Annotated in this window: 54 protein-coding genes and 1 pseudogene (2 of these 55 only partly in view); 35 read left to right on the top strand and 20 right to left on the bottom strand. The window is 55.3% G+C overall.

Annotation, left to right across the window (positions count from 1 at the left end):
• On the bottom strand, window positions 1-1,278 hold the 5' portion of the coding sequence (gene fadL / locus AC3Y5R_RS15565; protein WP_489922097.1) for a long-chain fatty acid transporter FadL. 6 nt of this gene lie to the left of the window's left edge; the window shows 1,278 of its 1,284 coding nt (coding positions 1-1,278); its start codon is at window positions 1,276-1,278; its stop codon lies beyond the left edge, outside the window.
• Window positions 1,279-1,655: 377 nt separating this feature from the next.
• On the opposite strand from fadL, the gene AC3Y5R_RS15560 reads away from it, so the two are divergent.
• The 4 genes from AC3Y5R_RS15560 (at window position 1,656) to sixA (ending at window position 6,249) form a co-directional block, all read left to right on the top strand.
• A complete protein-coding gene (locus AC3Y5R_RS15560) occupies window positions 1,656-1,952 on the top strand; it encodes a YfcZ/YiiS family protein (RefSeq protein ID WP_158782531.1) in 297 nt (98 codons plus the stop codon).
• Between the two features lie 174 nt (window positions 1,953-2,126).
• A complete protein-coding gene (gene fadI, locus AC3Y5R_RS15555; protein WP_489922096.1) occupies window positions 2,127-3,437 on the top strand; it encodes an acetyl-CoA C-acyltransferase FadI in 1,311 nt (436 codons plus the stop codon).
• On the top strand, window positions 3,437-5,596 hold the full coding sequence (fadJ, locus tag AC3Y5R_RS15550) for a fatty acid oxidation complex subunit alpha FadJ (RefSeq protein WP_489922095.1): 2,160 nt from the start codon (window positions 3,437-3,439) through the stop codon (window positions 5,594-5,596). Before fadI ends, fadJ begins: the two co-directional genes overlap by 1 nt.
• Window positions 5,597-5,766: 170 nt before the next feature.
• A complete protein-coding gene (gene sixA / locus AC3Y5R_RS15545; RefSeq protein ID WP_489922094.1) occupies window positions 5,767-6,249 on the top strand; it encodes a phosphohistidine phosphatase SixA in 483 nt (160 codons plus the stop codon).
• 34 nt (window positions 6,250-6,283) lie between these two features.
• On the opposite strand, the gene smrB is transcribed toward sixA, so the two are convergent.
• Entirely contained in the window at window positions 6,284-6,835 is a 552-nt protein-coding gene (gene smrB, locus AC3Y5R_RS15540) for an endonuclease SmrB (RefSeq protein WP_489922093.1), read from the bottom strand.
• A gap of 163 nt (window positions 6,836-6,998) precedes the next feature.
• On the opposite strand from smrB, the gene prmB reads away from it, so the two are divergent.
• Genes prmB through AC3Y5R_RS15510 form a run of 6 tightly spaced genes read left to right on the top strand, consistent with a single transcriptional unit; the run spans window position 6,999 to window position 11,589 of the window.
• Window positions 6,999-7,931: a 50S ribosomal protein L3 N(5)-glutamine methyltransferase gene (gene prmB, locus AC3Y5R_RS15535; RefSeq protein WP_489922092.1), complete on the top strand. Its 933-nt coding sequence runs from the start codon at window positions 6,999-7,001 to the stop codon at window positions 7,929-7,931.
• Window positions 7,932-7,948: 17 nt separating this feature from the next.
• Window positions 7,949-9,034 carry a chorismate synthase gene (gene aroC, locus AC3Y5R_RS15530; RefSeq protein WP_489922091.1) on the top strand — a complete coding sequence of 362 codons (1,086 nt, stop codon included), beginning with the start codon at window positions 7,949-7,951 and terminating at the stop codon, window positions 9,032-9,034.
• Between the two features lie 4 nt (window positions 9,035-9,038).
• A complete protein-coding gene (gene mepA, locus AC3Y5R_RS15525) occupies window positions 9,039-9,863 on the top strand; it encodes a penicillin-insensitive murein endopeptidase (protein ID WP_489922090.1) in 825 nt (274 codons plus the stop codon).
• Window positions 9,864-9,873: 10 nt separating this feature from the next.
• Entirely contained in the window at window positions 9,874-10,677 is an 804-nt protein-coding gene (locus AC3Y5R_RS15520) for a sulfite exporter TauE/SafE family protein (RefSeq protein ID WP_158782538.1), read from the top strand.
• A gap of 54 nt (window positions 10,678-10,731) precedes the next feature.
• Complete coding sequence (locus AC3Y5R_RS15515; RefSeq protein WP_489922089.1) at window positions 10,732-11,277, top strand: elongation factor P hydroxylase; 546 nt, start codon at window positions 10,732-10,734, stop codon at window positions 11,275-11,277.
• Between the two features lie 30 nt (window positions 11,278-11,307).
• Window positions 11,308-11,589, top strand: a complete 282-nt coding sequence (locus AC3Y5R_RS15510; protein WP_158782540.1) for a YfcL family protein — start codon at window positions 11,308-11,310, stop codon at window positions 11,587-11,589.
• A gap of 346 nt (window positions 11,590-11,935) precedes the next feature.
• Here the strand turns inward: AC3Y5R_RS15510 and mnmC are convergent, their stop codons facing one another.
• The gene (mnmC, locus tag AC3Y5R_RS15505; RefSeq protein ID WP_489922088.1) at window positions 11,936-14,044 is read right to left on the bottom strand and encodes a bifunctional tRNA (5-methylaminomethyl-2-thiouridine)(34)-methyltransferase MnmC2/FAD-dependent 5-carboxymethylaminomethyl-2-thiouridine(34) oxidoreductase MnmC1; all 2,109 of its coding nucleotides are present in this window, start codon (window positions 14,042-14,044) and stop codon (window positions 11,936-11,938) included.
• 157 nt (window positions 14,045-14,201) lie between these two features.
• Between mnmC and fabB the strand changes: the two genes are divergently transcribed.
• Window positions 14,202-15,428 (top strand): beta-ketoacyl-ACP synthase I, encoded by a 1,227-nt coding sequence (fabB, locus tag AC3Y5R_RS15500; RefSeq protein ID WP_489922087.1) that lies wholly within the window; start codon window positions 14,202-14,204, stop codon window positions 15,426-15,428.
• 98 nt (window positions 15,429-15,526) lie between these two features.
• On the opposite strand, the gene AC3Y5R_RS15495 is transcribed toward fabB, so the two are convergent.
• The 6 genes from AC3Y5R_RS15495 to AC3Y5R_RS15470 all read right to left on the bottom strand — a co-directional run bounded on the left by AC3Y5R_RS15495 (window position 15,527) and on the right by AC3Y5R_RS15470 (window position 22,052).
• Entirely contained in the window at window positions 15,527-15,883 is a 357-nt protein-coding gene (locus tag AC3Y5R_RS15495) for an MmcQ/YjbR family DNA-binding protein (RefSeq protein WP_489922086.1), read from the bottom strand.
• A 44-nt stretch (window positions 15,884-15,927) separates the two neighbouring features.
• Window positions 15,928-17,562, bottom strand: a complete 1,635-nt coding sequence (locus AC3Y5R_RS15490; RefSeq protein ID WP_489922085.1) for an FGGY-family carbohydrate kinase — start codon at window positions 17,560-17,562, stop codon at window positions 15,928-15,930.
• A gap of 15 nt (window positions 17,563-17,577) precedes the next feature.
• On the bottom strand, window positions 17,578-18,528 hold the full coding sequence (locus AC3Y5R_RS15485) for an ABC transporter permease (protein WP_158782545.1): 951 nt from the start codon (window positions 18,526-18,528) through the stop codon (window positions 17,578-17,580).
• 1 nt (window position 18,529) lies between these two features.
• Complete coding sequence (locus tag AC3Y5R_RS15480; RefSeq protein ID WP_489922084.1) at window positions 18,530-19,516, bottom strand: ABC transporter permease; 987 nt, start codon at window positions 19,514-19,516, stop codon at window positions 18,530-18,532.
• The gene (locus tag AC3Y5R_RS15475; protein ID WP_489922083.1) at window positions 19,509-21,002 is read right to left on the bottom strand and encodes a sugar ABC transporter ATP-binding protein; all 1,494 of its coding nucleotides are present in this window, start codon (window positions 21,000-21,002) and stop codon (window positions 19,509-19,511) included. The genes AC3Y5R_RS15480 and AC3Y5R_RS15475 overlap by 8 nt, the downstream gene beginning before the upstream one ends.
• Before the next feature lie 63 nt (window positions 21,003-21,065).
• The gene (locus AC3Y5R_RS15470) at window positions 21,066-22,052 is read right to left on the bottom strand and encodes an autoinducer 2 ABC transporter substrate-binding protein (protein ID WP_489922082.1); all 987 of its coding nucleotides are present in this window, start codon (window positions 22,050-22,052) and stop codon (window positions 21,066-21,068) included.
• A 707-nt stretch (window positions 22,053-22,759) separates the two neighbouring features.
• Between AC3Y5R_RS15470 and AC3Y5R_RS15465 the strand changes: the two genes are divergently transcribed.
• Window positions 22,760-23,935, top strand: a complete 1,176-nt coding sequence (locus AC3Y5R_RS15465; RefSeq protein ID WP_489922081.1) for an MFS transporter — start codon at window positions 22,760-22,762, stop codon at window positions 23,933-23,935.
• Here AC3Y5R_RS15465 and pdxR read toward each other — a convergent pair.
• Window positions 23,929-25,359 carry a MocR-like pyridoxine biosynthesis transcription factor PdxR gene (gene pdxR / locus AC3Y5R_RS15460; protein WP_489922080.1) on the bottom strand — a complete coding sequence of 477 codons (1,431 nt, stop codon included), beginning with the start codon at window positions 25,357-25,359 and terminating at the stop codon, window positions 23,929-23,931. The two genes, AC3Y5R_RS15465 and pdxR, sit on opposite strands and share 7 nt — an antisense overlap.
• 90 nt (window positions 25,360-25,449) lie before the next feature.
• Here pdxR and AC3Y5R_RS15455 point away from each other — a divergent pair, with 90 nt between their 5' ends.
• Window positions 25,450-25,896: a rhodanese-like domain-containing protein gene (locus AC3Y5R_RS15455; protein WP_489922079.1), complete on the top strand. Its 447-nt coding sequence runs from the start codon at window positions 25,450-25,452 to the stop codon at window positions 25,894-25,896.
• Window positions 25,897-25,899: 3 nt separating this feature from the next.
• On the opposite strand, the gene flk is transcribed toward AC3Y5R_RS15455, so the two are convergent.
• Complete coding sequence (flk, locus tag AC3Y5R_RS15450) at window positions 25,900-26,937, bottom strand: flagella biosynthesis regulator Flk (RefSeq protein ID WP_489922078.1); 1,038 nt, start codon at window positions 26,935-26,937, stop codon at window positions 25,900-25,902.
• 123 nt (window positions 26,938-27,060) lie between these two features.
• Window positions 27,061-27,972: a DMT family transporter gene (locus AC3Y5R_RS15445; RefSeq protein WP_489922077.1), complete on the bottom strand. Its 912-nt coding sequence runs from the start codon at window positions 27,970-27,972 to the stop codon at window positions 27,061-27,063.
• Window positions 27,973-28,072: 100 nt separating this feature from the next.
• Here AC3Y5R_RS15445 and AC3Y5R_RS15440 point away from each other — a divergent pair, with 100 nt between their 5' ends.
• From AC3Y5R_RS15440 to AC3Y5R_RS15420, 5 genes are all read left to right on the top strand, one after another.
• On the top strand, window positions 28,073-28,861 hold the full coding sequence (locus AC3Y5R_RS15440) for an AraC family transcriptional regulator (RefSeq protein ID WP_489922076.1): 789 nt from the start codon (window positions 28,073-28,075) through the stop codon (window positions 28,859-28,861).
• Window positions 28,862-28,942: 81 nt separating this feature from the next.
• Entirely contained in the window at window positions 28,943-30,079 is a 1,137-nt protein-coding gene (gene pdxB, locus AC3Y5R_RS15435; RefSeq protein ID WP_489922075.1) for a 4-phosphoerythronate dehydrogenase PdxB, read from the top strand.
• Window positions 30,080-30,273: 194 nt separating this feature from the next.
• Entirely contained in the window at window positions 30,274-31,284 is a 1,011-nt protein-coding gene (locus tag AC3Y5R_RS15430) for an aspartate-semialdehyde dehydrogenase (RefSeq protein WP_489922074.1), read from the top strand.
• The gene (gene truA, locus AC3Y5R_RS15425) at window positions 31,284-32,099 is read left to right on the top strand and encodes a tRNA pseudouridine(38-40) synthase TruA (protein WP_158783693.1); all 816 of its coding nucleotides are present in this window, start codon (window positions 31,284-31,286) and stop codon (window positions 32,097-32,099) included. The genes AC3Y5R_RS15430 and truA overlap by 1 nt, the downstream gene beginning before the upstream one ends.
• Window positions 32,100-32,128: 29 nt before the next feature.
• Window positions 32,129-32,791: a DedA family protein gene (locus tag AC3Y5R_RS15420; RefSeq protein ID WP_489922073.1), complete on the top strand. Its 663-nt coding sequence runs from the start codon at window positions 32,129-32,131 to the stop codon at window positions 32,789-32,791.
• A gap of 105 nt (window positions 32,792-32,896) precedes the next feature.
• On the opposite strand, the gene AC3Y5R_RS15415 is transcribed toward AC3Y5R_RS15420, so the two are convergent.
• Window positions 32,897-33,175, bottom strand: a complete 279-nt coding sequence (locus AC3Y5R_RS15415) for a hypothetical protein (protein WP_489922072.1) — start codon at window positions 33,173-33,175, stop codon at window positions 32,897-32,899.
• Between the two features lie 76 nt (window positions 33,176-33,251).
• A pseudogene (locus AC3Y5R_RS15410) lies at window positions 33,252-33,890 on the bottom strand (DUF8812 domain-containing protein).
• Between the two features lie 280 nt (window positions 33,891-34,170).
• On the opposite strand from AC3Y5R_RS15410, the gene accD reads away from it, so the two are divergent.
• The 10 genes from accD (at window position 34,171) to hisP (ending at window position 43,528) form a co-directional block, all read left to right on the top strand.
• On the top strand, window positions 34,171-35,085 hold the full coding sequence (gene accD / locus AC3Y5R_RS15405) for an acetyl-CoA carboxylase, carboxyltransferase subunit beta (protein ID WP_489922071.1): 915 nt from the start codon (window positions 34,171-34,173) through the stop codon (window positions 35,083-35,085).
• Window positions 35,086-35,148: 63 nt separating this feature from the next.
• On the top strand, window positions 35,149-36,411 hold the full coding sequence (gene folC / locus AC3Y5R_RS15400) for a bifunctional tetrahydrofolate synthase/dihydrofolate synthase (protein ID WP_489922070.1): 1,263 nt from the start codon (window positions 35,149-35,151) through the stop codon (window positions 36,409-36,411).
• Window positions 36,401-37,135 carry a cell division protein DedD gene (gene dedD / locus AC3Y5R_RS15395; RefSeq protein ID WP_489922069.1) on the top strand — a complete coding sequence of 245 codons (735 nt, stop codon included), beginning with the start codon at window positions 36,401-36,403 and terminating at the stop codon, window positions 37,133-37,135. Before folC ends, dedD begins: the two co-directional genes overlap by 11 nt.
• A gap of 336 nt (window positions 37,136-37,471) precedes the next feature.
• The gene (cvpA, locus tag AC3Y5R_RS15390) at window positions 37,472-37,957 is read left to right on the top strand and encodes a colicin V production protein (RefSeq protein WP_489922141.1); all 486 of its coding nucleotides are present in this window, start codon (window positions 37,472-37,474) and stop codon (window positions 37,955-37,957) included.
• A gap of 36 nt (window positions 37,958-37,993) precedes the next feature.
• Window positions 37,994-39,511, top strand: coding sequence for an amidophosphoribosyltransferase (gene purF / locus AC3Y5R_RS15385; RefSeq protein ID WP_158783686.1), 1,518 nt, complete (start codon window positions 37,994-37,996; stop codon window positions 39,509-39,511).
• Between the two features lie 95 nt (window positions 39,512-39,606).
• Window positions 39,607-40,176, top strand: a complete 570-nt coding sequence (locus AC3Y5R_RS15380) for a UbiX family flavin prenyltransferase (protein WP_489922068.1) — start codon at window positions 39,607-39,609, stop codon at window positions 40,174-40,176.
• Between the two features lie 285 nt (window positions 40,177-40,461).
• Window positions 40,462-41,244, top strand: a complete 783-nt coding sequence (gene argT, locus AC3Y5R_RS15375; protein WP_158783684.1) for a lysine/arginine/ornithine ABC transporter substrate-binding protein ArgT — start codon at window positions 40,462-40,464, stop codon at window positions 41,242-41,244.
• A gap of 102 nt (window positions 41,245-41,346) precedes the next feature.
• Window positions 41,347-42,033 (top strand): histidine ABC transporter permease HisQ, encoded by a 687-nt coding sequence (locus AC3Y5R_RS15370; RefSeq protein WP_158783683.1) that lies wholly within the window; start codon window positions 41,347-41,349, stop codon window positions 42,031-42,033.
• Window positions 42,030-42,746: an ABC transporter permease gene (locus tag AC3Y5R_RS15365; RefSeq protein WP_489922067.1), complete on the top strand. Its 717-nt coding sequence runs from the start codon at window positions 42,030-42,032 to the stop codon at window positions 42,744-42,746. The genes AC3Y5R_RS15370 and AC3Y5R_RS15365 overlap by 4 nt, the downstream gene beginning before the upstream one ends.
• An 8-nt stretch (window positions 42,747-42,754) precedes the next feature.
• Complete coding sequence (gene hisP, locus AC3Y5R_RS15360; RefSeq protein ID WP_489922066.1) at window positions 42,755-43,528, top strand: histidine ABC transporter ATP-binding protein HisP; 774 nt, start codon at window positions 42,755-42,757, stop codon at window positions 43,526-43,528.
• A gap of 49 nt (window positions 43,529-43,577) precedes the next feature.
• Here hisP and AC3Y5R_RS15355 read toward each other — a convergent pair whose 3' ends face one another.
• Together AC3Y5R_RS15355 and AC3Y5R_RS15350 are read right to left on the bottom strand one after the other, a co-directional pair.
• On the bottom strand, window positions 43,578-43,940 hold the full coding sequence (locus AC3Y5R_RS15355) for a hypothetical protein (RefSeq protein ID WP_489922065.1): 363 nt from the start codon (window positions 43,938-43,940) through the stop codon (window positions 43,578-43,580).
• 48 nt (window positions 43,941-43,988) lie between these two features.
• The gene (locus AC3Y5R_RS15350) at window positions 43,989-44,882 is read right to left on the bottom strand and encodes a TIGR01777 family oxidoreductase (RefSeq protein ID WP_489922064.1); all 894 of its coding nucleotides are present in this window, start codon (window positions 44,880-44,882) and stop codon (window positions 43,989-43,991) included.
• Between the two features lie 239 nt (window positions 44,883-45,121).
• Between AC3Y5R_RS15350 and yfcF the strand changes: the two genes are divergently transcribed.
• Window positions 45,122-45,769 (top strand): glutathione transferase, encoded by a 648-nt coding sequence (yfcF, locus tag AC3Y5R_RS15345; protein WP_489922063.1) that lies wholly within the window; start codon window positions 45,122-45,124, stop codon window positions 45,767-45,769.
• A gap of 93 nt (window positions 45,770-45,862) precedes the next feature.
• Entirely contained in the window at window positions 45,863-46,402 is a 540-nt protein-coding gene (gene yfcD / locus AC3Y5R_RS15340; RefSeq protein ID WP_158783677.1) for an NUDIX hydrolase YfcD, read from the top strand.
• A gap of 182 nt (window positions 46,403-46,584) precedes the next feature.
• Here yfcD and pta read toward each other — a convergent pair whose 3' ends face one another.
• Both pta and ackA read right to left on the bottom strand, forming a co-directional pair.
• Window positions 46,585-48,732, bottom strand: coding sequence for a phosphate acetyltransferase (gene pta / locus AC3Y5R_RS15335; protein WP_158783676.1), 2,148 nt, complete (start codon window positions 48,730-48,732; stop codon window positions 46,585-46,587).
• Window positions 48,733-48,821: 89 nt separating this feature from the next.
• Window positions 48,822-50,024 carry an acetate kinase gene (gene ackA / locus AC3Y5R_RS15330; protein ID WP_489922062.1) on the bottom strand — a complete coding sequence of 401 codons (1,203 nt, stop codon included), beginning with the start codon at window positions 50,022-50,024 and terminating at the stop codon, window positions 48,822-48,824.
• Window positions 50,025-50,358: 334 nt separating this feature from the next.
• Between ackA and yfbV the strand changes: the two genes are divergently transcribed.
• The 4 genes from yfbV to AC3Y5R_RS15310 all read left to right on the top strand — a co-directional run bounded on the left by yfbV (window position 50,359) and on the right by AC3Y5R_RS15310 (window position 54,036).
• Complete coding sequence (gene yfbV / locus AC3Y5R_RS15325; protein WP_158783674.1) at window positions 50,359-50,811, top strand: terminus macrodomain insulation protein YfbV; 453 nt, start codon at window positions 50,359-50,361, stop codon at window positions 50,809-50,811.
• Window positions 50,812-50,956: 145 nt separating this feature from the next.
• Window positions 50,957-51,451, top strand: coding sequence for a YfbU family protein (locus AC3Y5R_RS15320; protein WP_489922140.1), 495 nt, complete (start codon window positions 50,957-50,959; stop codon window positions 51,449-51,451).
• Window positions 51,452-51,464: 13 nt separating this feature from the next.
• The gene (locus tag AC3Y5R_RS15315) at window positions 51,465-52,124 is read left to right on the top strand and encodes a sugar phosphatase (RefSeq protein ID WP_489922061.1); all 660 of its coding nucleotides are present in this window, start codon (window positions 51,465-51,467) and stop codon (window positions 52,122-52,124) included.
• Between the two features lie 79 nt (window positions 52,125-52,203).
• A complete protein-coding gene (locus tag AC3Y5R_RS15310; protein WP_489922060.1) occupies window positions 52,204-54,036 on the top strand; it encodes an SLC13 family permease in 1,833 nt (610 codons plus the stop codon).
• 3 nt (window positions 54,037-54,039) lie between these two features.
• On the opposite strand, the gene yfbR is transcribed toward AC3Y5R_RS15310, so the two are convergent.
• A complete protein-coding gene (gene yfbR, locus AC3Y5R_RS15305; protein ID WP_158783671.1) occupies window positions 54,040-54,636 on the bottom strand; it encodes a 5'-deoxynucleotidase in 597 nt (198 codons plus the stop codon).
• A 124-nt stretch (window positions 54,637-54,760) separates the two neighbouring features.
• Complete coding sequence (locus tag AC3Y5R_RS15300) at window positions 54,761-55,975, bottom strand: pyridoxal phosphate-dependent aminotransferase (protein WP_489922059.1); 1,215 nt, start codon at window positions 55,973-55,975, stop codon at window positions 54,761-54,763.
• A gap of 865 nt (window positions 55,976-56,840) precedes the next feature.
• Here AC3Y5R_RS15300 and lrhA point away from each other — a divergent pair.
• Window positions 56,841-57,163 carry the 5' portion of a transcriptional regulator LrhA gene (gene lrhA / locus AC3Y5R_RS15295; RefSeq protein ID WP_489922058.1) on the top strand. It continues 604 nt past the right edge of the window, so 323 of the gene's 927 nt are visible here — the first part of the coding sequence; its start codon is at window positions 56,841-56,843; its stop codon lies off the right edge, out of view.

Raw genomic sequence — 57,163 nt, 5'->3', positions numbered from 1 at the left:
CTTGTAGTTAAAGTTCGCGCCGTACAGCCAGGCTTTACCGGTAGAGTTAAAGGTGTAAGGGCCTTCCTGAATAGTCACGTGCTGGCCATGCATATAAGAGATCCCCACGTCGACCGAAGCATCCTGGTTAAATGCGTAGGAGGCACCGGTGCTCAGCCACAGGCGATCCTGATCCGGGATGGCGATGGAACGCTGGTCAGCCGGAACCGGGCTGTCATCGAAGGCGATACCGGCACGGAAGGTCCAGTTATCGTCGTAGAAGTACGAGGTACCCAGCGCGATGCGGTAGGCATCCTTGTAGCTCTCATTCTTGTAGAACAGCGTCTGTCCGCTGCTGCCGGTGGCTTTCAGCTCCTGGAACTGACTCCAGCTGGTGTAGGCCAGGCTGTAGTGAACCGCCCATTGCGGTGCCACTTTATGATAGCCGGACACTTCCCACATCTCAGGCAGGTTCAGCGTCAGTGAACCCGGGATGGTGGAGCCGCCGGTGCCGTAAGGCAGGCCAAGGTTCATCGCCTGGTTAATCGGGTTGATGTAACCCGGGATGCTGCTCTTGTAGTCACCGTCAAAGTCGACTTTCACTTCGGAACGGTAGGTGAAACCGAAGCGGTTATCTTTATCCACTTCATACAGGATCCCGGCGTTCCAGCCGTAGCCCCACTCATTGCCTTTCAGGTGAGCAATCTGCGTATCCGCAGGCATGCCCAGCTGCTGGCCAGATTCACCGGCATAGCGTTCAATCTTGGCACGGGCATAAACGGCATCAAAACCTACGCCGAAGCTGAAGTGCTGATTAAGGCGGTAAGCGGTACTCAAATTAAAGTTCACGGTTTGCAGGTCAGTTTTGCCTGCATAAGGACCGGCGGCGTAATCATTATTAAATTCAGTCGCCAGGCCATAATTCGAGGTTGCGGACGCGCCGAGCCACCACTGATCGTTCAGGGGCTGAACATAATGGATATTCGGCACCCACTGTGTTGGCGCAATATTATCGGCATTCAGACTCTGACCAGAAGAGCTGGTGCCATCAATACTGACGTCCGGATCGATAAAGACGGCACCAACCGAGAACATCGGGCGGTCCATCAGGGCCATGGTCGCCGGGTTACGGCTGGCAGACGCTGCCGTATCACCCATTGCACCTTCACCGGAATAAGCACGGCCTAAGCCAATGGCAGAAAATTCATTAAGTTGAAAACCAGCCGCGAAAACGTTCGAAGAAACAAGTGCCACTGCCACTGCGAGTGCAGACTTTGCAAACAGGTTTTTATGGTTCATGACCACAACCTCATAATCTGATTTTTATTAACTCTGTTACATCAAGTAACAAGCGATCGAAGAGCTCAGGGGCTGAAATACGGCTAACAAATCAGACCAGTGGCCCCAGTATAGGTCTGACCTGTGAGGATGTTGCAATATTGTTTTATAAATATTTCTAAAATCATCCGTAAAAAGAGATCTTCTTAACAAAAACCTGCGCATACTAAGACACCGTGCTGAGTCTAACTTGTTTCAGATCAATTTTAACTGTGATATTCGTCACTTAGTGCAGCTTACTCAGCCGATTACCGGACAAGCAATTCGCTCCGGCGTAAACTGTGGAGAATGATTAATTGAGTGTCGGCGCGTCCTGCGCAGACAAACTGGAGGATCCCATGACTCATGCCATTAAAAAATGCAGCGCTAATGAAACCGCTGCCTGCTGCTGTGTGGATGTCGGTACTATCATGGATAACACCGACTGTACCGCTTCCTGGAGCCAACTTTACGCAGACCGCCAGCAGGCGGAAGCATCGCTGACCAGACTGACGGAGAAAGCCCGCCAGGTTGAATCCGAACCCTGCGAAATTAACGCGCGCTTCAGCGAACAGCCGGATGGCGTGTTGCTGACAGCAGATTTCACCTTCAGCTGCCAGGCTGAAACTATGATTTTCCAGCTCGGCCTGCGTTAATCCCCAATCAGTCACAGTGAGTGGGTTCCTCCCACTCACTGTTCCGCAAAGCGTGTTTGCTCTCGCATTTTTCTGTTCCTTCCCGTGCAAAATGTAAAAATCTGGTTAACACTGAACAGGTCAGACCTCTTTCAGGCAATGATGCCGTTTACCGATTTATGACAGGTGACAAGAATGCGCAAAGCGTTACCTTTGCAGACCGGACAGGGCGATCGCATCGCCATTACCCATGGCTTACGTACCCCTTTTGCCCGCCAGGCGACCGCGCTGCACGGCATTCCCGCCCTGGAGCTGGGCAGGATGGTGGTCAGTGAGCTGCTGGCACGCAGTGAAATCCCGCCGGAAGTTATTGAACAGCTGGTATTCGGCCAGGTAGTCCAGATGCCGGAAGCGCCGAACATTGCGCGGGAAATCGTGCTCAGCAGCGGTTTAAGCGTGCACACTGACGCTTACAGCGTATCCCGCGCCTGCGCGACCAGCTTTCAGGCCGTGGCGAACGTGGCGGAAAGCCTGCTGGCGGGCACCATTCAGGCCGGAATGGCTGGTGGTGCAGACTCCTCCTCGGTTTTACCCATTGGCGTCAGCAAAACGCTGGGCCGCGTGCTGGTCGATCTCAGCAAGGCCAGAACCTTCTCGCAGAAAATGAAACTGTTCAGCCAGCTGCGCCCGCGCGACTTACTGCCGGTGCCCCCAGCCGTGGCTGAATACTCCACCGGCCTGCGCATGGGCGACACGGCTGAGCAAATGGCGAAAAGCCACGGCATCACCCGAGAGCAACAGGATGCGCTGGCACACCGCTCTCATCAGCGGGCGGCCAGAGCCTGGGAAGAGGGCAAGCTGGCCGGGGAAGTGATGACCGCATTTGTGCCGCCGTGGCGTAACGCACTGGAAAAAGACAACAATGTTCGCGAGCAGTCCAGCCTGCAGGATTACGCTAAACTGCGTCCAGCCTTCGACCGCAAGCACGGTACGGTTACTGCCGCCAATAGCACGCCATTAACGGATGGTGCGGCTGCCGTAGTACTGATGACTGAATCCCGGGCGAAAGAGCTGGGGATTGTGCCGCTGGGCTATCTGCGTAGCTACGCCTTTACCGCGATTGATGTCTGGCAGGATATGTTGCTGGGGCCGTCGTATGCTTCCCCGCTGGCGCTGGATCGCGCCGGGATCACCCTGAACGACCTGACGCTGATCGACATGCACGAAGCCTTTGCCGCCCAGACGCTGGCGAACATGAAGATGTTTGCCGATGAGCGTTTTGCCCGCGAAGTGCTGAACCGTTCCCACGCGCTGGGGGAAATCAATGAAGAGAAATTTAACGTGCTGGGCGGCTCAATCGCTTATGGCCATCCTTTTGCTGCCACGGGCGCAAGGATGATCACCCAGACGCTGAACGAGCTGCGCCGCCGTGGCGGCGGGCTGGGATTGGTCACCGCCTGCGCGGCGGGAGGATTGGGTGCGGCAATGGTTCTGGAGGCCGAATAATGGAGAAGCAATCTGCATTTACGCTCAGCCAGCGGCTGGATAACGTTGGGGTGATCACCCTTGATGTCCCTGATGAAAAAATAAATACGCTGAAGGCTGAGTTTGCCGGGCAGATTAGGGCTGTGATTGCTGAAGCGCGGCGTAACCCGAACCTCGCCGGGCTGGTGATTATTTCCGGCAAGCCAGACTCCTTTATTGCCGGAGCGGATATTGCCATGATCGACTCCTGCACCTCGGCTCTTGAAGCAGAAGAGCTGGCGCGGCAGGGACAGGAAGTGATGTCGGAGATCGCCTCGCTTTCCGTGCCGGTGGTTGCCGCCATCCACGGTGCCTGTCTGGGTGGCGGCCTTGAACTGGCGCTGGCCTGTAATCAGCGGGTCTGCACGCTGGATGACAAAACCCGTCTGGGCCTGCCGGAAGTCCAGTTGGGCCTGCTGCCAGGATCGGGCGGCACCCAGCGCCTGCCGCGGCTGATTGGTGCTTCTGCTGCGCTCGATATGATCCTCACCGGTAAAACGCTGCGGGCTAAGCAGGCATTGAAAATCGGGCTGGTGGAAGACGCCGTTCCGCACGCTATCCTGCTGGAAACCGCGGTGAAAATGGTGCTGAAGGGGCGTAAACCCCGTAAGACATTACCGCTGAAAGAACGTCTGCTAAACGCGCCTGCCGGTCATGCGTTGCTCTTCACCGTTGCGGCAAAACAGACGCAGGCCAAAACCCGTGGCAACTATCCGGCCACGCAAAAGATTCTGTCTGTGGTGAAAACCGGTCTGCAGCAGGGCCGCAGCGCAGGCTATGCCGCAGAAGCCAAAGCCTTTGGGCAGCTGGCGATGACGCCGCAGTCTGCCGCGCTGCGCAGCATTTTCTTTGCTACCACTGAAATGAAGAAAGATCGTGGGGCTGATGCCGATCCACGAGAGATCAAATCCGTTGGAGTGCTGGGAGGAGGACTGATGGGCGGCGGGATCGCCTTTGTCACCGCCACGCGCGGCAAGCTGCCGGTACGTATCAAAGATATCAAGGCGGAAGGGATCAACCATGCGCTGAAATACAGCTGGGATCTGCTGAGCAAGAACGTCCGGCGCCGCAGGATGACGCCAGCACAGAGACAGCAGCAGATGGCGCTGATTGGCGGCGGAACGGATTATCAGGGTTTTCATCATCGCGATATGATGATTGAAGCGGTATTTGAAGATCTGTTTCTCAAGCAAATAATGGTCGCAGAAGTGGAGGCCAATACTCCGGAACAGACTATTTTCGCCTCCAACACTTCCTCGCTGCCGATAGGTGATATTGCCGCCAACGCGCAGCGTCCTGAAAACATTATCGGCCTGCACTTCTTCAGTCCGGTGGACAAAATGCCGCTGGTCGAGGTGATTCCTCACCACCGCACCAGCGCAGAGACCATTGCCACTACGGTGGCACTGGCGAAGAAACAGGGGAAAACCCCGATCGTGGTGGCAGATAAGGCCGGGTTTTATGTCAACCGCATTCTCGCGCCTTACATAAATGAAGCGATGCGCTGCCTGCTGGAAGGTGAACCGATTGAGACCATCGATCAGGCTCTGGTGGACTTTGGTTTCCCGGTCGGGCCGATTCAGCTGCTGGATGAGGTGGGTATCGACGTTGGCACGCACATTATGCCGGTGCTGGAGCAAGCCTGGGGCGACCGTTTCCGCGCACCGGAGGCCTTTGATGCGGTGCTGAATGACAACCGCAAAGGCCGAAAAAACGGTCGGGGCTTCTACTTATACGGCAGTAAAAAACCCGGCAGAAAAAAACAGGTGGATGCAAGCCTCTACAAGCTGCTTAACCTCACACCAAAAAGTCATTTGAGTGGAGATAATATTGCTCAGCGCTGCGTGATGATGATGCTGAATGAGGCGGCAAGAACGCTGGACGAGGGGGTAATCCGTTCCGCTCGCGATGGCGATATTGGCGCGGTGTTTGGCATCGGTTTTCCGCCGTTCCTTGGCGGGCCGTTCCGCTATATGGACAAACTGGGAGCGGAGCAGGTAGTGAATACATTAGAGCGGCTGATGCAGTCACAGGGCGATCGTTTTGCCCCCTGCGAGCGGCTGAGACAAATGGCCTCCGGCCAGGAAACCTTTTACAAATCGGTGGGTTTGCATAATAGCCACGACGATTCAGGGGGTTAGATTTCTTCCTCAAAAAAGGGAGCAATTGCACAGTTCCGGAAAGCGGTTATTTAGTAAACAATCGGTTGACTTGACTTCCGGCATTAGGGTACAACACAGCGTTCATTCACTGAATGAAGAGTCGGAAAGCGGTTTTTTCCGGCGTTTTTGTTTAACAACAGCGGTGCATTATGCAAGTTTTCATTATGCGTCACGGCGATGCGGCTTTAGATGCAGCCAGTGATTCTGTAAGACCTCTGACTCATTGCGGCTGTGATGAATCACGCCAGATGGCGAGCTGGCTTAACGGTCAGGCAGTGGATATTGAGCGGGTGCTGGTCAGTCCTTATCTGCGGGCTGAGCAAACCCTCGCAACGGTGCGCGAAGCACTGACGCTGCCGGAAGGGCAGGACGTTCTGCCTGAACTGACGCCGGGCGGCGATCCCTCGCTGGTGGCCTGCTATCTGCAGGTGCTGGCGAAAGAGGGGGTTAAATCGGTGCTGGTGATTTCCCACCTGCCTCTGGTGGGCTATCTGGTATCTGAACTCTGCCCGCAGGAAGCGCCGCCGATGTTCGCCACCTCTGCCATTGCCAGTATCGACTATGATGCTGATAACGCCAGCGGTAAACTTGACTGGCAGTTCAGCCCTTCCAGGCTGGCAAAAGCAATGTAGTTCTTCAGCGGGCCGGAGATACCGGCCCATCCTCCTAAGGCAGTTCCGGCGGTAGCCACTCTTCCACTTCAATCAGCACCAGCAGCGCGGCATCGCCGCCGAACAGCTTGGGTGCCTGATGAAAAGCCATCACCATAGGGTGCTGTGCCAGCCACAGCGGCGTTTGCTGTTTCAGCACATGTTTGCCATGGCCGTGCATCACGCTGGCACAAAAAATGTGCTCTCGACGGCAGGCAGCTATCAGCGCGCCCAGCTCATCCTTCGCCTGCTTCTGCGTTAAGCCATGCAAATCCAGGAAAATTTCTGGCGTATAGTCGCCGCGACGTAACTTCTTCAGCTCATAGTGACTGACATCACTGCGTACGTAACGCACCGGCCCGTCTTCGGCCAGCAGCGGCTGGAATTCATCGGAAAAGTAGTGGCTGGCATCCATTTGCTCGGAAAGTAGACGCTTTTGTGGCACTTCCGTGATTTTTTTGCGCACCGGTTTATGGACGATAGTGTCCTGAGTCAGCTTGCGGGTGCCGGTCATCAGTCCACGAAACAGGGCTTCATCCTCGGCGCTTAAAGGCTGTTTTTTACTCATCAGATTCTCCTTGCGGCACCGATTTAAGCAATAATTCCTTCAGTTTACCCCGACTTCTGCCACCAGTTAAACAAATGTCACCTTTTTAACGCAGCTGCGCTGAATTATCGTCAGCTTCATGGCAAACTAGCAGCCGAGTTAAGTTTGGCCTGTGGAGGGCACTTTGGACAAAATTTTCGTCGATGAGGCAGTCAGTGAGCTGCACACCATCCAGGATATGCTGCGCTGGTCGGTCAGCCGTTTTGCCGCCGCCGATCTCTGGTATGGTCACGGCACCGATAACCCATGGGATGAAGCTGTTCAGTTGGTGTTGCCCACCCTGTACCTGCCGCTGGATATTCCGGAAGATATGCGCACCGCGCGCCTGACTTCCAGCGAGCGCCACCGCATTGTTGAACGTGTTATTCGTCGTATTAACGAGCGAATTCCCGTCGCCTATATGACCAATAAAGCCTGGTTCTGCGGCCATGAATTTTACGTTGACGAGCGCGTGCTGGTGCCACGTTCACCGATTGGCGAGCTGATCAACGAGCGCTTCGCGGGGATCCTGCCACACGAGCCAAACCTTATTCTGGATATGTGCACCGGCAGCGGCTGTATCGGCATTGCCTGTGCCTACGCCTTCCCGGATGCGGAAGTTGACGTGGTGGATATCTCCACCGACGCGCTGGCGGTCACCGAGCAAAATATCGAAGCGCACGGCATGCAGCACAACGTCACGCCAATCCGTGCCGACCTGTTCCGCGAGCTGCCGAAAACCCCTTATGACCTGATCGTCACTAATCCACCTTATGTGGATGAGGACGATATGGGCGATCTGCCTGGCGAATACCGCCACGAGCCGGAACTGGGTCTGGCGGCAGGCAGAGATGGCCTCAAGCTGGCGCGCCGTATTCTGGCCTGCGCGCCGGACTATCTCAGTGTAGAGGGCGTACTGATTTGTGAAGTGGGCAACAGCATGGTGCATATGATCGACCAGTACCCTGACGTGCCGTTTACCTGGCTGGAATTTGCCAATGGGGGCGACGGCGTGTTTATGCTGACCCGTCAGCAGATCGTCGACGCACAGCACCACTTCAGCATTTATAAAGATTAAAGAATTCAGGAGTCATAATGGCAGGTAATACTATTGGTCAGGTCTTTCGCGTCACCACCTTTGGTGAATCCCACGGCGTGGCGCTGGGCTGTATCGTTGACGGCGTTCCTCCGGGCATTCCTCTGACGGAGGCGGATCTGCAGCACGATCTCGACCGCCGGCGTCCGGGCACCTCGCGCTATACCACCCAGCGCCGCGAACCGGATCAGGTGAAAATTCTCTCCGGCGTGTTTGAAGGCGTCACTACCGGTACCAGTATCGGGCTGCTGATTGAAAACACTGACCAGCGTTCGCAGGATTACGGTGCCATTAAAGATCTCTTCCGTCCTGGCCACGCTGACTACACCTATGAGCAGAAATACGGCCTGCGCGACTACCGTGGCGGTGGTCGTTCTTCCGCACGTGAAACAGCAATGCGCGTGGCGGCAGGCGCTATCGCCAAGAAATATCTTAAGATGAAGCACGGCATCAAAGTGCGCGGCTATCTGGCACAGATTGGTGATGTTGCCTGTGAGCTGAAAGACTGGGACCAGGTGGAACAGAACCCGTTCTTCTGCCCTGATCCGGACAAAATCGAGGCGCTGGATGAACTGATGCGTGCGCTGAAGAAAGAGGGCGACTCGATCGGTGCGAAAGTTTCGGTGATGGCAGAGCACGTGCCGGTGGGGTTGGGTGAACCGGTTTTTGACCGTCTGGATGCTGACCTGGCACATGCGCTGATGAGCATCAACGCGGTGAAAGGCGTGGAGATTGGTGACGGCTTCGAAGTGGTCAACAAGCGCGGCAGCGAGCACCGTGATGAAATCCGGGCGGATGGCTTCCAGAGCAACCACGCGGGCGGCATCCTCGGCGGTATCAGCACCGGCCAGGCTATTCTGGCAACCATCGCCATGAAGCCGACTTCCAGTATTACCGTGCCGGGCAAAACCATTAACCGCTTCGGTGAAGAAGTGGAAATGATCACCAAAGGCCGCCACGATCCCTGCGTCGGGATCCGCGCCGTGCCGATCGCCGAAGCGATGATGGCGATCGTGCTGATGGACCATTTACTGCGCCAGCGTGCTCAGAACGCTGACGTCCACACGGATATTCCCCGCTGGTAACGTGATGAAAAAGACCCTGATGGCGCTGGGTGCGCTGTTAATAAGCGCTTCCACGCTGGCCGCCACGCCGTGGCAGTCCATTAGTCAGCCGATAAGCGGCAAACCGCAGGCGATTGGCGCTTTTGCCAACGGCTGTATCATTGGGGCGCAGCCTTTGCCTCTGGACGCCACGGATTATCAGGTAATGCGCCAGGATCAGCGGCGCTACTTTGGCCACCCTGATTTGATCATGTTTATTCAGCGCCTCAGCACTCAGGTGCATAACCTGCAGCTGGGTGAAGTGCTGATCGGCGATATGGGGATGGCAGCAGGCGGACGGTTCAGCAGCGGCCATGCCAGCCATCAGTCCGGTCTGGATGTGGATATCTGGCTGCAACTGCCGAAAACGCGCTGGACTTCAGCAATGCTGCTCAAACCGCAGCCGCTGGATCTGGTCGCTGCAGACGGAAAAAATGTGGTGGCGCGGCACTGGCAGCCAGAGATTGACAGCCTGATTAAACTGGCGGCGAAAGATGACGATGTGACACGTATCTTCGTCAATCCGGCGATTAAAAAGCAGCTTTGTGCTGATGCCGGAGCCGATCGTGACTGGTTGCGCAAAGTGCGTCCGTGGTTTGGACACCGTGCACATATGCACGTTCGCCTGCGCTGTCCGGCTGGCAGCCTGGAGTGTGAGGATCAACCCGCACCGCCGCCGGGAGATGGCTGTGGTGCCGAGCTGCAAAGCTGGTTTGCGCCGCCAAAACCTGGCACCGGTGCGCCAGTGAAGCGGACACCGCCGCCGTTGCCGCCTTCCTGCCAGGCTTTGCTGGATAAACATCTGCTTTAGGGACTGAAGAATGGACTGGTTTGTTGTCAGCCCGCTGCTGGTCGGGCTGCTGTTTTTTGTGGCAATGCTGGCTGCATTCATTGACTCCATCGCCGGTGGCGGGGGATTACTGACGGTACCGGCGCTGTTGACGATGGGCCTCTCTCCGGCCCAGGCGCTGGCGACCAATAAATTACAATCCATTGGCGGCTCCTTCTCGGCCAGCCTCTATTTTGTCCGGCGTAAAGCGGTCAATCTGCGCGAGCAAAGACTGAATATCGCCATGGCCTTTATCGGCTCGGTGAGCGGCGCGGTGCTGATCCAGCACGTTCAGCCGGGCGTGCTGCGTCAGGTGCTGCCGCTGCTGCTGATCTCCATCGGTCTCTATTTTCTGCTGATGCCAAAAATTGGCGAAGAAGATCGTCACCGTCGCCTGCACGGTCTGCCTTTTGCGCTGGTCGCGGGGGGCTGCGTGGGGTTTTATGACGGTTTCTTCGGTCCCGGCGCTGGCTCCTTTTATGCCCTGGCTTTTGTCACGCTGTGCGGCTATAACCTGGCTAAATCTACCGCTCATGCCAAAGTTCTGAACTTTACCTCCAATCTTGGCGGCCTGTTATTCTTTATGTTTGGCGGCAAAGTCATCTGGGGGACCGGGCTGGTGATGCTGGTTGGCGCGATCTGTGGTGCAAGGCTGGGGGCGCGTCTGGTGCTCAGCCGTGGACAGACGCTGATCCGCCCGATGGTGGTGATAGTCTCTGCGGTGATGAGCGCCAAACTGCTGTATGACAGCCACGGCGCAGCAATAGCCGAATGGTGCCACCACCTTTTGGGCTGAGATAACCCTGGTGCGCCACGGATTTGGCGCGGTATTTTTTACAGAAGAAAATGAATGAGTCCTTCACACCATTATGAGCAGCTGATTGAGATTTTTGACCGCTGCTTTTTTGTAGATTTTCAGACGTGCCTGATTAAAGGCGACGACGAACCGATCTATCTTCCTGCCGATGAGGAAGTGGATTACCACCGCGTGGTGTTTGCTCACGGCTATTATGCCAGCGCGATGCATGAGATTTCCCACTGGTGTATTGCCGGTAGCGAGAGGCGTAAACAGGTCGATTTTGGCTACTGGTATTGCCCGGACGGGCGTGATGCTATGACTCAGAGCCAGTTTGAAGTGGTGGAAGTGAAGCCACAGGCGCTGGAGTGGATGTTTTGTGTTGCGGCGGGGTTTCCCTTCAACGTAAGTTGTGACAATCTCAATGGAGATTGTGAGCCGGATCGCATCGCGTTCCAGCGTAAAGTCCATGCTCAGGTAATGGTGCAGCTGGAGCAGGGCATTCCCGCCCGGCCAGCCCGTTTTATCGCTGAACTTTGCAAGTATTACTCAACACCCCCGCTGACTGCGGCACAGTTTCCCTGGCCGGAAGATCTGTGACCAGGGGGAATGGAACGGATAAGGAATTTTATGATCGATGAATTTGAAGCGCGTATCCTGGCCCTGATCGACGACATGGTGGAAAGCGCCAGTGACGACGAGCTGTTCGCCAGCGGCTATCTGCGTGGACATCTGACGCTTGCAGTGGCCGAGATTGAACAGTCCGGCGAGCACACTCCGGAAGCGCTGCAGATTCAGGTACAGAACAGCTTGCAGAATGCCATTCAGGCGGGCGAGCTTTCACCCCGTGACCAGGCGCTGGTGATTGGTATGTGGGATAATCTGTTCCTGCAGGCGCGTAAGTCAGCCTGAGGGAAGAGGGGAGAACCATGTTGTCAGTAAATCTGGTGCTGGCGTGGGGAACCTGGTCGTCTGTAAATCCGGGCCTGGTACAGGCAACTCTCGCCGCTCATAAAGACGCAAAATTCGCCATCCGTGGCAGCTCGACTCGCGCCGTATATGGCGCGAGACGCTTTATTCCCGGCCAGGGTTCCCTGTGCTCTAATCTTCGGTGTAGTCTGAAAACTTCAAAACTTCAAAACTTCAAAACTTCAAAACTTCAAGGCTCAGACTTTCGAACACCGGACCACTTAACTACTCAGTAATCAGATGGATAGCGAATCCTTTTTTCTGAACGTAAGTTTCCCAGAGCCGGACTCTAAGCTGTTTTCACTTCCTTTCCCTTCAGCAGTTTCCGCACCCAGTAGCGATTTGGATGGGTGGCTGCCAACGTATCCTTATCCAGTGGGATCGGCTCTCCGCACAATTCCGCAGCCAGCACTTCCGCCGCCAGCGGGCCGCTGCACAACCCTCGTGAACCGAGCGCGCCCAACACGAACAAACCTTTATGCACGGGTGCCGGTTTCGCTTCCTCTTTATGGTTTACCAGGTCGGCGTACTGTTCCAGCGTTTGCTGATAGTCCGGCAGCGGGCCAAACAGCGGCAGGTGATCGCGGGAGGCACAGCGCACGCCGACACGGGCGCTACCTTCACTGACGTCCACCTCGTGCGGCCATCCGGCTTCAGGCAGGCAGCGGATCAGTCGCTCGCGGTTTTCCTGCTGATCGTCTGTGCGATAAGTGGTGGCGCTGTCGGCGCGATGGTAGCTGGCCCCGATGCAGTGATGCTGGTTAGCCGGGTTAACCGGGGTGAGATAGCCGTCATAACAGAGCACCTGCTTCAGCGCGCCGAGGGCTGGTGTGGTAGGGATGTGGCTGACCTGACCGCTTACCGCATAGGCTGGCAGCTTCTCGCTTTGCACAAATGAGGTCAGCGCATGGCCGGTCGCCAGCACCACGTTGCGGTGAGTTTTAGCGGGAAGATCGGCAAAATGCAGCCGCCAGCCTGATGCATCCGGCATTGCTGCCTCTGCGTTATCCGGCATTGTGGCGGCAGGGGCAGAATGAGCCCCACCCGCGCTCAATGGCATCAGGGCATTCTCATCGCCGTCGATAAGTGCTTTCATCTCAGTCAGCGTATGCAACCAGTTAATTTTCAGTCCCTGCTGCTCTGCCAGCCGGAACAGAGCCGGGGTCAGCTGACCTGGCGAGAGCCAGCCGCCCTGTGGATAGGTGATCCCGCCACAGCCGGTTTCCACGCCACACAGCGCTTCTGCTTCCTCAGTATTTATCGCACAGGTAATCTCTTCCGGCAGCTGCATGGTCAGCATCCGGGCAATTTTGTCGCTGCTTTTCTCATTCCAGCCCAGTTGGGTAACGCCGCACCAGTCATGATCGAAGTCGACCGTCAACTGGTCATAAACCCGGCGGGCAAAGGTAAACGCGCTGGGGAAGAAGCGGCCCAGAGCCGGATCGTGATGATTGAGCAGGGGATAGAGCGCGCCCTGGCGGTTGCCGGAGGCACCCTGAGCAGGTTCATTATCGGCACAGTAAAGCGTGACATTTTTACCACGACGCAGCAGGGCAAGCGACAGCAGGGCGCTGGCAATGCCGCCGCCGATGATGGCGATATCATCTCCTTCTGCGGATGACCGTGCATACCAGGGTGCCTGAGCAGGCGTGCTGACAGCCTGTTCCATCACACCGGCAATCATGTCGCGTTTCGGGCCGAAACCTTTACGTTTCCCGGTGGTAAAACCAGCTTCCTGCAGACCTCTGCGCACAAAGCCCGCCGAAGTGAAAGTGGCCAGCGTACAGCCTTTGCGGGCCATTTTCGCCATGCAGGCAAACAGTTCCGGTGTCCACATATCCGGGTTTTTTGCCGGAGAAAAGCCATCAAGAAACCAGGCATCGACCTGCTGGTGCAGACTGTCATCAAAAGTGTGAATGAGCTGGTTAATATCGCCAAACCACAAGTCAAGCGTCACGCGGCCACCATCCAGCAGCAGGCGATGGCAGCCGGGCAGGGCAACCGGCCACTGTTTGCGCAGGGCCGCGGCATAGTCTGCCAGCTCTGGCCAGCTGGCATGCGCGCTGGCAAGGTCACTGACGTTTAACGGATATTTCTCACAGCTGATGAAGTGTAAACGCTGTAGCCTGGAGTCTGGTTGCGTGGCCCGAAAATCATTGAACGCCTGCCAGAGTGTCAAAAAGTTCAGCCCGGTACCAAAACCGGTCTCGGCAGTGACCAATAACTCTCGCGGATGTGTGGCAAACCGATCGGGCAAATTGTTGCCGCCCAGAAACACGTGTCGCGTCTCCTCCAGGCCGTTCTCATTGGAGAAATAGACGTCGCCAAACGCTCGGGATACAGGTGTACCCTGTTCATTCCAGCTCAGTTCAGCATGCTCGATCGGGGTTGTTTTCACGGCAGAAGCTCAGTTATCAGGCGGTGCCGCGATTGTAACGGTGTGGGCCAGCCCACGCAAATTTACAAAAGTTAACCGCTGATCGGACTTGTTCGGCTTACAACTGTAAGCTAAAGTGCCTGTCGAATCCTAATATAAGCAGTGAAAGAGGTATTGAATGAAACGTGCAGTGATTACTGGCCTGGGTATCGTTTCCAGCATTGGTAATAACCAAGGGGAAGTCCTCGCGTCTCTGCGTGAAGGACGCTCCGGCATTACCTTCTCTCAGGAGCTGAAAGATTCCGGCATGCGTAGTCACGTCTGGGGTAACGTCAAGCTGTCCAAAGACGAAATCTCCAGCCTCATTGACCGTAAAGTTCTGCGTTTTATGAGCGATGCGTCCATTTATGCTTATATCTCTATGCTGGAAGCGGTGAAAGACTCCGGCCTGACCGCTGAGCAATACCAGAACAACCCACGTGTGGGTCTGGTTGCCGGTTCAGGCGGCGGTTCGCCGTTCTATCAGGCAGCAAGCGTGGACGGCATGCGTGCTAAAGGTCTGCGCGGCGTTGGCCCGTATATGGTGACCAAAGCAATGGCTTCCGGCGTCTCTGCCTGCCTGGCAACCCCGTTCAAAATTCACGGTGTGAACTACTCCATCAGCTCCGCCTGCGCCACTTCTGCACACTGTATCGGTAACGCGGTAGAGCAGATCCAACTGGGCAAACAGGACGTGGTCTTTGCCGGTGGTGGTGAAGAGCTGGTCTGGGAAATGTCCTGCGAATTTGATGCGATGGGTGCACTGTCCACCAAATATAACGACACGCCAGAAAAAGCGTCCCGTACTTACGATACCAGCCGTGACGGCTTCGTTATCGCTGGCGGTGGCGGCATGGTTGTGGTTGAAGAGCTGGAGCATGCGCTGGCTCGTGGCGCGCATATCTACGCTGAAGTGGTGGGCTACGGCGCAACTTCCGATGGCGCAGATATGGTTGCTCCATCAGGCGAAGGCGCAATGCGCTGTATGCGTCTGGCGATGCAGGGTGTTGATACGCCAATCGACTACCTGAACACCCACGGTACCTCTACTCCGGTCGGAGACGTGAAGGAGCTGGGTGCCATCCGTGAAGTCTTCCCGGACAACACTCCGGCAATGTCTGCCACTAAAGCAATGACTGGGCACTCTCTGGGTGCGGCTGGCGTGCAGGAAGCGATTTACTCGCTGCTGATGCTGGAGCACGGTTTTATCGCGCCAAGCATCAACATCGACGAGCTGGATCCCGCTGCTGAAGGTCTGAATATCGTGACCAAACCAACCGAGCAGAAACTGAAGACTGTAATGTCTAACAGCTTCGGTTTTGGTGGCACCAACGCCACTCTGGTTATGCGTAAACTGGACGCATAAATTCTGGCGGGCCGGAGAAATTCGGCCCCTGGAAGTGAGATGCATCTGTGTTTCCGGGCGGGATATATTCCGCCCGGTTATCCTTCAGGTTTCTCTTTTCACCATCGGCCGCCGTTTTTCGGCAGACCGGCGACCACCAGATCGTAAGACTCCTCGACCAATTGCTGTACTAACCCTTCTGAAATTTGCTCACCCGCATAGATCGAAATCCAGTGGCGCTTATTCATATGCCAGGCCGCATGGATGCTGTCGTAGATTGCCCGCTCGAGCAGGGAATTCTCCGGGGCGCACTTGAGATTCACAATCCTTTCGCCGCGAACCTGAGCCATCAGCGCAAACATCTTCCCGCGCACCTTGAACACCTCATATTCCGGGCCGAAAGGATAGCAAAGCTCTGCCAGCGGCTGGGCCTGAGCGACTCTTATCGCCGTCTCCTGAATCTGTTTTCCGTCCATTGTTGCTGCTCTCTGTGCCAGGATCTGCCTTGCAGGCTAGCACATTACCCCTCCTGCATCATCTGGCGGTACTTCATATGGTCGTGATACATCTCACGGAATACGCGGTATTTCTGGTCGTAATAATGCTTGATCTCATTGGTCTGCGGCGTCACGGTTTTGCCGATGCGGCTCATGGCGTTCATCGCCTCCGGCAGTGAGTCGTAAAGCCCGGCGGCTACCGTGCCCATCATCGCGCCTCCCAGCAGCATCGCCTCACTCTCTTCCGGCAGCAGCATGGCGCAGCCGGTAGCGTTGGCATGCTCCTGCACGAACACCGGATTTTTAGTCCCGCCGCCGCTGGCCATAATGGTGTCTATGCTGTAACCGCTCTGATTCATCGTTTCGATGATGTGCCGTGCGCCCAGTGCTATCGCCTGAATGGTCGCCAGATAGTGCAGCGCCATATCCTCCGGCGTGCGCGACAGCTTCAGCCCGGTCAGAATGCCGGTCAGGTTCGGATTGGCGCGTGGGGAACGGTTGCCGTGGAAATAGGGCAGCATATGAATATCGCGGGTCAGGAAAGCGATCTTTTCCGGTTCGCCGGCCAGTTTGCGTAGCACATCATTCAGCATCTCATAGATGGTTTTGCCCTGCGCCTTGCCCTGTTCGCGCAGGCTGGCGTAGCAGGGATGGGACTGGATCATATGGTCAATCAGCGCACCGGTGGCCGACTGGCCGCCTTCGTTCAGCCAGAAATCCGGCAGTACCGCAGAGTAATAGGGGCCCCAGACGCCTTTGATAAAGCGTGCCTCGCGGGATATCGCCATATGACCGGTAGAGGTGCCGCCAATCAGCGCGATACGGCGGTCGAAGTCGGCGTGTTCTCCCGAGGCTCCGGCCGCGCCAAGCGTTCCGAGGCTTCCGGCATGGGCATCGATGATCGACACGCTGACAGCTGTACCGGGCAGAAGGCCCATTTCACTGGCGGCACGTTGCGTCAGGCCGTGGCCCAGCGGCTCGCCCATGGTTTTTACGTCGCTGCCGATTTTCGCTGCATCATGCTCAAGCAAATCTTCCAGCCCGATCTGGCGGAAGTAGCTGGCATCCCAGCTGTTCTCATGGCCCATATAGGTCCATTTGCACACCAGCGAACAAAGCGAGCGGGTTTCATCCTGTGTTGCCCGCCAGGTGAGAAAGTCCGGCAGATCGAACAGATGGCCGATATTCTGCCAGCTGTTGGGCATATGCTGCTCCAGCCACAGCAGTTTTGGTGTCTGCATTTCAGGCGAGATCACCCCGCCAACATAATTCAGCACGCGGTGTTTAGTGGCATTGATTCGTTCCGCCTGCACAATCGCCCGGTGATCCATCCACACGATAATATTCTGCTCGCTACGCCCGGATGGGCTGACCGTCAGCGGCTTGCCCTCTTTATCCAGAACCACCAGCGAACAGGTGGCATCAAAGCCGATGCCTTTAATCTGCACCGGATTGATGTTGCTCTGGTTCACCGCATCCCGTACCGCCTGGCAGACTGCCTGCCAGATATTGTCCGAGGACTGCTCGACAAAATCAGCCTGTGGCCGGAACAGTTCAATCTCCCGGCTGGCCTGGCCCATCATCCGGCCCTGCGGATCAAAAATACCCGCCCTGGCGCTGCCGGTCCCCACATCCACTCCCAGATAGTAACTTGTCATTGTTAGCCTCGACCGTCAGGTTCTGCGATTCTGCAACGCAATAAACAGGATAAGCACGCCGCCCCAGAGTGCCATGGTGAGGTAACTGCTCACCCCCAGCAGATTGAGCCCGCTCTCCAGCATTTGTAATACGATCAGTGCCAGTACCAGACCAATGACCCGGCCAAACCCGCCATCCGGGTTCACGCCGCCCAGTACAGAGGCCAGAATGGTGATCAACAGCCAGGACTCGCCGTAGCCCGCCTTGGCCGAGTTGAACATCGACATCATCAGCAGGGCAGCGCCCCAGCTGAGCAGGGCGGAAACCACATAGACGGTAATCTGCACTCTGGCTGTGTTGATACCGCTAAAGCGGGTGGCCTGCTCGTTCGAACCGAGCAGATAGATACTGCGGCCCAGCGTGGTCTGTTCCAGCAGCACCCACAGCCCGAAGGCCACCAGCAGAAACAGCAGCAGGGCAAAGGGAATGCCCAGGACATCCCCGTTGCCAAGGAACTGAATAAACGGCGGAAAGCCGGAAATCACTGCACCGTTAGAGATCAAAATATTCAGCCCGGCAATCAACGTCATGGTACCCAGCGTGGCGAGGATCGGCGATACACCCACCACGGCTATCAACAGGCCGTTAAGCACGCCAATCGCCACTGCCAGCAGCGCGCCAGCGAGCAGAGCCAGCAGCAGAAACTGCGGTCCGGGATGGGCAACAATGATCGCACCCATCAACAGCGAGCAGGCATTGGCGCTGGCAATGATTGACAGGTTGATGCCGCCAGTCAGCATGGTGATGCCCATTCCCAGTGCCAGCAGGCCCAGCACCGGCAGCTGGGTGGCGATAGACTGGAAATTGCCGAGGCTGAAGAAGCGGCTGCCCAGCGTCAGGGAAAACAGTGCCAGTACCACCACAATCATCAGCAGTTGCAGGCGGATAATCCGGTCGCCGGGTAATGCTCTGATTAATGTGCTCATGTCATATCCCCTTCGCCAGTTTGCGTTTTTCGTTCCATGCCGTGGCGCTGATACTCACCAGGATAACCAGCCCGCTGAACACCATATGCCAGTAGGAGGAGACGGCCAGCAGCGTCAGGCCATTCTGCAGGAAGGCCAGCAGCAGCACGCCCAGCAGCGTGCCGATCAGCGATCCCCGGCCGCCGGTCATGCTGGTCCCGCCCAGCACCACTGCCGCCAGCACTGTCAGTTCATAGCCTACCAGCGAGTTCGGTGCTACCGACTGCGTGGTCTGAGCCTGCACCACGGCAGCCACCCCTGCCAGCAGCCCCATATAGCCATAGACATAGAAGTGCAGGGTCAGCAGATTCATGCCGAGCCGCGAAGCCGACTCGCGATTGCCGCCCATTGCATAGATTTGCCGCCCGAGGCGGGTATAGCGCATCAGCACGCCGGTGAGGACAAATACCGCCAGCAGGCAGAACAGGGGCAGAGTGAGGCCATATTCATAGCCATCCGCAGCGGTAAAGGAGAACCAGTTGATGCCGTTCATAAACCAGTCCGGGAAGCCGTACAGCCAGGTTCCCTGGGTGTACCACACCAGCAGGCCGTAAAAGAGGTTCAGCGTGGCGATGGTAATAATGATGGCGGGGACGCGCAGGAAAAAGACCAGCACACCGTTGATCAACCCCAGCAGCAACCCGCATCCCATGGCGATGGCGAACACGCTGAAGAAGTTGCCGCCGTGCGCCAGCATGGTACTGGCCATGACGTACTGGGCAATAGCGGTCATCGCCGGGAATGAGATGTCGATCCCTCCGGCGATCAGCACCACAGACAGGCCGCAGGCGAGGATACCCAGAATGGCGTAACTGGTGGCGACGTCGGTCAGGTTACCCAACGTTAAAAACTCGCTGGTGCGCAGGCTCAACCCCAGCGCCAGTAGCAGGATCAGCATCCCCAGCCAGATCTCGTGGTGGCTGAGCAGATGACGCAATTTGTTATTCATTCACCACCCCGGCAATCTCTTCTTCGCGGCACTGATGCGGTGCGAAGCTGGCGATCAGCTCGCCCTTGCGCATCACCAGCACGCGGTGACTGTTGTACCAGGCTTCAGGGATTTCATCGCAAATCATCAGTACCGCCATGCCGGACTCGGCCAGATCGCGGGCGATGCGGTAGATCCCTTCTTTATTAGCGATATCCACGCCAACGGTTGGCGAGTCAAGGATCAGCACGCGTGGATCGGTTGCCACCCACTTGGCGATTGCCACGCGCTGGGCGTTGCCGCCTGACAGGGTCTGCACTGGCAACTGGCTGTCCGATACTTTGATGTTCAGTTCACGGATCAGGCTGGCAACCTGATGGCGGGCTTTGCCGCGGTCAAGCAGCCCGGCACGATTGCGCAGGCGGCTGAACACCGGTACCAGCATGTTATCGAAGATCGACTGCTGCATGATCAGTCCCTGGGTTTGCCGGTCTTCCGAGACGTAAGCAATACCGTGACGAATGGCGTCGCGGTTACTGTGCAGTTTCACCGGTTTGCCCTCCACGCGGATCTCGCCGCTGTCCGGCTGGCTCATGCCAAACAGGGACAGGCATAATTCGGTCCGTCCAGCACCCAGAAGGCCCACAACTGAGGTGATTTCCCCGCGTCTCAGGCTCAGGCTTACCGACTGATACTGGCCTTTCTTTGACAGGTTGTTCACTTCCAGCAGTGGCGTTTCGCTGCTGTCGGCGCGCTGCGGCAGATGGCTGAAGGCAAAGCGCTGCCCGGTCATCAGGAAGGCCAGCTCGTCGTTGTTCAGGTCGCTGGCCGGATAAGTGCCCACCAGTTTGCCGTCACGCATCACGCTGATGCGGTCAGCCACTTCCATCACTTCGTCCAGCTTGTGGCTGACGAACACCACGCAAATTCCGGCGGCTTTCAGTTCGTTGACCACCCGCAGCAGGCCATTGACTTCATGGCGGGTCAGCGAGGCAGTGGGTTCATCCATGATCACCAGGCTGGCATCGGCAGCCAGCGCCCGGCCAATTGCCACCAGCTGGCGGTCGGCGATCGACAGCTTTTCCACTTTGCGATCGAGGTCAAGTCGCACACCGATACGTTGAAGCGTACCGGCAGCCAGCTTGCGCATTGCCTTTCTCCGCACCCAGAAACCGCCACCTGGCAGATAGCTGTGCACTGCAATGTTCTCTGCCACCGTCAGGTTGGGAAACAGCGACAGATCCTGATAAATCACCTGGATACCGTAAAAGGCCGACAGTGCAGGTGTCAAATTGGGAAACAGCTTGCCGTCCATGCCAATACGTGCGCCTTTGTCAGGATGATAAACGCCCGAGATAATTTTAATCAGCGTGCTTTTGCCACAGCCGTTTTGTCCTGCCAGACAATGCACCTCCCCTTTATTCAGGGTAAGCGTGACGTTATCCAGTGCCCGGACGCCGGGAAAGGATTTGCTGATTTTTTCAAGAGAAATAAAGGATTGCGACATACTCTTTCCTCACCGGCGCGGGTGATTGCCGGTCAGAAAGACCGGCAGCACCGCTGGATCCACTCAGAAACCGAGCGTTTTGGCGTTGTCTTTAGTGACTTCCAGAATGCGGTTAAAGCGGATCACATGGTTTTTCATATCCACATCGGCTTTACCCATGCCGTCAATGGTCAGGTGGCTGGTAACCTGCTTGCCATCGAGGATTTGATCGGCCAGGTTAACCAGTGCAAAGCCCGCGTCTTTCGGGTCCCACAGCAACGCTTTCTTTATATCGCCAGAAGCCAGGTAAGGAGCAGCCTGTGCAGGCATGGCAATGCCCACTGCGGCAATCTTGTTCTTCGCGCGTTTGCTTTTCACTGCCTGACCGGCACCAATCGGGCCAAGGGAACCAAAGCCGATAATGCCTTTCAGATCAGGATAGGTACGCATCAGATCGAGAGTGGTGGCGTAGGATTTGTCGATGCTCTCCGCCACTGGCAGGCGAGAGGTGACTTCATGCATGTCCGGATACTTCTCTTTCTGATATTTGATCGCTGCATCAGCCCAGGCGTTGTGCAGCGGCACGGTGAGCGAGCCGACGTAGATGGCATAGCCGCCTTTACCGCCCATCGCGGAGGCCAGCTCATCCATATTTTTTTCGGCATATTTCTGGCTGTCGATGGTTTCCACATCCCACTGGCCGATCTGCTGATCAGGTGACTCATGGGTCAGCACCACGATCCCCTGGTCGCGTGCTTTTTTCAGCACCGGTTCCAGCACTTTAGCATCGTTCGGCACCACGATAATGGCATCGACCTTTTTGGCGATCAGATCTTCAATCACCTTCACCTGCTGTGCCGGATCGGGGGTGGAGCCACCAACCTGATAGGCATTGACATCGAGTTTAGTGGCGGCCTCTTTCACGCCAACTTCCATGCGGGTGAACCACGGAATGCCGGTAACTTTCGCCACCACCGCAATATCATGTTTTTCAGCCGAGAAGGACGGTGTTGACAGCAGCATGCACGCAGAAACCACACATGCATTCAGTAATGCGAGGTTAAATTTCATAGCAATACCTTTCAGTAGGGTGGCGGAAGAACCGCTAAGTTGCCCGCCAGGCCGCAGGCTTATAATCGGATAAGATGTGGTTTTGGCCACCGGAGCAAGATAGCAAGCGTTTTTGCGCTCAGCGGCAGGCTGGCTGGAGAAGTGTGAGATATGCCCGACAAGGTTAAATTTAATGATTTATATGGTTAATTTTTTATTAAAAAATAAACTGTTGTGGTAATTTTACATCAAATATATGTTTATATTTTGTTAAATTTAATTTTTTTGCCGTTTATTTTTAACAGTAAATGGATACAGGAAAGCCAGAGGGCCATTTTGCGCGTCATTTTTTGAAGCGGGGGCGCAAAAAATCGCAGAGTTGTGAGGATTATCGCATCACAGGGGCTGGAAGAGGCTCAGCGAAGGTTAATATCTGGTGGAAGAGTTACGTAATTCTCCTTCTTTTACCCGGTAGCGACTGAAATTTGCCTTAAGTTTACGACCATTCAGCCAGAGTGGTTGTGTTTGTAAGTGCGCAACGGGTATGGGCGCGATTGACGATCTGTCGGCTTTCCGCCAAACTTTCCGGCAATATTCTCTCCAGCGTCGTCACGATGTTGCGTAAGCGTTTAACGTTATCCAACGCACCCGGCCTGTTGTCCTGCAATGGGCATTGATGGGTGCGCTGTCTGGCGGCCCTTACGTTTTAACAAGGAGTTACGTGGCTTATGTCATCCACGACACAGCAACGACCAGTGCAGGCGACCACTGCACTGGCGAGTATTTCTTTTGCCGTTTTTTTAACTTATCTCACCGCTGGCCTCGCACTGCCGGTGATCCCTTTATTTGTTCACCAGGAACTGGGGCTTAACAATGTGATGGTGGGTGTGGCGGTGGGCGTGCAGTTTTTCGCCACGCTGCTGACCCGAGGCTACGCAGGCCGGCTGGCCGATCAGCGCGGCGCGAAGCGCTCAACCCTGCAGGGCATGCTGGCCTGCGCGCTGGTCGGGCTGGCCTACGTGCTGGCAGCCGTGTTGCCGCTGCCGGTGATGGCGAAATTTGCCCTGCTGGTGGTGGGACGTCTGCTGTTGGGTTTTGGTGAAAGCCAGCTGCTGACCGGGAATCTGACCTGGGGCTTGGGGCTGGTGGGGCCGAAACGCTCCGGCAAGGTGATGTCGTGGAACGGCATGGCGATTTACGGTGCGCTGGCTGCCGGTGCGCCGCTGGGGCTGCTGCTGCATGATCACTGGGGGTTTATGGGCATGGGCATCGCCACCATTCTGCTTCCTGCACTGGCGCTGCTGTTTAACTTCTGGGTGAAGCCGGTGCCGCCGCATGGTGGCGAGCGTCCTTCTCTGTGGAACGTGGTCGGCCAGATCCTGTCGCCCGGTTTTGCTCTGGCATTGCAGGGTACCGGTTTTGCTGTAATCGGCACTTTCACCACGCTCTATTTTGCCAGCCAGCATTGGGGAAATGCCGGTTATACACTGACCGCCTTCGGGCTGGCCTTTGTGCTGATGCGTATTTTCTTTGGCTGGATGCCGGACCGGCTGGGCGGCGTGCGGGTGGCGCTGTTCTCACTGGCAATTGAGGCGACAGGGCTGCTGGTATTGGGGCTGGCGACCAATGGCACAATGGCGCTGGCGGGCGCTGCGCTGACTGGCGCAGGTTGCTCGCTGGTCTTCCCCGCGCTGGGCGTGGAAGTAGTGAAACGTGTGGCACCGCAGGTGCGCGGTACGGCGCTTGGCGGATTCTCGGCTTTCCAGGATATCGCTTACGGCATTACCGGACCATTGACCGGTATTCTGGCGACTTCTTTCGGCTATGGTTCTGTGTATCTTGCCGGGGCGGTTTGTGCGGCGCTGGGTATTGCCGTCACGCTTAATTTCGCCAGAAGTCAGTAACGTAACCGGGCCAGTTTCTCTACTGCCTGAATAATCTCCGCCCGCTGCAGGGCGGAGAACCCCAACAGCCAGCCCTCCTGCTTTATTTCAGCAGCATACAAAGGAGATAATCGTGGCAGGATCAGCCCGGCCTTCAGCGCCTCGCCTGTTAACCTTTCTTCGCCGCCTCGTGGTAACGTCACCGTAAGTTGCAGCCCGCTGTTATGGCTGAGCGGTAGCAGCCGATTTCCCAGTTTGTTCTCCAGTTCTGCCAGCAACAAATCGCGGCGGCTGGCGTAAAGTTTGCGCATCAGTCGCAAATGCGCCTGAAAATGACCGTTGTTAATAAAATCGGCGGTGACCGCCTGCATCAGCTGTGCGCTGTGGCCGTCCATCACGCTCCGCAAACGGCAACAGGCTTCTACCAGCGACGGCGGCACCACCAGATAAGCCAGCCGCAGGGAAGGGAACAACACTTTGGAAAAGGTGCCGACGTAGAGCACCCGATGGTCTTCATCCAGCCCCTGCAGTGCGGGCATCGGCTGTTCGTCGTAGTAAAACTCGCTGTCGTAATCGTCTTCAATCAGCCAGAAGCCCTGACGCCGGGCATCAGTCAGCCACTGCAGGCGACGCTGCAGGCTCATGGTGATGCCGGTAGGGTACTGATGCGACGGCGTGAGATACACCAGTTTGGGTGACGCCTCTGCGGGCACCGCGCCCTGATCGTCCAGCGGAATGCCCTTTACCTCTGCGCCAGCGCTGATAAAAGCATTACGCGCGCCGTTGTAGCCAGGTTCTTCCAGCCAGACACTATCTCCCCGATCGCACAGCAATGTTGCCAGCATTTGCAGCGCCTGCTGCGAACTGGTGAGGATAATCACCTGTGCGGCATTGCAGCGTACTCCGCGTGACTGACCAAGGTAGCGGGACACCGCATCACGCAACTCAGGTAATCCCTGTGGATCGCCATAGCGCATCATCTCTTCCGGTGAGTGGCGCAGGCGCTGCCCAACCAGACGACGCCAGATATTTTGCGGAAAAGCCCGCAGATCTGGCGAACCGGCAGCAAAGGCCTGCGGGAAGAGGGGATCATGACAGCCGCCAGTAGCAACGATCTGCTTTCCCCGGGCGGAAAGCACTGGCAGGGCTGCCTGAGTGGGTTTCTTCACCCGGCGATCTTCTGGCAAAGCAATAGCCACGAAAGTGCCTTTACCAGTCTGGCGTAACAGGTAGCCTTCGCTCTCCAGCTGCGCATAAGCGGCTTCCACCGTGACCCTGGACAGTGACAAATCCCCGGCCAGCAGGCGGGAGGAGGGCAGTCGCTCACCCTTTTGCAGCGTTCCGCTGGCAATCAGCTGGCGCAAAGTGGCGCAGAGTTTTTCCCGCAGAGTCAGTGCCTGCTGAGAAGCAAAGAGTGGAATAAGGGGCACGGTGGTCAGCGGCATAATGGTCTTATCATCCGGTGGGAATGGGTATTATTGTTAAGGCCATTTCACCGTATCATCGGCTTGTACACTAATCAAAGGAGTTCACTGATGACTGCTTCCGCCGTTTTACAATTTCCGCCGCCTTCCGCACAGCAGAGTACCGTCTGGCTGCTGGATAAACTGGCTCATTACACTGATGCCTGGGATTTGGCCCAGGATCTGGCTAACGGCATTGCCGGGATCGTGGTGATTGATACCCGCCCGGCAGAGCAGTATCAGGCCGGGCATATTTGTGGGGCCGCGAGTTTTCCGCACCGCACCATGACTGCTGAAACGCTGGCCGGATTGGATCGGGAAAAGGTCTACGTTACTTACTGCGATGGGATTGGCTGCAATGGCTCAACTAAAGGGGCCTGGAAGCTGGCAAGTGCCGGTTTTCAGGTAAAAGAGCTGACTGGCGGGCTGGATTTCTGGCAGCGCGAGCGTCATCCGGTCACGCTGGGTACAGAAAAGGGGGAATGGCCGCAGACGACATTAACCGACTGCGGCTGCTGAAACTCAGAGGAAAATCCACATCAGGAAGGCGAGAAGCACCAGCACGGCAAAGGCGGTGAATACCGGACGGTTAACCAGCGGCTGCAGCACTGCAGGCACGTAACCGAACAGCGGCGCAACAATCGGCTGAGGATTGATTTCGTTATCTGCCAGCATCTGCTCACGCAGCCTTTCGGCACGCCGGGAGAACAGCAGGTTCATCAGATCCTGTGCCTGAATCGGGGTCAGTACGGCCTGTGGCGGTAGCTGGAAGCGCTGCTGGCTGGCATCTTCCAGCATCTTTTGCTCAGCGTGATCCGGCGGCACTTTTAGCGAAGTCAGCAGCATCGGCAGCGTTGGCGCGGCATGCTGGCTCAGCGTCTGACTGACCTGCAAATATTGAGTCATCAGCGGGAACAGGCGCGAAGGAATGGGATCGCCGCTGTGCAGATTGACCACTTTCAGCACCGCAGCCCACAGCCTGTCGGGTGGCTCACCGGTAGCCGCAGCCAGTCTGGCAATTTGCTGGTTCAGCGTGTGATGTTCGGCTGGCAGGAGCGAGCGGTCGGTAATGTGATTTTGCTGTGGCTGAGGAATCGCCATCTGGCCGTTCTGCAGCATGGTCAGCACCTGGCGCATCTGGTCCGGATTCAGCGAGCTGAGCACGGTATGGCCAAACTGCTGACGGATAAAGTCACTGACCGCCTGGCGATTATTTCCCTGGGGCAGCAGATCGCTGAGCTGCTGAAACAGCTGGCGGCTTGCATGAGTATTCTGCACCTGCGACAGGCGGGTATTGAGGAATTGCTCGGCAGCAGGAAAATGACGCGATAAAAGACCGGCATCATTTTTTACCCCCACTTCGCGACGTAATCCCGCCCAAAGTTCAGGAGATTTTAACGTGCTGAGCGACATGATTTTGACGATCAGCCTTTCCAGCGTGGTGCGCTGGGCAGGTGACAGCGGCTGATCTCCCGGGCCTGGGCGGACGGTGCCGGTTTTGGCATCTACCGCAGTACGATCGCCGGGAACTGGCGCACCGGGGCCACTTAGAGGTTGCATGGCAAAATCCTTAACTCATGGGTCAAAATCCGGGGCGCCGGAAAGGGTGATTCACTATGATAACAATCCCGCCCGGCGATAGGTAGAGGCCGGGGGGATGGAGGAGGAATTATTTTAGTCTGTTCAGACAGAAGGGTCAGGACGTCGACTGGCAGGCTGTTTTTTCAGACGCAGTGGCGTCCGCAGCCGCTGGGCAAGGAACACCCCGATCAAAGTGACGCCGCCGCCAATAAAGTGATAGCTGTGCAGCGTTTCATGCAGGAACAGCACGGCGATAATCGCGGTGAAAATCGGCGCCAGATTCATAAAGATAGTGGCGGTATTGGCACCCATCCTCATCACTCCCTGGATCCACAGGAATGGCGCAATAATCGAGGCCGGGATCCCGGCAAACAGCACCAGCGGAATGTTGTGCACGTTCAGCGACACATCCTTTGCCAGTAAAAAGTTAGGCAGCAGCAGCAGTACGCCAAAGATAATCTGCACATATAAGCTCTGCCAGTTTGGCAGCGTAATCGCCCAGCGTTTGGTCAGTACGCCATACAGCGCGTAGGAGGTTGAGGCCGCAAACATCATCAGCTCACCTTTTCCCAACCCGTGTGACAGTAATTGCTGAGGATCCCCCTGGCTGACCAGCCACACCAGCCCACCAAACGAGAGAATACTGCCCAGCAGGATACCCAGCGTCGGGGCCAGTCGCAGCTGCACAATGCTGATCAATACGGTCAGCAGTGGGATCAGTGCGTTCAGGATACCCATAAACAACGCACTTACGCTGTGCGCGGCGTAATACGCCAGGCTCTGATACAGCACCATGCCCAGCAGGCCGAGGATCAGCAGTTTCCACCATACCTGTTTAATCTGCTGACGATTGCGCCACACGCCCGGCAGGATAAACGGTGTCAGAGTCAGCAGGGCCAGCACCCAGCGGTAAAAGGAGATCGCTGCGGGATCGATCGCGCCTGCCGAAACTTTACTGACGATGGCATTGATCGACCAGATCAGCACCGCCAGCAGGGGAAACATAAAATTCATCAGATTACCTGGCTCAGAAAAGAGAGTGCGGGCAGTTTACGCTTGTCCTGTTCAAAACGAATAACGATAATCAGACAAAAATCTTCACGGACCGGACAGAATGATCCAGCAGATAACTTACTTCTCTCCGTATGACGCAAACAGTCTGCAATTTTTCTTTCGCTATGAACAGACTAACGCCAGAACAGAGTTTCTGCCCCATACCCACAGCTGGGGACAGGTAATCTTTGTTCAGTGCAATGTGCTGGAGATGAGAGTGGGCGACGAACGCCTGCTGACGCCCACGGCCATTCCTATCTGGATCCCGCCCGGAGTGGAGCACGCCAGCTATAACCACAAGCAGGCCCATTTCCGTACGCTTAATATTGCCGCTTCGTTATGTGATGCTTTGCCCCGGCGTGCCTGCCTGCTTAAAGTCAGCCCGATCGTGCAGGCCATCATTGATGATTGTGCAGTCCGTGAAGTGGAAGTGCCGGAAACTGAGGCGGACTGGCGGTTGTGCGAAGTGCTGATGGATCAGCTGAAGTGCGCGGAAGTGCAGGACAGCTACCTGCCCATTTCTGGCGACAAGATCCTGGCCCCGGTGCTGACGGCGCTGGAACAAAATCCCGCCGATAATACCACGCTGGCGCAGTGGGCTGCCCGTGTTTACACCACCGAACGCACCCTGTCACGCCGTTGCCAGAGCGAGCTGGGGATGACCTTCAGCGAATGGCGGCAGCGTCTGCGTTTTTTGCATGCTATCTCGCTGCTGGAACAGGGTAAATCGGTGAAGAACGTGGCGCTGGAGCTGGGCTACAGTTCCGCTTCGGCGCTGATCGTGATGTTTCAACAGCAGTCCGGCACCACGCCGGAGCGTTATCGCCGCAGCGCGTCGGTTAACGTCTGAATGACAGCACCTCAGGGTTATCCGGGCTGCCGGAATGTGGCAGAATACCGCCCCTCACTGTTATTACGCAGGAAACAGATTGTGAAAATCCTCGTTGATGAAAATATGCCTTATGCCCGCGAGCTGTTCAGCCGCACCGGTAACGTGGTTGCCGTGCCGGGCCGCCCGGTTCCGCAGAGCGAGCTGGATGAAGCAGACGGTCTGATGGTCCGCTCGGTCACTAAGGTTAACGCTGAGCTGCTGAGCGGAAAACCGGTGAAGTTTGTCGGCACTGCCACAGCCGGAACCGACCATATAGATGAGGCGTTTCTGCAGGAACAGGGAATTGCTTTCTCAGCCGCGCCAGGCTGCAACGCCATCGCCGTGGTGGAGTATGTTTTCTCCTCTCTGCTGCTGCTGGCAGAGCGTGATGGTTTCCTGCTAAAAGACCGTACCGTAGGCATCGTCGGCGTGGGCAACGTGGGCGGCAGGTTGCAGGCCCGTCTGGAGGCTTTGGGCATCCGTACCTTGCTGTGCGATCCTCCACGTGCCGACCGCGGTGATGAGGGGGATTTCCTGCCGCTCTCCACGCTGGTAGCCGAAGCCGATATCCTCACCTTCCACACGCCGCTTTTTAAACAGGGTGAATACAAAACGCTGCATCTGGCAGACGAAGCGCTGCTGAATGCTCTGAAACCTGGCGCCATTCTGATTAACGCCTGCCGGGGTCCGGTGGTGGATAATGCCGCTCTGCTAAAGGTGCTGGAGCAGCGCAGCGATCTTAGCGTGGTGCTGGATGTCTGGGAACCAGAACCGGATCTTTCTTTGCCGCTGCTGGCGAAAGTAGACATTGCCACCCCGCATATCGCGGGTTACACGCTGGAAGGTAAAGCGCGCGGCACCACTCAGGTTTATGAAGCCTGGACGGCATTCCTTGGCAAACCGGAGCAGGTCGCGCTTGATACGCTGCTGCCCGCGCCGGAATTTGGCAGCGTCACGTTGCACGGCGAACTGGACCAGCCAACGCTAAAAAGAGTGGTTCATCTGGTGTATGATGTGCGCCGTGATGATGCGCCACTGCGAAAAGTGGCGGCGATAGCGGGTGAGTTCGATCGGCTGCGTAAGAATTATCTGGAACGTCGCGAATGGTCCTCGCTGCAGGTGATTTGTGATTCGCAGCAGGCTGCTGCGCTGCTGGCTAAGCTTGGCTTCAACGCCGTTTTCCAGCCGGCTTCCTAAGGTTGTCATAAGGCAGGAAAGCTAAATTCAGATATCCATAAAGTGGGGCGAAGGAGTTCGCCTCTGCTGCAGGGGAGGCGTTTATTCCGCCCATGCCAGGAGATTCTGCCCCGTGTATTACGGGAAAAATTCTAAATCCCGGGCGGTGTCCTCACCGCCTTCTGTTTTTGTGTCATTGTCTGGAGTAAACCACCATGTCTGACGGCTGGAACATTGCGCTACTTGGCGCGACAGGCGCAGTAGGGGGAGCTGTACTGGAACTGCTGGCGGAACGCCAGTTCCCGGTTGGTGAGCTGTATTTGCTGGCGAGCGAACGCAGCGCGGGTGAAAACCTGCGTTTTGAAGGCAAAACGTTAATGGTCAACGACGCCAGCCAGTTTGACTGGTCTCAGGTGCAGCTGGCGTTCTTCGCTGCCGGGCGCGAAGCCTCGGCCCGTTACGCCGATGAAGCGGCAAACGCGGGCTGCCTGGTGATCGATAACAGCGACCTGTTTGCGCTGGAGCCGGATGTGCCGCTGGTGGTGCCGGATGTTAATCCGCAGGTGCTTGCTGACTACCGCAATCGCAACATCATCAGCGTGGCGGACAGCGTCACCAGTCAGCTGCTGTGCGCCATCAAGCCGCTGGTCGATCGGGCCGGTCTGGGGCGTTTGCAGGTCACCAGCCTGATTGCTGCCTCTGCCCACGGCAAAGCCGCGGTTGATTCTCTGGCGGGTGAGAGTGCCCGTCTGCTGAACGGTCTGCCTGCTGAAGAGACTTATTTTGGTCGTCAGCTGGCCTTCAATATGCTGCCGCTGCTGGCGGATGCTGAAGGCAGCGTACTGCAGGAGCGTCGGCTGATTGATCAGGTGCGCAAAGTGCTGCAGGACGAAGGTCTGCCAATTACCGTGACCACTGTTCAGGCTCCGGTGTTCTACGGCAACGCGCAGATTGTGCATATCGAAAATCTTCGTCCGATGTCGGCTGAAGAAGCACGAGAAGCGCTGATGCAGGCGGAAGACATTGCCCTGTCTGCTGAAGATGACTATCCAACTCAGGTTGGCGATGCTTCCGGCAACGTGCAGCTCAGCCTTGGCTGCGTGCGCAACGATTATGGGATGCCGGAGATGCTGCAATTCTGGTCAGTGGCGGACAATGTTCGCTTTGGCGGCGCGCTGATGGCGGTGAAAACCGCTGAGAAGCTGGTGCAGGAGTATTTTTACTGATGTCCGAAGCAGTCCTGCCGCAGCAGACCTTTAAACTGGCGCTCGGCATTGAATACGATGGCAGCCGTTATTACGGCTGGCAGCGGCAGCAGGAAGTCAGAAGCGTGCAGGAAAAGCTGGAAAAAGCCCTGTCGAAAGTGGCCGATCATCCGGTCAGCGTGTTCTGCGCCGGGCGAACGGATGCTGGCGTTCATGGCACCGGTCAGGTGGTGCACTTCGAGACCACTTCGCAGCGTAAAGATGCGGCCTGGACTCTGGGAGTGAATGCCAACCTGCCGGACGACATTGCGGTGCGCTGGGTAAAGTCAGTTTCTGATGAGTTTCACGCTCGTTTTAGCGCCACCGCGCGGCGTTACCGATATGTCATCTATAACCGGCGTCTGCGACCAGCAATCCTGCACGGTGGCGTTACGCACTTTTACCATCCCCTGGATGCGGAAAAGATGCAGCGCGCCGGGCAGGTTCTGCTGGGTGAGAATGATTTTACCTCATTCCGGGCCGTGCAGTGCCAGTCGCGCACGCCCTGGCGCAATGTAATGCACCTGAACGTCAGCCGTCTTGGTGCTTACGTGGTGGTGGATATCAAAGCCAATGCCTTCGTGCACCATATGGTGCGCAACATAGTTGGCAGCCTGATGGAAATAGGCTGTGGGAATCAGCAGGAGAGCTGGATGGCAGAGCTGCTGGCGGCAAAAGATCGCACGCTGGCAGCAGCGACCGCCAGAGCCGAAGGGCTTTATCTGGTCGCCGTCGATTATCCTGACCATTTTGATTTACCACGTCCGCCGATGGGGCCTCTGTTCCTCGCGGATTAAACCTGGCCTGGAGTATCAAGGAAATTTATATGGAACTGATTCACACCGTAATCGATTTTATTCTGCACATTGATGTCCATTTACAAGCGATGGTTGCGCAGTACGGCGTCTGGATTTATGCCATTTTGTTCCTGATCCTGTTTTGCGAAACGGGGCTGGTGGTCACGCCGTTCCTGCCCGGCGATTCGCTGCTGTTTGTGGCCGGTGCTCTGGCGGCCATTCCTGACAGTGCGCTGAACGTTCATGTGATGGTAGTGCTGTTGTGCGTGGCAGCCATTCTGGGTGATGCGGTGAACTATACTATTGGCCGGTTGTTTGGCGATAAACTGTTCAGCAACCCGAACTCGAAGATTTTCCGTCGCAGCTACCTCGATAAAACGCATCAATTTTACGAGCGTCACGGTGGGAAAACGATTATTCTGGCGCGCTTCGTGCCAATTGTTCGCACCTTCGCGCCGTTTGTCGCCGGAATGGGCAAAATGTCTTATCGCCATTTTGCGCTGTTCAACATGGCTGGCGGCCTGCTTTGGGTGCTGTTGTTCTCGTATGCCGGATACTTCTTCGGTAACCTGCCAGCAGTGCAGGAGAACATTCACTACCTGATTATTGCGATTATTCTGGTATCGGTTCTGCCTGGCGTGGTGGAAGTTTTACGCCACCGCCGTGCAGCACGGCAGCAGAAATCGCAGTAACTTTACGCCAGACCTCCTTCGGGTGGGCCTGAATATCGGGCGTTTAGTCGCTAAAAGCCCTTTGTATACTGCTGATGTAGTATACAAAGGGTATCAGAGAGCGGATTAAAGATTGATTTTCTCCATGAACTCTTTTTCCAATTCGTATTCTGATGTTAAACATGCATTTCTTTCTGCTATTTCAGCATCAGTGTTAAGCGAATCGTGTATTTTTACCTGACATTTTTTCTCAATGGTTTTATTCCATGAAAGACTTAAATCCAGAATTTCACTTTTTCGCTCCGGCATGTCTGTTGTTATTTTTTCAATGGTCTCATTTAGCGAATTTAAACTGTTTTTCATTTCTTTTTCTGAATTGTCATTGATAGCCTGTAACTGGCTCATTTCTGGTTCAGTAAAGGCAGCGTGCCCCCTGCTGAATAAATTAAACAGTGAAAAATAACATATTGGATCGTTTTTTTCATAGTGAATTCATCCTTCTGATAAATCTGTCATTAGGAACTCTTAGCCAAAGTGATTTGTCTGATAAAACTTTCCTGAACTCCCGGATATCTCCCGCATAGGCGGCACGTTGAATCAGCGCTCTGCTATCCGGTGTATAATCACCACGATATCATAAATCGATAAGGACTTCTTTTATTATTTCAGGAATGTTTTTCCATGCTATTTCTGGAGACGTATCTGGAATTGGATGGTATGTTTTGATTACATCTCTTTTCTTACATATTCTTTCTACATCTTTTTCCATTTCAGAATAGGTGATATTAAAAAGAGTGAGCTGTTGTAGTTCTGTTATTTCTGCGATTCTATCTCGATTCTTTTTAACAAATTGATAAGCTGAACATCCTTTCATCCCAGACCCGTTTGCAATAAGTTCAGACTGTTCTGCGCTTATTTGCGCTCTTTGTAAAATCATCAGAGAACTGATTTTTGTTCTTTTTCCCAGATCAAATCCCCTGCCAATAGTCACGCCAGATGCATTATTGCCACATGAAGAGCCCACGCCAGGCCAGTGTATTTTCCTTGAGTAGTCTTGGCTCGATTTAAAATCATTACCTTCTGCCCTGAACGTTAACAATCCTTTTTTAGGTTCCAGCATTTTCTCAATCTCCCTATTATGGTGACCAGCCTTACTTTAAATGTTCAGCTTTTATATATCCATATTTAAGTAAAGGGTATTGGCGAAGAGGATCACAAACACAGGATCTGATGCTAAACCCTTATGCTGTGGCGATTAGCGTCATTTAAAAGGTTGTGATAACACAACAATGAACAGGTAGCGTGAAGTTGTATATTATGGTGTAATGTTGCCTGTTTCTCAGGCGATAATCTGTGTTAAGTAACTGATTTAGCACAATAAACAACATAACAGGTCATCAATGAGCTGGATTGAACGAATTCTCAATAAGAGCACAATCACCCCCTCGCGCAAAGCCAGTATCCCTGAAGGGGTCTGGACCAAATGCGACAGCTGCGGCCAGGTCCTGTACCGCGCCGAGCTGGAACGTAATCTGGAAGTTTGCCCGAAATGCGATTACCACATGCGTATGCACGGTCGTGAACGTCTGCACAGTCTGCTGGATGAAGGCTCACTGGTTGAGCTGGGCAGCGAGCTGGAGCCGAAAGATTTGCTCAAGTTCCGGGATTCCAAGAAATACAAAGATCGTCTGTTAGCAGCCCAGAAAGAGACCGACGAGAAAGACGCGCTGATCGTAATGAAAGGCACGCTGCACGGTATGCCAGTCGTTGCCGCAGCGTTTGAGTTCTCCTTTATGGGTGGCTCAATGGGTTCCGTGGTAGGTGCGCGCTTTGTGCGTGCGGTTGAACAGGCCCTGGAAGACAACTGCCCGATGATCTGCTTCTCCGCATCCGGCGGTGCGCGTATGCAGGAAGCGCTGATGTCGCTGATGCAGATGGCGAAAACCAGCGCCGCACTGGCGAAAATGCAGGAGCGCGGTCTGCCATATATCTCCGTGCTGACCGATCCGACCATGGGCGGAGTGTCAGCCAGCTTCGCCATGCTGGGCGACCTGAACATCGCCGAGCCGAAAGCGCTGATTGGCTTTGCCGGTCCACGTGTTATCGAGCAGACCGTGCGTGAAAAGCTGCCACCTGGCTTCCAGCGCAGTGAGTTCCTGATCGAGAAGGGCGCTATCGATATGATCGTGCGCCGTCCGGTGATGCGCTTCAAGCTGGCAACCATTCTGGCGAAGATGATGAATCTGCCGGAGCCGCAGGAAGACAGCCTGACAGAAGCGGCGGCAGATGAAGCCCCACAGAGCCATGAGGCCTGACTGATGATGGAAAGGAGCGCAAGCTCCTTTCACTAATGAACCGTAACGTTGTGAACGGGACAAATGGATAATCTTCCTCAAGCCACGTCGCCTCTGGTCACGTGGCTTCATTATCTTGAGAATCTCCACACTCAAGCTATCGAACTTGGGCTGGCTCGCGTGCAGCGCGTGGCTACACGGCTCGACCTGTTAACTCCCGCACCTGTCGTTTTCACCGTCGCCGGTACCAACGGCAAAGGCACCACCTGCCGGACCCTTGAAACGCTGCTGATGGCGGCGGGCTATCGGGTTGGCGTCTACAGCTCGCCTCATCTGCTGCGCTATACCGAACGGGTGCGCATTCAGGGCGAAGAGCTGGCTGAAGCCGACCATACCGCCTCGTTTGCTGATATTGAAGCCGGACGCGGTGACACCTCTCTGACCTATTTTGAATACAGCACGCTTTCCGCGCTGTGGCTGTTTAAACGCGCCGCGCTGGATGTGGTGATCCTCGAAGTGGGTCTGGGTGGAAGGCTGGATGCCACCAATATTGTTGATGCGGATGTCGCCGTGGTCACCAGCATTGCGCTGGACCACACCGACTGGCTGGGGCCGGACCGGGAAAGTATCGGGCGCGAGAAAGCCGGGGTGTTCCGTGGTGGCAAACCTGCGGTAGTGGGCGAGCCTGAAATGCCGGAAACCATCGCTGAAGTGGCCGATACGTTGGGGGCAACCCTCCTGAAGCGTGGTCGCGACTGGTCATTCACCGTGGGTGACAACGACTGGTCGTTCAGCGACGGGCAGGGCACTCTGGCGGCGCTTCCGCTGCCGCAGGTTCCTTTGCCTAATGCAGCCACTGCGCTGGCTGCGTTGCGCGCCTCCTCCCTGAAAGTGGACCCGGCGGTAATTTACGGCTGGCTGGATAAGGCTGTTTTGCCCGGTCGTTTTCAGACTGTTGCAGAAGCTCCCCGGATAATCCTGGATGTGGCTCATAACCCTCATGCTGCGGCCTATCTTGCCGGGAAACTGAGCGAGCTGCCAACAACCGGCAAAGTGCACGCCGTAGTCGGCATGCTGCATGACAAAGATATTGCCGGAACCCTGGCCTGCCTGGCCCCTGAAGTTGACTGCTGGTACTGTGCGCCGCTGGAAGGCCCGCGGGGTGCCAGTGCGGGTGAGCTGATGGCGCATCTGCCGACGGCAGAGGCGTTCTCCAGCGTGCCAGAAGCATTTAATCATGCCTGCCAGCAGGCGCAGGCTCAGGACACTGTGCTGGTGTGTGGTTCGTTCCACACCGTGGCACACGTAATGGAAACGATGCAAACGGAGAACGGCAGTGGCAAGTAAGTTTCAAAACCGTTTAGTCGGGACCGTCATTATCGTGGCGCTGGGCGTGATTATTCTGCCTGGCTTGCTGGACGGTAAGAAAAAGCATTACAAAGAAGAGTTTGCTGCTATTCCGCTGGTGCCAAAACCGGGCGACCAGCAGGAAACGGATATGGTGCCGCCGGTGACCCAGTCGCTGCCAGCCCAGCCGCCAGAAGGGGCCAGTACCGCAGTGACAGGGCAGGATGGTGGCAATACTTCCCAGGCAGAGAGCGGTTCCACCGCGCCTCAGTCGGCTAATCACCCTACCGTCGTGGCTCCGCCGCCCATGCAGCCTTCCAGGCCGCAGCAGCAGAAGCCGGCAGAGAAACCTAAACCGGTTGAAAAGCCAAAGCCTGTTGAAACGCCAAAACCTCAGCCGAAGCCGGCAGAAAAAACGGTTGAAAAACCGAAGCCGGAACCGCAGCAAACGCAGCCTGCTCAGCAGGAGAGTGCGCCAGCCGGTCAGGCCTATGTTGTTCAGTTGGGGGCGTTGAAAAATGCCGCTAAGGTCAATGAAGTCGTCGCACAGCTGCGCCTGTCAGGCTACCGTGCTTTCACCGTGCCTTCCACGCCGGTACAGGGACAAATTACCCGCATCTACGTCGGGCCGGATGCTTCCAAAGCGAAGATGCAGGCAGCAGTCAGCGAACTGAAAGGCATTTCAGGGCTAGGCGGGGTGGTTAAACCTTACAGCGCCCGGTAGGTTGTCTCTATTAATGCAACAGCCAGAGCCTTTTCTGGCTGCGTTGTCCCCGGCCATAACGAGGGTCATCATTTATCGTTCTGGCCGGTTATCTGAAGTAAATCAGCCAATTGCTTCGGACGGTCAGTGCAGGTGCTGTACCGGCTGCCAGGGCGCGTAATTGCTGATTTTTTTTGCATTTTGTTTTAATTAAACTGGCAAAGGAAAACCCTACGCAAACGTTTTCTTTTTCTGTTAGAATTCGCCCCGAACTTAAGGCTCGTCTCCCTCTGTTGCATGGAGATAGTGCTGTTACAGAAAGAGGCGATCTTAAGGGCATTGTTGCTGGAAGAGTTCATGGTCTGGATAGATTACGTCATTATTGCGGTTATTGGTTTTTCGGCTCTTGTCAGCCTGATCCGCGGGTTTGTTCGGGAAGCTTTATCCCTCGTCACCTGGGGTTGCGCATTTTTTGTCGCCAGTCATTACTACTCCTTCCTTGCCGTCTGGTTCACAGGTTTTGAAGACGAACTGGTTCGAAATGGAATCGCCATTGCGGTGTTATTCATTGCCACGCTGTTAGTCGGGGCGATCGTTAACTACGTGATTGGTTCGCTGGTTGAAAAAACCGGCCTGTCGGGTACCGACAGAGTGCTGGGAGTCTGTTTCGGGGCATTACGTGGCGTGCTGATTGTGTCAGCCATTCTGTTTTTCCTCGATACTTTCACCGGCTTTTCCAAAAGCCCGGACTGGCAACAGTCTCAGCTGGTTCCCCAGTTCAGTTACATCATCAGGTGGTTTTTCGACTACCTGAAAAGCACGTCGAGTTTTTTGCCCCGGTAATCGAACCGGGGTTGCGGCTTATGAGGAAATGTCAATATGTGCGGTATTGTCGGGATCGCCGGTTTTTCACCGGTCAACCAGTCGATTTATGACGCGTTAACGGTGCTCCAGCACCGTGGGCAGGATGCCGCAGGCATCGTTACCATTGATGCATTGAATTGCTTCCGTTTGCGTAAAGCCAACGGCCTGGTCAGCGATGTATTTGAAGCCCGCCATATGCAACGTCTGCAGGGCAATATGGGGATCGGCCACGTCCGCTACCCCACGGCAGGAAGCTCCAGTGCTTCTGAAGCCCAGCCCTTTTATGTGAATTCCCCTTACGGTATCACTCTGGCTCATAACGGCAACCTGACCAATGCCCACGAGCTGCGTAAAGCGCTGTTCGAAACCGGTCGTCGTCACGTTAACACCACTTCCGACTCTGAAATTCTGCTCAATATCTTCGCGTCTGAAGTGGACCGTTTCCAGCACTATCCGCTGGAAGCCGAGAACATTTTTGCCGCTGTGGCAGCGGTGCATCAGCACGTGCGTGGCGCTTACGCCTGCGTGGCGATGATTATCGGCCACGGGCTGGTTGCCTTCCGCGATCCTAACGGCATCCGCCCGCTGGTGATCGGCAAACGTTCCCTGGCTGACGGCCGCACCGAATATATGGTGGCTTCCGAGAGCGTGGCGCTGGATACGCTTGGTTTTGAATTCCTGCGTGATGTCGCACCGGGCGAAGCAGTTTACGTCACCGAGAAAGGTCAGCTGTTTACCCGTCAGTGTGCAGAGAACCCGAAATTCAACCCGTGCCTGTTCGAGTACGTCTATTTTGCCCGCCCGGATTCATTCCTGGACAAAATTTCCGTCTACAGTGCGCGAGTGCGTATGGGCACCAAGCTGGGTGAGAAAATCGCACGCGAGTGGGAAGATCTGGATATCGATGTGGTGATCCCTATCCCGGAAACTTCCTGTGATATCGCGCTGGAAATGGCCCGCATTCTGGACAAGCCATACCGGCAGGGGTTTGTGAAAAACCGCTACGTTGGCCGCACCTTTATCATGCCTGGTCAGCACCAGCGCCGCAGCGCGGTTCGCCGCAAGCTGAACGCTAACCGCGCCGAGTTCCGTGACAAGAACGTGCTGCTGGTCGATGACTCCATCGTTCGCGGGACCACATGCGAGCAGATCATCGAAATGGCCCGTGAAGCCGGGGCGAAGAAAGTGTATCTGGCCTCTGCGGCTCCGGAAATTCGCTTCCCGAACGTCTATGGCATTGATATGCCAAGCGCCACCGAGCTGATTGCTCACGGCCGTGAAGTGGAAGAGATCCGCCAGCTGATTGGAGCCGACGCGCTGATTTTCCAGGATCTCAACGACCTGATCGAAGCGGTACGCGAAGAGAATCCGGATATCGCCCAGTTCGAATGCTCGGTGTTCAACGGCGTTTACGTCACCAAAGACGTTGACCAGCAATATCTGGAGTACCTCCAGTCGCTGCGTAATGACGATGCCAAAGCGCTGGCCCGGCAGAATGAAGTGGAAAACCTGGAAATGCACAACGAAGGCTGATGCCCTGAAGTGTGTCAGCAGGTATGATGGGCTGGAAGCGATTCCGGCCCATTTTTATTTCTGCCAGGGCAGGACAGAAACAGCGAAGGAGTATTATGAAACGACTCATAATCGGTATCTCAGGCGCCAGCGGCGTGATTTATGGCGTGCGTGCTCTGCAGGTTTTGCAGCAGCTGAGCGGGGTGGAAACCCATCTGGTGATGAGTCAGGCTGCGCGTCAGACGCTGGCGCTGGAGAGCGACTACACGGTGCGGGAAGTGAATGCGCTGGCCGATGTGGTCCATGACGTGCGCGATATAGCGGCCAGTATATCCTCCGGCTCTTTCAAAACCGATGGCATGGCAATCCTGCCCTGTTCAATGAAAACCCTTTCCGGCATTGTGCACAGCTACAGCGACGGGCTGCTGACCCGCGCGGCAGATGTGATCCTGAAAGAGCGCCGCAGGTTGGTGCTGTGCGTGCGTGAAACTCCCCTCCATGTTGGTCATCTGCGGATGATGACCACCGCTGCCGAGCTTGGCGCCATCATCATGCCGCCGGTTCCGGCCTTTTATCATCGCCCGCAAAACGTGATGGACATAGTCGATCAGACCGTTAATCGCGTCCTCGATCAGTTTGATATTGAACTCGACAAAGATCTCTTTACGCGCTGGCAAGGTGCATAACCCACCCTTAATCGCACCAAAATAGTGCGTCAATTGGTGCTGAATCGCTTTTCGTGCATGCCATGCACCAAAATGCGACATTGTTACCACTTTGTTACTTTAAACCTGCTATATATTCCCACGCCTGCCGGGTGTTTGCGCCCGGTAAAGGCGGACAGGCCCGTAAGCGCTGAGATGGGGCAGGCAGATGTAAAAGTGGCACGAAATCTGCACATGACATTTGCTGTTACTGCGCTAAACACACATCACGACTGAATAATAAAAGACCAAACTCGAGGGTAATCTATGAAAAAGCAGGTCCTGGCTCTTTCTCTGCTGCTGGCTTTGACCAGCGCCGGTAGCGCTTTTGCCGCCGTGCCAAAAACGCTGCGTATCGGTACCGATCCGACCTATGCCCCGTTTGAATCGAAGAATGCTCAGGGGCAGCTGGTTGGTTTTGATATCGATCTGGCGAACGAGATCTGTAAGCGTATCGAGACCAAATGCACCTATGTGGAAAGCGACTTTGATGCGCTGATCCCTTCCCTGAAAGCGAAAAAAATCGACGCGATCATCTCTTCGTTGTCGATCACTGAAAAGCGCCAGGAAGAGATCGCCTTCTCTGAGAAACTGTACGCGGCTAACTCCCGTCTGATTGCGCCGAAAGGATCAAAAATTCAGCCGACGGTGGAATCGCTGAAAGGCAAAACCATCGGTCTGCTGCAGGGTACCGTGCAGGAAACCTACGCCAATCAGTACTGGCGTCCACAGGGCATCACTATCACCCCTTATGCTAACCAGGACCTGGTGTATCAGGATTTGGCCGCGGGCCGTATTGACGCGGCATTCCAGGACGAAGTCGCCGCCAGCGAAGGTTTCCTGAAGCAGCCAGCCGGTAAAGAGTACGCTTTCGCTGGTCCGTCAGTGAAAGATGACAAAATCTTCGGTGTTGGCACCGGTATGGGCATGCGTAAAGATGATGCTGACCTGAAAGCAGCTATCGATAAAGCGTTCGATTCCATGCGTAAAGATGGGACTTACAACAAGTTAGCGAAAAAATATTTCGACTTTGACGTGTACGGCGGTTAACAATACCTGTCATGGGGGCCAGCCAGTCTGCAGACGGCGGCCCCCGTTTTGTACGCTACAGGCGGATAAAACACCAAGTTAATACCAGGACAGGAACACCCTATGCTGTATGGATATTCGGAAGTAATTTTTAAAGGCGCGATGGTGACTCTGGAGCTGGCACTCAGCTCCGTGCTGCTGGCCGTGATCCTTGGTTTAATTGGCGCCGGGGCCAAACTTTCCAGCAATCGCACGCTGGCACTGATTTTTGAAGGCTACACCACCCTGATCCGCGGCGTACCCGATCTGGTGCTGATGCTGCTGATTTTCTACGGGTTGCAGATCGCCCTGAATCAGATTACTGATATGCTCGGCTTCGATCAGTTTGATATTGATCCGATGGTCGCGGGCATCATCACGCTCGGTTTTATTTACGGTGCTTACTTCACTGAAACCTTCCGCGGGGCTTATATGGCCGTGCCAAAAGGGCAGATTGAGGCCGCCACCGCCTTCGGCTTCTCCTCCTCACAGACTTTTCGCCGGATCCTGTTCCCGGGCATGATGCGTTATGCGCTGCCGGGCATTGGCAATAACTGGCAGGTGATCCTGAAAGCCACCGCGTTGGTTTCGCTGCTGGGATTGGAAGACGTGGTGAAAGCAACGCAGCTGGCGGGAAAAAGTACCTGGCAGCCGTTCTACTTCGCCATTGTAGCCGGGGTGATTTACCTGATTTTTACCACGCTCTCCAACGGGGTGCTGTGGTGGTTAACGCGCCGTTACTCTGTGGGTGTAAGAAGGGCTGACTTATGATCGATATTATTCAGGAATACTGGAAAGCCCTGCTGTGGACCGACGGTTACCGCTTTTCCGGCGTGGCGATCACGCTGTGGCTGCTGATCATCTCCGTTGTGCTGGGTGGCTGCATGGCGGTGCTGCTGTCCATTGCGCGCGTCTCATCAATCAAAGCCGTGAGTTTCCCGGTGTGGCTGTTCACTTATGTCTTTCGCGGTACGCCACTGTATGTGCAGCTGTTAGTGTTTTATTCCGGTATGTACACGCTGGAAGTGGTGAAAGGCAACGAGTTGCTGAATGTCTTTTTCCGCAGCGGGCTAAACTGTACGCTGCTGGCATTAACGCTTAACACCTGCGCCTATACCACAGAAATGTTCGCGGGTGCGATCCGTGCGGTTCCCCACGGTGAGATTGAAGCCGCTCGCGCCTATGGTTTCTCCACCTTTAAACTGTACCGCTGCATCATTATGCCTTCGGCACTGCGCACCGCGCTGCCAGCTTACAGCAATGAAGTGATCCTGATGCTGCATTCCACCGCACTGGCCTTTACCGCGACGGTGCCGGATCTGCTGAAAGTTGCGCGTGATATCAATTCCGCCACTTATCAGCCGTTTACCGCTTTTGGTATCGCGGCCGTGCTGTATCTGATTATCTCGTATGTGTTGATTAGTCTGTTCCGCAAAGCGGAAAAACGCTGGCTGAAGCACGTTAAACCTTCATCAACCCATTGAGCAAAATTATGGCTGAAAACAAATTAAGCGTCACCGAACTGCATAAACGCTATGGCGAGCATGAGGTGCTGAAGGGCGTATCACTTCAGGCGAATGCCGGGGATGTGATCAGCATTATCGGTTCTTCCGGTTCAGGTAAAAGTACCTTCCTGCGCTGTATTAACTTCCTGGAAAAACCGAGCGAAGGCACCATCGCCGTCAACAACCAGATGATCAATCTGGTGCGCGATACCGACGGCCAGCTGAAGGTCTCCAATAAGGAGCAGCTGCGTGCGCTGCGCACCAGCCTGACGATGGTGTTCCAGCACTTCAATCTGTGGAGCCATATGACGGTGCTGCAGAACGTGATGGAAGCGCCAATTCAGGTGCTGGGCCTGAGCAAGGCGGAAGCGCAGGAGCGGGCAATCCGCTATCTGGATAAGGTGGGGATTGATGAACGTGCCCGCGCTAAATATCCGGTGAACCTGTCAGGCGGACAGCAGCAGCGTGTTTCCATCGCGCGTGCGCTGGCAATGGAGCCTGAAGTGCTGCTGTTTGATGAACCGACCTCCGCTCTCGATCCGGAACTGGTGGGTGAGGTGCTGAGGATCATGCAGAAGCTGGCTGAAGAGGGCAAAACCATGGTGGTGGTGACCCACGAAATGGAGTTTGCCCGCCACGTTTCCAACCATGTGATCTTCCTGCATCAGGGCAAAATTGAAGAAGAGGGGCCGCCGCAGGAGTTGTTTACTAATCCGAAAAGCACCCGTCTGCAGCAGTTCCTCTCCGGGGCATTGAAGTAATCCCGCCTTCACCAGGAGACGAGCCATTAGTCTCCTGGCTGCTTCAGGATCAGTAGAGAGATTTTTTGCATTGCTCAATCATTGCAGTTATTGAAGCAAATGCGTCAGGGTCGTTGCGAACGTAATAAAAATTAACGCTGGTTTGATCTTTACCAAAAGCCTGATCATCAATTGATGCGATATGTTCGCCATCTTTTCTGAATAAATTAAATCGTTTATCTCCATTCGAGAAAGGGTCATCTTCCCTTAATGATAAATTCCTGTTCAATGCTGCGCTGTCCAGGCAGTTTTCGATCTGGCGGGGATGCCCGTTAAAATAAGCTGTTTTCAGTTCCGGATGCAGTATGACCTGATCAAGATCGACACATCCGGTAAGAATGAAAAGTAGGGCCAGGATATTTACTTTTTTCATGATTAAGCCTTGCTGATAGCTGATTTGAAACTCTCCCGCTGCCAGAGCTTACATCACATCTTCCAGCGCTTCATTCAGCTGATACCAGCGGAAGGTGAATCCTGACTCCTCCAGCCGCCTGGGCAGCACATGCTGACCGCCGAGTACCAGTACCGACGATTCGCCCATCATCAGTTTGATGGCGCTGGCGGGCGTGCGCATAAAGGCCGGACGGTGCAGGGCATGCCCCAGCGTGGCGGCAAACTGTTCATTGCGCACGGCATACGGTGCCACCATATTGAACGGGCCGCGCAGGTTTTTGTTGTCCAGCAGCCAGAGAATGGCGTTGAGCATATCGTCCAGATGGATCCAGGGCATGTACTGTTTGCCGCTGCCTAAGGGACCGCCGATGCCAAGCTTAAAGGGCAGCTTCATTTTGCTCAATGCACCGCCTTCCTTTGCCAGCACAACGCCGGTTCGCAGCAGGCAAACCCGCGTTCTTTCACTTTCTGCTGCCAGCGCTAACGCTTCCCAATGGGCACAGAGCGTATGGGTGAACTCTTCATGCCCCGGATCGTCCTCGGTCAATGCCAGGTCCCCGGTATCACCGTAATAGCCCGTGGCTGAACCAGAGATAAAAACGGCCGGAGGTGACGTGCTGCCATTGATCAGCGCCGCCAGCCGCTCGGTGATCTGCCAGCGGCTCTCACAGAGCTGTTGTTTCTGGTGCTCTGTCCAGCGTTTGTCGGCGATCGGTTCACCTGCCAGATTGATCACTGCATCGATCCCGTCCAGATCTCGCTGCTGGTCGAGTCCTGACCACAGGTTGACCGTGTCGCCGAGTTTTTTTCGTGCGCTGACCACGTCGCGGGTGACCACGCTGACCCGGAAGCCACGCTGTAGCAGGCGGGGAATAAGGTGACTGCCAATCAGGCCGGTTCCGCCCGTGAGTAAAATGTGCATGTTGTCTGTCCTTAAGAGATGAAGTAAAAAAGCCAACAGCCCGCTATTCAGCTTAGAAGATGTTCGCAGGAAAGGCTGTGAAGTGCATCGATTCACCCTGCAGTGAAGCCAGAGATGCCAGATTCAGGCCGTTGCCCGGAAGGCTGTTCTGTATTGTCTGCCGGGTGCTTCAGAGAGATTGCCTTCCGGCCAAAAAGTGGGTAAACAGGATGCAGACACCGCCTTGTGAGGAACACAGGATGAACTATCCCAATGTTACGCTCTGGTCAGATGCCTGTTTTTTCAGTCCGTATGTGATGTCCGTTTTTGTTGCCCTGAGTGAAAAGGGGGTGCCTTTTTCCCTGCAGCATATTGACCTGTCCAGTCAGGAGCATCTGGCGCAGCCGTACAGTCAGATTTCACTGACCCGCCGCGTGCCCACTCTGCAGGTTGATGATTTCCTGTTATCAGAATCCTCCGCGATAGAAGAGTATCTGGAGGAGCGTTTTCCCGCGCCGGAATTTGAGCGGCTCTATCCCCGGGATCTGAAAAAACGGGCTAAAGCGCGTGAGATACAGGCCTGGCTGCGCAGCGATTTTCTGCCGATCCGTGAGGAGCGCCCGACGGAAGTGCTGTTCGCCGGAGACACTTTTGGCCCGCTTAGTGAGGCGGCGCAGCACTCTGCGGCTAAACTTATTGCTGCCGTTGAGCGCCTGCTGTCTGCAGGCCAGCAGAACCTGTTTGGAGAGTGGTCCATTGCGGATACCGACCTGGCAGTGATGATCAACCGGCTGGTGCTGCATGGCGATGCGGTGCCGGAAAGCGTGGCGGACTATGCTCATTTCCAGTGGCAGCGCGCTTCGGTTCAGCTGTGGCTGTCAGAATCCTCTAAGAGACCTTGTGAATGACACCGTGGGATTATAATTTTTCAACGGCCCGTGGCACACTGTGCGGGCAAGGGTAAACGAGCGCTGAGGCGCCAGAACATATAAGGGTTACGGATGGTGGAGCAAGACAGCGGCACGGAGTGGGTGGATATCGTTAGCGAAGATAACGAGGTTATTGCACAGTCCAGCCGTGCGCAAATGCGGGCACAATGTTTGCGCCATCGCGCGACCTACATCGTGGTTCACGATGGCATGGGTAAAATTCTGGTCCAGCGCCGCACCGAAATAAAAGACTTTATGCCGGGCATGCTGGATGCCACTGCCGGTGGCGTGGTGCAGAGCGGCGAGGAACTGCTGGAATCTGCGCGCCGTGAAGCGGAAGAAGAGCTGGGCATTGCTGATGTGCCGTTCGCGGAGCACGGCGTGTTCTACTTCGAAGATCAACATTGCCGAGTCTGGGGTGGATTGTTCAGCTGCGTCTCGCACGGGCCATTTGCCATGCAGGAAGAAGAAGTGGATGAAGTGTTCTGGATGACGCCGGAAGAGATCACCGCACGTTGTGATGAGTTCACCGATGACTCGCTGAAGGCACTCTCCCTGTGGCTCAGCCGTAATAACGAGCAGGGCCGCTCAGCGGCTGTTTCTCAGGCATAAATAACCGGCAGAGAAGGCTTCTCCGCGCAACTTAGCTGGTACAGATTGAAAGAGCTTCGTGTAATATACCCCAGTCAGAGCTGGTATTTCACTGAACTGGCCCGGTGATTGCGTTGAGGAATTCTACTTAAAATAAAAAAGGCCGCATAAGCGGCCTTTTCTGTCACTGACAGCGGGCTGTTTTACTGACCTTCAGCCTGTTTAGACTGAATAGCCGTCAGGGCGATGGTGTAAACGATATCGTCAACCAGCGCTCCGCGTGACAGGTCGTTGACCGGCTTGCGCATACCCTGCAGCATCGGCCCGATGGAGATCAGGTCGGCTGAACGCTGCACCGCTTTGTAGGTGGTATTACCGGTGTTCAGATCCGGGAAAATGAACACGGTGGCACGACCGGCAACCGGCGAGTTCGGCGCTTTGGATTTGGCTACGTCTGCCATGATCGCTGCGTCGTACTGCAGAGGACCGTCAATCACCAGGTCAGGACGTTTTTCCTGCGCGATGCGGGTGGCTTCACGCACTTTTTCCACGTCGCTACCCGCGCCGGAGTTACCGGTAGAGTAGGAGATCATCGCCACTCGCGGCTCGATGCCGAAGGCAGTGGCGGAATCTGCGGACTGGATAGCGATTTCGGCCAGCTGTTCCGGGTTTGGATCCGGGTTGATCGCACAGTCACCGTAAACCAGCACCTGCTCTGGCAGCAGCATGAAGAACACGGAAGAGACCAGCGAGCTGTTTGGTGCCGTTTTGATCAGCTGCAGCGGCGGACGAATGGTGTTAGCCGTGGTGTGAACCGCGCCGGAAACCAGACCGTCCACTTCACCGCGCTCCAGCATCATGGTACCGAGCATCACGTTATCTTCCAGCTGCTCCTGCGCGACCACTTCGGTCATGCCTTTGCTCTTACGCAGCTCGACCAGACGGGCCACGTAATTTTCACGCACCACTTCAGGATCGACAATCTCAATCCCTTTGCCCAGCTCAACGCCCTGAACGGCGGCGACACGCTGGATTTCGTCAGGGTTACCCAACAGGATACAGGTGGCGATACCGCGCTCGGCACAGATGGCGGCGGCTTTCACCGTGCGTGGCTCGTCGCCTTCCGGCAGAACGATACGTTTACCTGCCTGGCGGGCCAGCTCGGTCAGCTGATAGCGGAAGGCGGGTGGTGACAGGCGGCGGCTGCGCTCGGAGGCAGCAGTCAGCGACTCGATCCACTCGGAATCGATATGGCTGGCAACGTACTCCTGCACGCGCTCGATACGCTGGGTATCGTCGCTCGGCACTTCCAGGTTGAAGCTCTGCAGGCTCAGGGAGGTCTGCCAGGTGTTGGTTTTCACCATAAAGACCGGCAGGCCGGTGGCGAAGGCGCGTTCGCACAGCTTGCGAATTGGCTCATCAATTTTGTAGCCACCGGTCAGCAGGATCGCACCAATTTCCACACCGTTCATCGCCGCCAGGCAGGCCGCAACCAGCACGTCTGGACGGTCAGCCGAGGTTACCAGCAGCGAGCCAGGACGGAAGTGTTCCAGCATATGTGGCAGGCTGCGGGCACAGAAGGTGACTGACTTCACGCGGCGGGTCGCGATATCGCCTTCGTTGATTACTTCCGCATTCAGGTGGTGGCACATATCAATGGCGCGGGTGGCGATCAGTTCGAAGCTCCACGGCACGCAGCCCAGTACCGGCAACGGGCTGTTAGCAAACAGCTGCTTCGGATCGATATTTGCCACGCTGGCCTTGGTGGAGTCATCGAAAATTTCTGACAGATCCGGACGGGTGCGGCCCTGATCGTCAACCGGGGCGTTCAGCTTGTTGATGATCACGCCGGTGATGTTTTTGTTTTTGCTGCCGCCGAAGCTGCTTTGAGTCAGCTCGATGCGCTCTTTCAGCTGCGCCGGGGAATCATTACCCAGCGACATCACGAAGACGATTTCCGCGTTCAGCGTTTTGGCAATTTCGTAGTTCAGCGCGGAGGCAAACTGGTGTTTACGGGTCGGGACTAAGCCTTCAACCAGCACCACTTCAGCGTCTTTAGTATTCTCATGGTAACGCGCGATGATCTCCTCCATCAGCACGTCCTGCTGGTTAGAGCCCAGCAGCGACTCAACCCGGCTCATCTGCAACGGTTCAGCGGCAGGAATCGAGGAGTTCTTCCGGATGATATTGGTGGTCTGGTCAGGCGTATCGCCACCAGTACGCGGCTGGGCGATGGGTTTGAACACGCTCAGACGTACGCCTTTGCGTTCCATGGCGCGAATAACGCCGAGGCTGATGCTGGTAAGACCGACGCTGGTGCCGGTCGGGATAAGCATAATAGTACGGGACACGGTAAACCTCTCAGGTCATAACCTTCAATCGGTTATCTGTTTTGGTGTCGGAAAACAACACCGCCAGCTGGGCTGGCGGTGTTCATTACTTAAGCAGTCAGACGGCTGGCGTCCTGGGCGATAACCAATTCTTCGTTGGTTGGGATCACCAGGGCCGGTCGGGTGCCTTCTTTATTGATAAAACCGGATTTGCCGAAGCGGGCGGCCAGGTTGCGCTCGTGGTCCACTTCAAAGCCCAGCAGGGCCAGTTTATCCAGGGTCAGCTCACGCACCATGGCTGCGTTCTCACCGATACCGCCAGTGAAGATCACGCCATCCAGACGGCCGTCCATCAGCGCAGTGTAAGAACCGATGTATTTCGCCAGGCGGTGGCAGAACACATCCATAGCACGCTTCGCGTCCTCTTTGGTGGTGTAGTTATCTTCCACATAACGGCAATCGCTGGTCACGCCAGTCAGGCCCAACAGGCCGGACTCTTTGGTCAGCATTTTGTTAATGGCATCAACGCTCATTCCCAGCGTGTCATGCAGGAAGAAAATGATCGCCGGGTCGATATCACCGGAACGGGTACCCATCACCAGGCCTTCAAGCGGGGTCAGACCCATGGAAGTATCCACGCACTCGCCGTTACGGATCGCCGAAACGGAACCGCCGTTGCCGAGGTGGCAGGTGATGATATTCAGCTGATCCAGCGGCTTGTTCATGATTCTGGCTGCTTCGTGAGTCACGTAATAGTGGCTGGTGCCGTGTGCGCCATAGCGGCGAACGCCGTGATCTTTGTAAAGATGGTATGGCAGAGCGTAAAGATAAGACTCTTCAGGCATAGTCTGATGGAAAGCGGTGTCAAAAACAGCGACATTCTTGTCAGAAAGATGCGGGAAGTTCTTCATCGCTTCGTCAATCCCGATCAGGTGAGCCGGGTTATGCAGAGGAGCGAAGGAAGAAGCGTCTTTGATTCCCTGAATGATCTCCTGGTTGATAACGACTGACTTAGTCAGCTTCTCACCACCGTGAACAATACGATGACCTATTGCAGTGATTTGTGCAGACAGTTCAGGTTTTTGTGCCAGGATAGACTTAACGATGAAGTTAAGTGCTTCGCTGTGGGCTGCGCCAGCACCCAGTGCTGCTTCCTGCTTAGCGCCTTCAAGTTTCCATTTGATCCGTGCCTCAGGTAGGTGGAAACATTCGGCTAAACCGGAAAGGAATTCTTCACCGTTTGCCGGATCGATAATGGCAAATTTCAGGGAGGAACTGCCGCAGTTCAAAACCAAAACTAACTTACTCGACATGGAAGGTCCTATTGGTTAAAAGTGGTGAAAAAAAACTCAATCAGACTATCAGCGTAGCGCATGAAAGCTGGTACATTAATGATGAATATCATGCTGTCGGTAAATTTTGTCCGAAAGCAAAAAAAATCTCATAAAAGTGCTGTGATTTTTTGAATTCTGCCGTGTTGCCGGAGCACACTCCATCAGACTGGCAGCATGGTCATAACACCCAGACAACAATCGCGCACAGGATAACCAGTGTGCCCCTTAAAGACAAAATATTTTGAAAGATGTAAGGTAAAGTTGTTGAGTTACATTTTTAGTTTAATTTTTATCTTCGAAGTTGAGGTCAGCCATGGCTAATGAATCCGGCACTGTCGGTTGGTTTAAACTGTTCCAGCACGGACAGCATTATATGAAGACATGGCCTGTCGATAAGCGCCTCGCCCCAATGTTTCCGGAAAATCGGGTCAGCAAAGCCACCCGGTTTGCCATTCGCTTTATGCCGCCGCTGGCCGTATTTGCCATGAGCTGGCAAATCGCGCTGGGCGGGCAGCTGGGTCCGGCAGTGGCCACCGCGCTGTTTGCCTGCAGCCTGCCGATGCAGGGATTGTGGTGGTTAGGCAAGCGCTCGGTCACTCCTTTGCCACCTGCGCTGCTGAGCTGGTTCCATGACGTGCGCGAAAAGCTGCTGGCTGCCGGCCAGGCGCTGGCCCCGGTGGAAGGTAAGCCGACCTATCAGTCGCTGGCTGATGTGCTGAAACGGGCCTTTAAACAGTTGGATAAAACCTTCCTCGACGATCTGTAAGCAATCCGGGGGCTCACTGCTTACAGGTGAAAACCCGGTCTAAATCAAAGAAGCGTTTGTTTGCTGTGCCGAGTTAATGCTGGTTATGCGATCCTTGCGTCATCCCCCTAACTTTTATCTTGTCCTTATGACACAGGAGCGAATGATGGAAATGACCAACGCCCAACGGCTGATCCTCTCCAACCAGTATAAAATAATGAGCATGCTCGACCCGGATAACGCCGAACGCTATCGTCGCCAGCAAACCATCATTGAACGTGGTTATGGCCTGCAGATGCGCGAGCTGGACCGTGAGTTTGGCCAGCTAACTGAGGCGGTCTGCCGCACTATTATCGACATCATGGAGCTGCATCACGCGCTACACGTGTCCTGGACAAATCTGAAAGAGCCCTCCGCCATTGAAGAACGCCGGCTGGCCTTCCTGGGCTTTGATGCCGCGACGGAAGCCCGCTATCTGGGATACGTGCGGTTTATGGTCAATGTGGAAGGGCGCTACACCCATTTCGACTCCGGGACTCATGGCTTTAACGCGCAGACGCCGATGTGGGAAAAATATCAACGCATGCTGACCGTGTGGCACACTTGTCCAAGGCAGTATCATTTAAGTGCGAACGAGATCGCGCAAATTATCAACGCCTGAGAAGGAAAGCGCAGTGAAGTGTAAAGGTTTTCTGTTTGATCTGGATGGCACGCTGGTGGATTCATTACCGGTGGTCGAACGCGCCTGGGTTAACTGGGCTAAGCGGCATGATATCGCCGCTGATGAAGTGCTTAACTTCATTCACGGCAAGCAGGCTATTACCTCACTGCGACACTTTATGGCCGGTGCTTCGGAAGAAGCGATCCAGCAGGAATTCTTCGCGCTGGAAAGAATCGAAGCAGAAGATACCGATGGGATTGTTGCCCTGCCTGGTGCGTTACAGCTGCTTTACACGCTGAACAAGCTGGATATTCCATGGGCCATCGTCACTTCCGGTTCCGTGCCGGTTGCTTCGGCCCGCCGCAGGGCTGCCGGACTGCCTGAGCCTGAAGAGTTCGTTACCGCTGAGCGCGTGCAAAACGGCAAGCCTGCACCAGATGCTTACCTGCTTGGTGCGCAACTGCTGGAGCTGGAGCCGGAAGAGTGCGTGGTGGTGGAAGATGCAGCTGCCGGGATCCTTTCAGGCCTGGCAGCAGGCTGTCACGTGATAGCCGTCAACGCGCCTGCAGGTTCGCCGCGTCTGGAGGAGGTGGATATGCTGCTCAACTCGCTGGAAGAGCTGGTGATCCACAAAAATCCTGACGGCATGATTGATGTTCATCGAAAGCACTAAGATATGATTTAGCCCCGCATCAGCGGGGTTTGTTTTATGGCATTCTCTGTGACGTTTCCTCCCCGTACAGAGATCAATTGTGAACAAAGAACTGGTCTGGGTTATCAGCCTGTTAGTTATTGCCATTCTGCTTTTTATCAGCGGCAAACTGCGTATGGACGTAGTGGCGCTGCTGGTTATTGTCGCGTTTGTCCTCAGTGGTACGCTGACCTTGCAGGAAGCCACCATGGGCTTCAGCGACCCGAATGTCATCCTGATTGCCGCTCTGTTCGTGATAGGCGAGGGGCTGGTGCGCACCGGCGTGGCGCTGAAGATGGGCGAGTGGCTGATCAAAATGGCTGGCAGCAGCGAAACCAAAATGCTGGTGCTGCTGATGGTCACCGTTGCCGGACTGGGGGCGTTTATGAGTTCCACCGGGGTGGTGGCAATCTTCATTCCGGTGGTGATTGGCGTGGCCACCAAAATGAAAACTTCACCCGGACGGCTGATGATGCCGCTCAGCTTTGCAGGATTAATCAGTGGCATGATGACGCTGGTCGCCACCCCGCCAAACCTGGTGGTGAATAGCGAACTGTTGCGCGAAGGGCTGCAGGGTTTTGGGTTTTTCGACGTGACGCCCGTCGGGCTGGTGGCGCTGGTGCTGGGGATCGGTTATATGCTGGTGGCCCGTTTCTGGCTGGTGACGCCGGACAACCAGGACGTGGCAAAAAAGCGCGTAAGAAGAACGTTTCGCGATCTGATCCGTGACTATAAGCTGAGTGGCAGGGCACGCAGGTTAGCGGTGCGTCCGGGGTCGCCTTTGATCGGCCGGCCGCTGGATGACCTCCAGCTGCGTCAGCGCTTCGGTATTAACGTGGTGGGGCTGGAACGCTGGCGTAAGTTTCGTCGGGTGATGGTTCCGGTAACCGGCACGACCGAGTTTTACTCCCGCGACGTCCTGTTGATTGACATGTCTGCGGCAGGGATCGACCTGCGTGAGTTCTGCAGTGAAAACCTTCTGGAGCCGATGATCCTGCGCGGCGAATATTTCTCCGACCGTGCTCAGGACGTGGGCATGGCCGAGGTGCTGGTTATCCCTGATTCGGCGCTGCAGGGTAAAACCCTGCGGGAAATCGCCTTTCGCTCGCGCTTTGGCGTTAGCGTGATCGGCGTACGTCGCCGTGGCGAAGTGATGGAAGGGGCGCTTAACGATCTGGCGCTGGAGCTGGGCGACTGCCTGCTGGCGATTGGCGACTGGAAAAAAATCACCCAGTTGCAGCAGCAGAAGCGGGATTTGATTGTCCTGAACATTCCCGCCGAGGTGGATGACGTTGCTCCTGCCAACAGTCAGGCACCCCATGCTATCTTCTGTCTGGCGCTGATGGTGGCGATGATGCTGACCAACGAAATCCCCAATCCGATTGCCGCGGTGATCGCCTGTCTGCTGATGGGTAAGTTTCGCTGTATCGATATGGATAGCGCCTACAAGGCTATCCACTGGCCGAGCATTATTCTGATTGTCGGCATGATGCCCTTTGCGCTGGCGCTGCAGAAAACGGGAGGAGTAAAGCTGATTGTGGACGGGCTGATGGATCTGGCGGGAGGCCGAAGCCCGCATGTGATGCTGCTTTGCCTGTTTGTGTTGTGCGCCACAATCGGCCTGTTTATTTCCAACACTGCCACGGCGGTGCTGATGGCACCGATTGGCGTAGCCGCCGCTCAGCAGATGGGCGTCTCTCCCTATCCGTTCACCCTGATTATCGCGGTGGCGGCTTCAGCAGCCTTTATGACGCCGGTCTCTTCGCCAGTGAACACGTTGGTGCTGGGACCGGGGGGCTATCGCTTCAGCGATTTTGTGAAGATTGGCGTACCGTTCACTCTGCTGATTATGGTGGTCAGCGTACTGCTGGTGCCGGTGCTGTTCCCATTTTAAACGTTACAGTGATTCCTGGCTAATCTCATCCAGCGACAGGTTGAAGCTGGGGACAAACACCTCGACGAAGTAGTCCATCTCCGGGCTGTGGCGTGCGCTGAGGGTTTTCTCCAGCCTGGCTTTAGCCAGCTGAAACTCGTGGTTTCCCGCAGAAAGTTCTTCAAGACACTTCAGATAGGCGCACAGCGCATCAGCCTGTTTAACGATAGCCATCTCATCTTCACTGCGCTGGTGCTCGTCCAGCAGCGGGCGGTAAGCGTTGCGCAGTTCTTCCGGCAGCATCTCGATCAGCTTCAGCTGGGCAATCTTCTCTATTTTTTTATATTCATGGGCGATCTGCGCGTTGTAATACTTCACCGGAGTAGGCAGATCACCGGTCAGTACCTCGCTGGCGTCGTGATACATCGCCATCAGCGCGATTCGTTCGGCGTTAAGATTGCCGTTGAATTTCTGATTTTTAATCACTGCCAGCGCATGAGCGACCATCGCAACCTGCAAACTGTGTTCAGAGACGTTCTCGGTGCGTACATTGCGCATCAGCGGCCAGCGGTTGATCAGCTTCAGACGGGAAAGATGGGCGAAAAAATGGCTCTGATTCATGAGATGTGGTTTTCCTGTGGCAGGGAGAGCGGAGCCAGAATTCAGCTCCGGTCACCCAGTATAACCTTATCACCCTGCAAGATGCAGTACTGACGATTGCCCCGCTTACCGGGAGGCAGGGCGGTTACTGACGATAGCCTTCAAGGAAGCGGCCGAATTTGTTAATCGCCATTTCGAGGTCATTAACATGCGGCAGAGTCACAATGCGTACATGGTCAGGATAAGGCCAGTTAAAGGCGCTGCCCTGAACCAGCAGGACTTTCTCCTGCAGCAGAAAATCCAGCACCATTTTCTGATCGTCATGCAGGTTAAACTTTTTGGCATCGATTTTCGGGAACATATACAGCGCGCCGTCCGGTTTCACGCAGCTGACGCCAGGGATGTCGTTGATCCGCTCCCAGGCACGCTGGCGCTGTTCATACAACCTGCCACCCGGCACGATAAATTCGCTGATACTCTGGTAGCCGCCCAGTGCGGTCTGAATGGCATGCTGTGCCGGAACGTTGGCACACAGGCGCATTGAGGCCAGCATCTCCAGCCCTTCGATATACCCTTTGGCGTGTTTTTTCGGCCCGTTAAGCACCATCCAGCCCTGACGGAATCCGGCTACGCGGTAGGTTTTAGACAGACCGTTAAAGGTGATTGTCAGCAGGTCCGGAGCCAGTGTGGCAATCGAGTGATGCTGAGCCGCGTCGTACAGGATTTTGTCGTAAATTTCATCGGCAAAGATGATCAAGTTATGCTGACGTGCCAGCTCAACCACTTCCAGCAGCAGCTCTTTGCTGTAGACTGCGCCGGTTGGGTTGTTAGGGTTGATGATCACAATACCGCGGGTACGCGGCGTGATTTTGCTGCGGATATCATCGAGGTCCGGGAACCAGCCCGCCGACTCATCGCACAGGTAATGCACGGCTTTGCCGCTGGAAAGCGACACTGCCGCAGTCCACAGTGGGTAATCCGGGGCGGGGACCAGCATCTCGTCGCCGCTGTTCAGCAATGCCTGCATTGACTGAACAATCAGCTCGGAAACACCGTTGCCGATATAAACATCTTCCACGGTCATGTCGCGCATTCCACGAGCCTGATAGTGCTGAACGATGGCTTTACGGGCAGAGTAGAGCCCCTTTGAATCACAATAGCCCTGCGCACCCGGCAGGTTGCGGATCACATCGACAAGGATTTCATCGGGCGCTTCAAAACCAAACGGGGCAGGGTTGCCAATATTCAGCTTGAGGACTTTATTACCTTCTTCTTCCAGTCGCTTTGCTTCTTTTAACACCGGACCGCGGATGTCATAACAAACGTTATCCAGTTTGCTGGATTTATCAATTGGGGTCATTTTTTCATCCTTTGACTGAGCGCACCCGCCGTGGAAAATTGAACTCGCACAATGTACTCCTCCTGAAAGCGCTTTTGAAGTGGTGGTAGGGGCTTTAGCGCGATCCGCAGGCTTTGTCTGCTACTTATGACGCCATTTGGTAAAATCTGAAGGGCTGATGAGAGGCGTGATTGTCAAATGGTGCTTAATTGAGTGGTCGGAAAATGCACTTACTGGCAATATGCAGTTCTGAGTGGAAGGGCATAAAAATATGAACGGATCCGCCTTCTCTGTGGTCTGAGTGACACTGAATGATAAATTTTCGTGCTGACAGCGTGGTGATACGGCATTCGGTCTATAAAATCTTACTTTACTGATAAGAATAATCGGATTTAGGCTTAAAAAGTAATCGACAGTATGTCAGGATAATGTTCAGGGGACTTTGCACCGGGTGTGCAGGTTTCTCAGGCAAGATTTTCTCAACTTTTTTGCCGGGAATGTTAAGGTTAATTAATTATTATTCCGCTGTGATTACAGCGTTCTGGTCGTTCAATTTCTAATGGTTGTTTTACACTGACAGCACCGCGGGCTGGCATTGATTACCGGACTGCGGAGTTAATTGACCATTTCAACGCCACTTTCTGCAACTTATGGGTTAGTGCTGCGCGCATTAGTGATGTATCAGACGTAAGAACCTGTTGGCGGCTCACCTGCGAGTAAAACCGCAGAAATTATGGTCGCTGAGGTTGTAAGGTCTGCGAAGTAGAGTGATGCAGCAGGGACATGAATCCCTGCGTATCACGACATTATTATCGCTATATCTCTGATATGGCAGGTAATAACACCAGGGTAGCTGTTATTAAAAATCTTATAAAGTGAATAAAACATGACTAGTGCAAATCGTCCAATCCTGAATCTAGACCTCGATCTGCTGAGAACCTTCGTCGCTGTTGCTGACCTGAATACCTTCGCGGCAGCCGCGGCGGCAGTCTGTCGTACGCAGTCTGCGGTTAGCCAGCAAATGCAGCGTCTGGAGCAGCTGGTAGGCAAAGAGCTCTTCGCCCGTCACGGCCGTAACAAGCTGCTGACTGAACACGGCATTCAACTGCTGGGTTACGCCAGAAAGATCCTGCGTTTCAATGACGAAGCCTGTACATCCCTGATGTACAGCAATATCCAGGGCGTCCTGACCATCGGTGCGTCTGACGA

This window comes from Erwinia sp. 009765445, from assembly GCF_058137865.1.
This window is presented reverse-complemented; position numbering and strand designations above follow the sequence as displayed.

Coding starts and splice junctions, on each gene's coding strand:
- AC3Y5R_RS15560 (WP_158782531.1), top strand. CDS start 1,656: ATGACTCATGCCATTAAAAAATGCAGCGCTAATGAAACCGCTGCCTGC.
- fadI (WP_489922096.1), top strand. CDS start 2,127: ATGCGCAAAGCGTTACCTTTGCAGACCGGACAGGGCGATCGCATCGCC.
- fadJ (WP_489922095.1), top strand. CDS start 3,437: ATGGAGAAGCAATCTGCATTTACGCTCAGCCAGCGGCTGGATAACGTT.
- sixA (WP_489922094.1), top strand. CDS start 5,767: ATGCAAGTTTTCATTATGCGTCACGGCGATGCGGCTTTAGATGCAGCC.
- smrB (WP_489922093.1), bottom strand. CDS start 6,835: ATGAGTAAAAAACAGCCTTTAAGCGCCGAGGATGAAGCCCTGTTTCGT.
- aroC (WP_489922091.1), top strand. CDS start 7,949: ATGGCAGGTAATACTATTGGTCAGGTCTTTCGCGTCACCACCTTTGGT.
- mepA (WP_489922090.1), top strand. CDS start 9,039: ATGAAAAAGACCCTGATGGCGCTGGGTGCGCTGTTAATAAGCGCTTCC.
- AC3Y5R_RS15520 (WP_158782538.1), top strand. CDS start 9,874: ATGGACTGGTTTGTTGTCAGCCCGCTGCTGGTCGGGCTGCTGTTTTTT.
- AC3Y5R_RS15515 (WP_489922089.1), top strand. CDS start 10,732: ATGAGTCCTTCACACCATTATGAGCAGCTGATTGAGATTTTTGACCGC.
- AC3Y5R_RS15510 (WP_158782540.1), top strand. CDS start 11,308: ATGATCGATGAATTTGAAGCGCGTATCCTGGCCCTGATCGACGACATG.
- fabB (WP_489922087.1), top strand. CDS start 14,202: ATGAAACGTGCAGTGATTACTGGCCTGGGTATCGTTTCCAGCATTGGT.
- AC3Y5R_RS15495 (WP_489922086.1), bottom strand. CDS start 15,883: ATGGACGGAAAACAGATTCAGGAGACGGCGATAAGAGTCGCTCAGGCC.
- AC3Y5R_RS15490 (WP_489922085.1), bottom strand. CDS start 17,562: ATGACAAGTTACTATCTGGGAGTGGATGTGGGGACCGGCAGCGCCAGG.
- AC3Y5R_RS15485 (WP_158782545.1), bottom strand. CDS start 18,528: ATGAGCACATTAATCAGAGCATTACCCGGCGACCGGATTATCCGCCTG.
- AC3Y5R_RS15480 (WP_489922084.1), bottom strand. CDS start 19,516: ATGAATAACAAATTGCGTCATCTGCTCAGCCACCACGAGATCTGGCTG.
- AC3Y5R_RS15475 (WP_489922083.1), bottom strand. CDS start 21,002: ATGTCGCAATCCTTTATTTCTCTTGAAAAAATCAGCAAATCCTTTCCC.
- AC3Y5R_RS15470 (WP_489922082.1), bottom strand. CDS start 22,052: ATGAAATTTAACCTCGCATTACTGAATGCATGTGTGGTTTCTGCGTGC.
- AC3Y5R_RS15465 (WP_489922081.1), top strand. CDS start 22,760: ATGTCATCCACGACACAGCAACGACCAGTGCAGGCGACCACTGCACTG.
- pdxR (WP_489922080.1), bottom strand. CDS start 25,359: ATGCCGCTGACCACCGTGCCCCTTATTCCACTCTTTGCTTCTCAGCAG.
- AC3Y5R_RS15455 (WP_489922079.1), top strand. CDS start 25,450: ATGACTGCTTCCGCCGTTTTACAATTTCCGCCGCCTTCCGCACAGCAG.
- flk (WP_489922078.1), bottom strand. CDS start 26,937: ATGCAACCTCTAAGTGGCCCCGGTGCGCCAGTTCCCGGCGATCGTACT.
- AC3Y5R_RS15445 (WP_489922077.1), bottom strand. CDS start 27,972: ATGAATTTTATGTTTCCCCTGCTGGCGGTGCTGATCTGGTCGATCAAT.
- AC3Y5R_RS15440 (WP_489922076.1), top strand. CDS start 28,073: ATGATCCAGCAGATAACTTACTTCTCTCCGTATGACGCAAACAGTCTG.
- AC3Y5R_RS15430 (WP_489922074.1), top strand. CDS start 30,274: ATGTCTGACGGCTGGAACATTGCGCTACTTGGCGCGACAGGCGCAGTA.
- truA (WP_158783693.1), top strand. CDS start 31,284: ATGTCCGAAGCAGTCCTGCCGCAGCAGACCTTTAAACTGGCGCTCGGC.
- AC3Y5R_RS15420 (WP_489922073.1), top strand. CDS start 32,129: ATGGAACTGATTCACACCGTAATCGATTTTATTCTGCACATTGATGTC.
- AC3Y5R_RS15415 (WP_489922072.1), bottom strand. CDS start 33,175: ATGAGCCAGTTACAGGCTATCAATGACAATTCAGAAAAAGAAATGAAA.
- accD (WP_489922071.1), top strand. CDS start 34,171: ATGAGCTGGATTGAACGAATTCTCAATAAGAGCACAATCACCCCCTCG.
- folC (WP_489922070.1), top strand. CDS start 35,149: ATGGATAATCTTCCTCAAGCCACGTCGCCTCTGGTCACGTGGCTTCAT.
- cvpA (WP_489922141.1), top strand. CDS start 37,472: ATGGTCTGGATAGATTACGTCATTATTGCGGTTATTGGTTTTTCGGCT.
- purF (WP_158783686.1), top strand. CDS start 37,994: ATGTGCGGTATTGTCGGGATCGCCGGTTTTTCACCGGTCAACCAGTCG.
- AC3Y5R_RS15380 (WP_489922068.1), top strand. CDS start 39,607: ATGAAACGACTCATAATCGGTATCTCAGGCGCCAGCGGCGTGATTTAT.
- argT (WP_158783684.1), top strand. CDS start 40,462: ATGAAAAAGCAGGTCCTGGCTCTTTCTCTGCTGCTGGCTTTGACCAGC.
- AC3Y5R_RS15370 (WP_158783683.1), top strand. CDS start 41,347: ATGCTGTATGGATATTCGGAAGTAATTTTTAAAGGCGCGATGGTGACT.
- AC3Y5R_RS15365 (WP_489922067.1), top strand. CDS start 42,030: ATGATCGATATTATTCAGGAATACTGGAAAGCCCTGCTGTGGACCGAC.
- hisP (WP_489922066.1), top strand. CDS start 42,755: ATGGCTGAAAACAAATTAAGCGTCACCGAACTGCATAAACGCTATGGC.
- AC3Y5R_RS15355 (WP_489922065.1), bottom strand. CDS start 43,940: ATGAAAAAAGTAAATATCCTGGCCCTACTTTTCATTCTTACCGGATGT.
- AC3Y5R_RS15350 (WP_489922064.1), bottom strand. CDS start 44,882: ATGCACATTTTACTCACGGGCGGAACCGGCCTGATTGGCAGTCACCTT.
- yfcF (WP_489922063.1), top strand. CDS start 45,122: ATGAACTATCCCAATGTTACGCTCTGGTCAGATGCCTGTTTTTTCAGT.
- yfcD (WP_158783677.1), top strand. CDS start 45,863: ATGGTGGAGCAAGACAGCGGCACGGAGTGGGTGGATATCGTTAGCGAA.
- ackA (WP_489922062.1), bottom strand. CDS start 50,024: ATGTCGAGTAAGTTAGTTTTGGTTTTGAACTGCGGCAGTTCCTCCCTG.
- yfbV (WP_158783674.1), top strand. CDS start 50,359: ATGGCTAATGAATCCGGCACTGTCGGTTGGTTTAAACTGTTCCAGCAC.
- AC3Y5R_RS15320 (WP_489922140.1), top strand. CDS start 50,957: ATGGAAATGACCAACGCCCAACGGCTGATCCTCTCCAACCAGTATAAA.
- yfbR (WP_158783671.1), bottom strand. CDS start 54,636: ATGAATCAGAGCCATTTTTTCGCCCATCTTTCCCGTCTGAAGCTGATC.
- AC3Y5R_RS15300 (WP_489922059.1), bottom strand. CDS start 55,975: ATGACCCCAATTGATAAATCCAGCAAACTGGATAACGTTTGTTATGAC.